Origin of the sequence: Clostridium sp. 10cd*, from assembly GCF_044336395.1 — a bacterium.
GTDB lineage: Bacteria > Bacillota_I > Bacilli_A > Erysipelotrichales > Erysipelotrichaceae > Clostridium_AQ > Clostridium_AQ innocuum.
Window position 1 is genome coordinate 461374 of sequence record NZ_CP172347.1, and the last position, 56714, is coordinate 518087.

At 47.0% G+C, this 56714-nt stretch carries 61 protein-coding genes and 1 riboswitch (2 of these 62 only partly in view); of the genes, 50 read left to right on the forward strand and 11 right to left on the reverse strand.

The genetic code is table 11. From position 1 onward, the window contains the following. The 7 genes from ACG3M1_RS02395 to ACG3M1_RS02425 form a co-directional block, all read right to left on the reverse strand. Positions 1-991: the 5' portion of a VirB4-like conjugal transfer ATPase, CD1110 family gene (locus tag ACG3M1_RS02395; protein ID WP_395814882.1), read on the reverse strand. It extends 1775 nt beyond the left edge of the window; the window shows 991 of its 2766 coding nt (coding positions 1-991); its start codon is at positions 989-991; its stop codon lies beyond the left edge, outside the window. After that, positions 912-1352: a PrgI family protein gene (locus tag ACG3M1_RS02400; protein ID WP_218239427.1), complete on the reverse strand. Its 441-nt coding sequence runs from the start codon at positions 1350-1352 to the stop codon at positions 912-914. Before ACG3M1_RS02400 ends, ACG3M1_RS02395 begins: the two co-directional genes overlap by 80 nt. Before the next feature lie 18 nt (positions 1353-1370). Then, positions 1371-1595, reverse strand: a complete 225-nt coding sequence (locus ACG3M1_RS02405; RefSeq protein WP_021420613.1) for a hypothetical protein — start codon at positions 1593-1595, stop codon at positions 1371-1373. A gap of 52 nt (positions 1596-1647) precedes the next feature. Continuing rightward, a complete protein-coding gene (locus tag ACG3M1_RS02410) occupies positions 1648-1893 on the reverse strand; it encodes a hypothetical protein (RefSeq protein WP_395814885.1) in 246 nt (81 codons plus the stop codon). An 82-nt stretch (positions 1894-1975) separates the two neighbouring features. Beyond that, the gene (locus ACG3M1_RS02415; protein ID WP_395814888.1) at positions 1976-3949 is read right to left on the reverse strand and encodes a VirD4-like conjugal transfer protein, CD1115 family; all 1974 of its coding nucleotides are present in this window, start codon (positions 3947-3949) and stop codon (positions 1976-1978) included. Positions 3950-3964: 15 nt separating this feature from the next. Beyond that, entirely contained in the window at positions 3965-4504 is a 540-nt protein-coding gene (locus tag ACG3M1_RS02420; protein ID WP_395814891.1) for a hypothetical protein, read from the reverse strand. 13 nt (positions 4505-4517) lie between these two features. Then, the gene (locus ACG3M1_RS02425; protein WP_395814894.1) at positions 4518-6170 is read right to left on the reverse strand and encodes a hypothetical protein; all 1653 of its coding nucleotides are present in this window, start codon (positions 6168-6170) and stop codon (positions 4518-4520) included. Positions 6171-6518: 348 nt separating this feature from the next. On the opposite strand from ACG3M1_RS02425, the gene ACG3M1_RS02430 reads away from it, so the two are divergent. The 4 genes from ACG3M1_RS02430 (at position 6519) to ACG3M1_RS02445 (ending at position 8642) form a co-directional block, all read left to right on the forward strand. Beyond that, positions 6519-6953, forward strand: coding sequence for an RNA polymerase sigma factor (locus tag ACG3M1_RS02430; RefSeq protein WP_395814897.1), 435 nt, complete (start codon positions 6519-6521; stop codon positions 6951-6953). Next, a complete protein-coding gene (locus tag ACG3M1_RS02435; RefSeq protein WP_156684572.1) occupies positions 6940-7149 on the forward strand; it encodes a helix-turn-helix domain-containing protein in 210 nt (69 codons plus the stop codon). Before ACG3M1_RS02430 ends, ACG3M1_RS02435 begins: the two co-directional genes overlap by 14 nt. A gap of 15 nt (positions 7150-7164) precedes the next feature. After that, entirely contained in the window at positions 7165-7368 is a 204-nt protein-coding gene (locus ACG3M1_RS02440) for an excisionase (RefSeq protein WP_227402113.1), read from the forward strand. 80 nt (positions 7369-7448) lie between these two features. Further along, positions 7449-8642, forward strand: a complete 1194-nt coding sequence (locus ACG3M1_RS02445; protein WP_395814901.1) for a tyrosine-type recombinase/integrase — start codon at positions 7449-7451, stop codon at positions 8640-8642. A gap of 177 nt (positions 8643-8819) precedes the next feature. On the opposite strand, the gene ACG3M1_RS02450 is transcribed toward ACG3M1_RS02445, so the two are convergent. Continuing rightward, a complete protein-coding gene (locus ACG3M1_RS02450; protein WP_395814904.1) occupies positions 8820-10064 on the reverse strand; it encodes an ATP-binding protein in 1245 nt (414 codons plus the stop codon). A 351-nt stretch (positions 10065-10415) separates the two neighbouring features. Here ACG3M1_RS02450 and ACG3M1_RS02455 point away from each other — a divergent pair, with 351 nt between their 5' ends. The 27 genes from ACG3M1_RS02455 to ACG3M1_RS02585 all read left to right on the forward strand — a co-directional run bounded on the left by ACG3M1_RS02455 (position 10416) and on the right by ACG3M1_RS02585 (position 37242). Beyond that, positions 10416-11444 carry a uroporphyrinogen decarboxylase family protein gene (locus ACG3M1_RS02455; RefSeq protein WP_008818337.1) on the forward strand — a complete coding sequence of 343 codons (1029 nt, stop codon included), beginning with the start codon at positions 10416-10418 and terminating at the stop codon, positions 11442-11444. Then, a complete protein-coding gene (locus ACG3M1_RS02460; protein WP_008818338.1) occupies positions 11434-12522 on the forward strand; it encodes a uroporphyrinogen decarboxylase family protein in 1089 nt (362 codons plus the stop codon). Before ACG3M1_RS02455 ends, ACG3M1_RS02460 begins: the two co-directional genes overlap by 11 nt. Beyond that, entirely contained in the window at positions 12515-13150 is a 636-nt protein-coding gene (locus ACG3M1_RS02465) for a corrinoid protein (protein WP_009270257.1), read from the forward strand. Before ACG3M1_RS02460 ends, ACG3M1_RS02465 begins: the two co-directional genes overlap by 8 nt. Then, the gene (locus tag ACG3M1_RS02470) at positions 13147-14607 is read left to right on the forward strand and encodes an ASKHA domain-containing protein (RefSeq protein ID WP_009270258.1); all 1461 of its coding nucleotides are present in this window, start codon (positions 13147-13149) and stop codon (positions 14605-14607) included. Before ACG3M1_RS02465 ends, ACG3M1_RS02470 begins: the two co-directional genes overlap by 4 nt. Before the next feature lie 50 nt (positions 14608-14657). Next, positions 14658-15503 (forward strand): helix-turn-helix domain-containing protein, encoded by an 846-nt coding sequence (locus ACG3M1_RS02475; protein WP_009588156.1) that lies wholly within the window; start codon positions 14658-14660, stop codon positions 15501-15503. A gap of 249 nt (positions 15504-15752) precedes the next feature. Further along, complete coding sequence (locus ACG3M1_RS02480) at positions 15753-17843, forward strand: PTS sugar transporter subunit IIC/EAL domain-containing protein (protein ID WP_395814907.1); 2091 nt, start codon at positions 15753-15755, stop codon at positions 17841-17843. Between the two features lie 432 nt (positions 17844-18275). Further along, on the forward strand, positions 18276-19298 hold the full coding sequence (locus ACG3M1_RS02485) for a Gfo/Idh/MocA family protein (RefSeq protein WP_008818343.1): 1023 nt from the start codon (positions 18276-18278) through the stop codon (positions 19296-19298). A gap of 35 nt (positions 19299-19333) precedes the next feature. Further along, positions 19334-19810: a PTS sugar transporter subunit IIB gene (locus tag ACG3M1_RS02490; RefSeq protein ID WP_008818344.1), complete on the forward strand. Its 477-nt coding sequence runs from the start codon at positions 19334-19336 to the stop codon at positions 19808-19810. 22 nt (positions 19811-19832) lie between these two features. Next, entirely contained in the window at positions 19833-20597 is a 765-nt protein-coding gene (locus tag ACG3M1_RS02495; RefSeq protein ID WP_002607097.1) for a PTS mannose/fructose/sorbose/N-acetylgalactosamine transporter subunit IIC, read from the forward strand. A gap of 3 nt (positions 20598-20600) precedes the next feature. Further along, the gene (locus tag ACG3M1_RS02500; RefSeq protein WP_008818345.1) at positions 20601-21422 is read left to right on the forward strand and encodes a PTS system mannose/fructose/sorbose family transporter subunit IID; all 822 of its coding nucleotides are present in this window, start codon (positions 20601-20603) and stop codon (positions 21420-21422) included. A gap of 105 nt (positions 21423-21527) precedes the next feature. Next, complete coding sequence (locus ACG3M1_RS02505) at positions 21528-21941, forward strand: PTS sugar transporter subunit IIA (protein ID WP_009270260.1); 414 nt, start codon at positions 21528-21530, stop codon at positions 21939-21941. A 19-nt stretch (positions 21942-21960) separates the two neighbouring features. Beyond that, entirely contained in the window at positions 21961-22362 is a 402-nt protein-coding gene (locus tag ACG3M1_RS02510) for a hypothetical protein (protein ID WP_008818347.1), read from the forward strand. A gap of 15 nt (positions 22363-22377) precedes the next feature. Then, entirely contained in the window at positions 22378-23028 is a 651-nt protein-coding gene (locus ACG3M1_RS02515; RefSeq protein WP_008818348.1) for an HAD family hydrolase, read from the forward strand. 204 nt (positions 23029-23232) lie between these two features. Then, positions 23233-24156, forward strand: a complete 924-nt coding sequence (locus tag ACG3M1_RS02520) for a MurR/RpiR family transcriptional regulator (RefSeq protein WP_395814910.1) — start codon at positions 23233-23235, stop codon at positions 24154-24156. 377 nt (positions 24157-24533) lie between these two features. Then, entirely contained in the window at positions 24534-25046 is a 513-nt protein-coding gene (locus ACG3M1_RS02525; RefSeq protein WP_009270261.1) for a PTS sugar transporter subunit IIA, read from the forward strand. Further along, positions 25043-25900: a PRD domain-containing protein gene (locus ACG3M1_RS02530; RefSeq protein WP_008818351.1), complete on the forward strand. Its 858-nt coding sequence runs from the start codon at positions 25043-25045 to the stop codon at positions 25898-25900. The genes ACG3M1_RS02525 and ACG3M1_RS02530 overlap by 4 nt, the downstream gene beginning before the upstream one ends. Before the next feature lie 23 nt (positions 25901-25923). Beyond that, positions 25924-27309, forward strand: a complete 1386-nt coding sequence (locus ACG3M1_RS02535) for a PTS transporter subunit EIIC (protein ID WP_008818352.1) — start codon at positions 25924-25926, stop codon at positions 27307-27309. 14 nt (positions 27310-27323) lie between these two features. Further along, a complete protein-coding gene (locus tag ACG3M1_RS02540; RefSeq protein WP_008818353.1) occupies positions 27324-28286 on the forward strand; it encodes a translation initiation factor eIF-2B in 963 nt (320 codons plus the stop codon). Next, positions 28279-29202, forward strand: coding sequence for a pseudouridine-5'-phosphate glycosidase (locus ACG3M1_RS02545; protein ID WP_008818354.1), 924 nt, complete (start codon positions 28279-28281; stop codon positions 29200-29202). The genes ACG3M1_RS02540 and ACG3M1_RS02545 overlap by 8 nt, the downstream gene beginning before the upstream one ends. Before the next feature lie 380 nt (positions 29203-29582). Further along, entirely contained in the window at positions 29583-30083 is a 501-nt protein-coding gene (locus ACG3M1_RS02550; RefSeq protein WP_074747659.1) for a type III toxin-antitoxin system ToxN/AbiQ family toxin, read from the forward strand. 280 nt (positions 30084-30363) lie between these two features. Next, on the forward strand, positions 30364-31071 hold the full coding sequence (locus ACG3M1_RS02555; RefSeq protein WP_009270265.1) for a LytR/AlgR family response regulator transcription factor: 708 nt from the start codon (positions 30364-30366) through the stop codon (positions 31069-31071). Next, positions 31068-32297 (forward strand): GHKL domain-containing protein, encoded by a 1230-nt coding sequence (locus ACG3M1_RS02560; protein ID WP_009270266.1) that lies wholly within the window; start codon positions 31068-31070, stop codon positions 32295-32297. Before ACG3M1_RS02555 ends, ACG3M1_RS02560 begins: the two co-directional genes overlap by 4 nt. 57 nt (positions 32298-32354) lie before the next feature. Then, positions 32355-33044 (forward strand): hypothetical protein, encoded by a 690-nt coding sequence (locus ACG3M1_RS02565; protein WP_008818358.1) that lies wholly within the window; start codon positions 32355-32357, stop codon positions 33042-33044. Positions 33045-33229: 185 nt separating this feature from the next. Further along, positions 33230-33691 carry an IS200/IS605 family transposase gene (gene tnpA / locus ACG3M1_RS02570; RefSeq protein WP_008816099.1) on the forward strand — a complete coding sequence of 154 codons (462 nt, stop codon included), beginning with the start codon at positions 33230-33232 and terminating at the stop codon, positions 33689-33691. A gap of 335 nt (positions 33692-34026) precedes the next feature. After that, a complete protein-coding gene (locus tag ACG3M1_RS02575; protein ID WP_002607108.1) occupies positions 34027-34701 on the forward strand; it encodes a response regulator transcription factor in 675 nt (224 codons plus the stop codon). Next, positions 34698-36104 carry a sensor histidine kinase gene (locus ACG3M1_RS02580; protein WP_008818360.1) on the forward strand — a complete coding sequence of 469 codons (1407 nt, stop codon included), beginning with the start codon at positions 34698-34700 and terminating at the stop codon, positions 36102-36104. Before ACG3M1_RS02575 ends, ACG3M1_RS02580 begins: the two co-directional genes overlap by 4 nt. Before the next feature lie 73 nt (positions 36105-36177). Next, positions 36178-37242 (forward strand): PepSY domain-containing protein, encoded by a 1065-nt coding sequence (locus tag ACG3M1_RS02585; RefSeq protein WP_008818361.1) that lies wholly within the window; start codon positions 36178-36180, stop codon positions 37240-37242. Positions 37243-37416: 174 nt separating this feature from the next. Here ACG3M1_RS02585 and ACG3M1_RS02590 read toward each other — a convergent pair whose 3' ends face one another. Further along, entirely contained in the window at positions 37417-38079 is a 663-nt protein-coding gene (locus ACG3M1_RS02590; RefSeq protein ID WP_002607111.1) for a hypothetical protein, read from the reverse strand. Further along, on the reverse strand, positions 38060-39577 hold the full coding sequence (locus ACG3M1_RS02595) for a DUF1538 domain-containing protein (RefSeq protein ID WP_008818362.1): 1518 nt from the start codon (positions 39575-39577) through the stop codon (positions 38060-38062). The genes ACG3M1_RS02590 and ACG3M1_RS02595 overlap by 20 nt, the downstream gene beginning before the upstream one ends. Before the next feature lie 303 nt (positions 39578-39880). After that, a riboswitch (purine riboswitch) is annotated at positions 39881-39981 on the forward strand. A gap of 65 nt (positions 39982-40046) precedes the next feature. Here ACG3M1_RS02595 and ACG3M1_RS02600 point away from each other — a divergent pair. The 9 genes from ACG3M1_RS02600 to ACG3M1_RS02640 are packed head-to-tail and all read left to right on the forward strand — an operon-like array spanning position 40047 to position 48654. Continuing rightward, entirely contained in the window at positions 40047-41357 is a 1311-nt protein-coding gene (locus tag ACG3M1_RS02600) for a uracil-xanthine permease family protein (protein WP_009270267.1), read from the forward strand. 1 nt (position 41358) lies between these two features. Continuing rightward, on the forward strand, positions 41359-41862 hold the full coding sequence (locus ACG3M1_RS02605) for a nucleoside-triphosphatase (RefSeq protein WP_009270268.1): 504 nt from the start codon (positions 41359-41361) through the stop codon (positions 41860-41862). Between the two features lie 3 nt (positions 41863-41865). Continuing rightward, complete coding sequence (locus tag ACG3M1_RS02610) at positions 41866-42870, forward strand: ABC transporter substrate-binding protein (RefSeq protein WP_008818364.1); 1005 nt, start codon at positions 41866-41868, stop codon at positions 42868-42870. A 1-nt stretch (position 42871) separates the two neighbouring features. Then, the gene (locus ACG3M1_RS02615) at positions 42872-43840 is read left to right on the forward strand and encodes a FecCD family ABC transporter permease (RefSeq protein WP_009270269.1); all 969 of its coding nucleotides are present in this window, start codon (positions 42872-42874) and stop codon (positions 43838-43840) included. Beyond that, on the forward strand, positions 43837-44655 hold the full coding sequence (locus tag ACG3M1_RS02620) for an ABC transporter ATP-binding protein (RefSeq protein WP_008818366.1): 819 nt from the start codon (positions 43837-43839) through the stop codon (positions 44653-44655). Before ACG3M1_RS02615 ends, ACG3M1_RS02620 begins: the two co-directional genes overlap by 4 nt. Continuing rightward, on the forward strand, positions 44612-45385 hold the full coding sequence (locus tag ACG3M1_RS02625; protein WP_008818367.1) for an FAD binding domain-containing protein: 774 nt from the start codon (positions 44612-44614) through the stop codon (positions 45383-45385). Before ACG3M1_RS02620 ends, ACG3M1_RS02625 begins: the two co-directional genes overlap by 44 nt. Beyond that, complete coding sequence (locus ACG3M1_RS02630) at positions 45382-45843, forward strand: (2Fe-2S)-binding protein (RefSeq protein ID WP_002607119.1); 462 nt, start codon at positions 45382-45384, stop codon at positions 45841-45843. Before ACG3M1_RS02625 ends, ACG3M1_RS02630 begins: the two co-directional genes overlap by 4 nt. Next, positions 45840-48116, forward strand: a complete 2277-nt coding sequence (locus ACG3M1_RS02635) for a xanthine dehydrogenase family protein molybdopterin-binding subunit (protein ID WP_055200719.1) — start codon at positions 45840-45842, stop codon at positions 48114-48116. The genes ACG3M1_RS02630 and ACG3M1_RS02635 overlap by 4 nt, the downstream gene beginning before the upstream one ends. After that, positions 48106-48654, forward strand: coding sequence for a nucleotidyltransferase family protein (locus tag ACG3M1_RS02640; RefSeq protein ID WP_009588142.1), 549 nt, complete (start codon positions 48106-48108; stop codon positions 48652-48654). Before ACG3M1_RS02635 ends, ACG3M1_RS02640 begins: the two co-directional genes overlap by 11 nt. A 209-nt stretch (positions 48655-48863) precedes the next feature. Here the strand turns inward: ACG3M1_RS02640 and ACG3M1_RS02645 are convergent, their stop codons facing one another. Continuing rightward, positions 48864-49157 (reverse strand): Rpn family recombination-promoting nuclease/putative transposase, encoded by a 294-nt coding sequence (locus tag ACG3M1_RS02645; RefSeq protein ID WP_257322258.1) that lies wholly within the window; start codon positions 49155-49157, stop codon positions 48864-48866. A gap of 162 nt (positions 49158-49319) precedes the next feature. Between ACG3M1_RS02645 and ACG3M1_RS02650 the strand changes: the two genes are divergently transcribed. The 10 genes from ACG3M1_RS02650 to ACG3M1_RS02695 all read left to right on the forward strand — a co-directional run. Continuing rightward, positions 49320-49979, forward strand: coding sequence for a uracil-DNA glycosylase (locus ACG3M1_RS02650; RefSeq protein WP_008818370.1), 660 nt, complete (start codon positions 49320-49322; stop codon positions 49977-49979). Continuing rightward, on the forward strand, positions 49976-51214 hold the full coding sequence (locus tag ACG3M1_RS02655) for a bifunctional folylpolyglutamate synthase/dihydrofolate synthase (RefSeq protein WP_009588134.1): 1239 nt from the start codon (positions 49976-49978) through the stop codon (positions 51212-51214). Before ACG3M1_RS02650 ends, ACG3M1_RS02655 begins: the two co-directional genes overlap by 4 nt. Positions 51215-51311: 97 nt before the next feature. Continuing rightward, on the forward strand, positions 51312-52127 hold the full coding sequence (locus tag ACG3M1_RS02660; protein ID WP_002607125.1) for a MurR/RpiR family transcriptional regulator: 816 nt from the start codon (positions 51312-51314) through the stop codon (positions 52125-52127). Between the two features lie 332 nt (positions 52128-52459). Further along, positions 52460-52957, forward strand: coding sequence for a YcxB family protein (locus ACG3M1_RS02665; RefSeq protein WP_008818373.1), 498 nt, complete (start codon positions 52460-52462; stop codon positions 52955-52957). 49 nt (positions 52958-53006) lie between these two features. Beyond that, positions 53007-53744: a sugar isomerase domain-containing protein gene (locus tag ACG3M1_RS02670; RefSeq protein ID WP_008818374.1), complete on the forward strand. Its 738-nt coding sequence runs from the start codon at positions 53007-53009 to the stop codon at positions 53742-53744. Further along, entirely contained in the window at positions 53741-54448 is a 708-nt protein-coding gene (locus ACG3M1_RS02675; protein WP_002607128.1) for an N-acetylmannosamine-6-phosphate 2-epimerase, read from the forward strand. Before ACG3M1_RS02670 ends, ACG3M1_RS02675 begins: the two co-directional genes overlap by 4 nt. Positions 54449-54461: 13 nt before the next feature. After that, complete coding sequence (locus ACG3M1_RS02680; RefSeq protein WP_009588168.1) at positions 54462-55625, forward strand: MalY/PatB family protein; 1164 nt, start codon at positions 54462-54464, stop codon at positions 55623-55625. 19 nt (positions 55626-55644) lie between these two features. Further along, positions 55645-56040, forward strand: coding sequence for a PTS sugar transporter subunit IIA (locus tag ACG3M1_RS02685; RefSeq protein ID WP_008818376.1), 396 nt, complete (start codon positions 55645-55647; stop codon positions 56038-56040). 23 nt (positions 56041-56063) lie between these two features. Then, on the forward strand, positions 56064-56540 hold the full coding sequence (locus ACG3M1_RS02690) for a PTS system mannose/fructose/N-acetylgalactosamine-transporter subunit IIB (RefSeq protein WP_008818377.1): 477 nt from the start codon (positions 56064-56066) through the stop codon (positions 56538-56540). 18 nt (positions 56541-56558) lie between these two features. After that, positions 56559-56714, forward strand: partial view of a PTS mannose/fructose/sorbose/N-acetylgalactosamine transporter subunit IIC gene (locus ACG3M1_RS02695; protein WP_002607132.1) — the start only. 597 nt of this gene lie beyond the right edge of the window; the window shows 156 of its 753 coding nt (coding positions 1-156); its start codon is at positions 56559-56561; the stop codon falls past the right edge of the window.

Genomic DNA, 56714 nt, shown 5'->3' on the forward strand with positions numbered 1-56714 from the left:
CCTTGGTGGTCTGCACGCGCTTGGCGGAGATGTCCTTCTGGTAGTCGAAGTAGAACGGCTTGTAAGGATTCAGAAGGGAGTGGATGACCGACAAGCGCTGGGTGCCGTTCATCAGGTGGGCCTTGGACCCCATGGAGTTGAAGATGCGGCTGGATTCCGTCTCGATGCGGGAGAGCTGGCGTGCCGCGTCGTCCGCCGTCTCGGCGGTGACCGAATAGGTCAGGTAGCGGTTGCGGCGGATATTGGAAACGCCCTCGCGCACCTTGTCGTTCAGGATGTCGTTGAACACCTGTGCATCGTTGCGTGCGGCGTCGTTGCCCTGACGGGCGACATCGAAGAACTTGCGGTTGCCGACCTCCTCCTTGAGGAGCGGCGTGTTGATGACGCTCATCTGGACCAGCGTGTTCGCGCCGAACTGGTCGTACAGGCGCGTGAGCGCGGAGAACATGGATTTCTGCTGCTCGTCGCGCACGGAGTGGTAGCTGGTGTCCCCGAAGGAGATGGAGGAGGAGAACAGGCCCTCCTCGACCTCGCAGATGCCGTCTTGGTACATGCGGTTGTAACCGATGTAGTTCACCACGTCCTTCGCGCCCTCGCGCTTGCGGCGTGCGTCCGCCGTCTTCGAGGTGAGTTCCTTGTCGCGGTCCTTGAGTTGGGACTTCACGGACGTGTAGCTCTTGCGGGCCTCCTTCTCGGCCAGCTTCGCCTCCTTCTTGAGGCGTGCGACCTCACGCTTGGCCTGCTTCTTCTCCTTGCGGGACATCTTCTTGCCAGCCACGGTGGGGGTACCGGCGACAGAGCCGAGCGCAGCCACATCGACCGAGCCGTTATCGGCATCCATGGGACGGTCGTTGCCGAACCCCTCCCCGGAGGTGTGGACGAACTGCTCGATGTCGAAGTTCGCCTCGGTGTCAGTTGATGACGCGTCCTGCACGGGGGGAGTAGGCTTCGATTCCCTTGAGGCTGCATTGCTTTCGATAGTGTTTCCCATAGACCCTTCCTTTCTTGACGTTCTTCCCATCGGGCGAGCCGATGAGACCGCTGAGTTGCATAGATGGGACATAGAAGATGCGCTCCACGCCGAAGTTCGCCTTGAGCCAGAGTGCGGCAAACTGCTCGAAGGGCATCCCCTTCGGGCGGATGAAGCCGCAGCACCAGAACGGGAGGCTCACGGCGTAGATGAGCATCATGTTGTCGCCGACGTTCCAGCCCAACACGAAGTAGATGTAGAGGCCGGTGAGGACGGAGCAACCGAGCGCCCCCGCGATTGACGCGAGGGTGCGCCCGGTCATCTTGCCCACGACCTTGGGCTGGTACTCGGCGATGTCCTTATGTACCGCTACGGATAGCATATAGGCACCGCCCCTTTCCTAGAGTCCGCCCGCCCAACCGGTGTTGAGCTGGCCGAAGTAGATGGCGGCACCCACGACGATGGCACCGCCGACAATCATGGCGATGGCACCGGAGAGCTGGCCGCCACCGCCCTGCATGCCGTCCTTGATGGTCATGCCGAGGTTGATGAGGCCGAAGACGACGAGCACGCCGCCGAGGAACGTCACGCCCTGCGTGAGCATGTTCACTGCGTTATCGAGCATAGTATTTACTTCCTTTCTGGATTGGTTGATTGATGGCGGGTCTCCACATGGGCTAGAAACCCGTGAAGCCGTAGATGGCCGCGAACCCGGTCACAGCGGCACCGGCGGCAATCATGGCGATTGCCTTCCGCAGTTCGCCGCCTCCCGCCCTCGCCCCGTCCCTCAGATTCATCCCGAGGTAAAGGAGGCCGAGGAAGATGACCGTGCAGCCTATGTAGGCGATGGGCTTCGCGGCGAGCCTGACGAGTTCTTCCAATGTCCTTTCACCGTCCTCTCCTTTCTTGCCTGTGAGCCGCATGTTCGGGGCACCGCCGGAAGCGGATGCGCCGCCGAGTCACGTAGATTATAACCGTTTGCATGGGCGGCTCGGAAAATCACCGCTACTCGCTGCTCTCACCGTCATCATGGTCGTCATACGGCTCGCATCCCCCTGCCAGATAGCGCTTGAAGTCGAAGGGCTTGTCGTGCAGGCGTTTGGGGTTGCGCTTGTCCACGATGTAGCAGTAGCGCTTGTGGGTGTGCGGGTCGAACTTGTCGTCCATGAGCGGGTTGGTGCCCGCGATGAGCAAGATGGCCTTCCTGCGGCTCATCTTGCCGATTTCCGCCGCGTCGATGAGGTCGCGACCCTGTATCTGCAAGTTCTTAGATGCCGAGCCTGACTGCCCTGTACTCTCACCGTAGGTCATCTGGTTGATGGTCTGCTTGCCAATCATCTCCGCGATTTCCTTGTTGGTGGAGTTCGACTTGCCGCCGAGGAACAGGGTGGAGTCGCAGCAGTCCACAATGGTCTGCGCCTTCTTGTCGTACTTCGATTCGAGCTGGGACATGGATTGCAGGATGATGGTGATGCCGATGTTGCGGGAGCGCGTGACGGCGATGGTCTCCTCAATCTGCGGGATGGTCCCGATGTTCGCGAACTCGTCGAAGATGAAATGGACCGGTGTCGGCAGCTTGCCGCCGTAGTCGGTGAGCGCCTTGCGGCAGAGCTGGTCGATGCACTGCCACATCATGATGGCGAACAGGAAGGAGAGCGTCTTGTCGGTATCCGAGAGGATGCCGAAGACCGCCACCTTCGCGTCCGGGTCGCCCAGCGTGTCAAGCTCCATCTCATCGTATTCGAGAAGGCTGCGCACACCGGCGGTGGCGATAGGGGCCAAGCGCACGTTGCAGGAGATGATGATGGACTTGAGGGTCTTGCCCGCCGCGACCTTGAAGTTCTTGTAGTTCATCAGCGCGAAGTCCTCATCGGGCGAAAGACCGCCGCAGTCGGCGGGACGCACGCCATCGGAGTTGCGCTTGAGGTTGGTCGGCTCCCACGACCAGTCCGAGTCGCCCGTCGCGCTCGTGCCGAAGCTGCGGGAGAGGCCGGAGATGCCCATCGACGGCGCGGGAGCGCCGCCCTCGCTCGGGATGTAGCGCTTGCCCTCCTCGATTTGGAGGAACAGCAGGTCGAGCGGGGACTTGAAGTTCTCATCGTTCTCTCGGGCCTCGGCCATGGAGAGCAGCGTCAGCAGGTTCGACAGGTTGTAGTCCTCCGGCGGGAACCAGTCGCGCAAGAGGGCGATAAGCGAGGTGTACAGCATCTTCTCCGAGTTCTCCCAGAAGGGGTCTCCCGCCTTGCCGTCGCCGTTGGTGTTCATGATGTAGCAGTTGACGAAGGAGAGGATGTCGGTGTCTGTCTTCACGTACTTGAGCGGGTTGTAGTGCATGGACTCATCGAGGTTGATGGTGTTGAACGACTTCACCTTGTAGCCGTTGTCCGTGAACAGGAACCCAGCGTCCTTGAGGAGCGTGCCCTTGGGGTCGGTGATGAAGTAGCTCGTGTTGAGCTGGCAGATATTCGGAGTGACGTAGTTGAACGTCTTGCCGGAGCCGGAGCCGCCCACGACCAGCACGTTCAGGTTGCGGTCGAGTTCTGGGTTGAACTTGGGGCGGTGCAGGGCGAGGCCGAAGTTCTGCGTGAAGATGAGGTTGTTGTCCTCCGTGGTGAGGTCTCGGAACTGCTTGCCCTCTTTGAGCGTGCCCCAGCGTGCCGAACCGCTCTCCTCACCGGCGCGGAAGTTGCCCACGAAGGCGAGGTAGCGCAGCCAGAAGAGCCATACGATGATGCACATGGTCAGGCCCGCCAGCATGGCGTTGGGGGACATGTCGAGATGAGTGGGTGTATCGGCGATGAGGGGCCACATGAGGGCGAAGCCATCTCCCCAGTGCTCGAAGAACTGCCCGCCGAGGGACGCCACCGCCTCCCAATAGCGATTTCCAAGATAGAAACCTACGACGGAGACCAACAGCGTCACCAAAGCCGAGGTCGCGACCTTCTTGTTGATTTCAGGGTTTCCCTTGCCTTGAGCCATAAGCGACCCTCCTTCCTAACCCTCGCGACCCGGCAGGGCACGGGAGAGCGAGACGGCGATGGAGGCGCGGGTGGTCGGCGCGGTGCCCTGCGCGAAGCGCTTGTAGCAGCCGAGGCAGAAATCCTCCTCGGGTCGGATGCCGTTGGTGTCGCGGGGGCAGGTGCCGTCGTTGCGCTCAAGCGCCGTCGGCTCCCAACTCATGGTGATGCCGTCCGCGCTGATGACGCGCTTGCAGCCAGACTCTATCTCGTAGAACAGGTCCCCGAGGTCTGTGGCGGCTGAACCCGGTGCGGAGGGATGCGCCGCGTCGAGGAGCGCCTTGAGGTTTCCGACCGTCCGCTGCTCATATGAGCACCAATCGCGCAGGTAGCCGAGGCAGGCGTAGAGGAGCTGCCTCGCGCTGTTCTTGAAAGCCGCGTCCCCGTCGCACTCATCGCGCAGGACGCTGGCGCTTATCACCGCATCGGCGATGGCCTCGATGTCGCTGTCGGACTCCATGGCCTGCAAGGGGTTCGCTGCAAGGCGCTCCGGCAGGTACTCGTTCATGTGGGTCATATCAGGCTCCCTTCTAGCGCTCTTGCTGGAACTTGTCGGAGATGTCGCGGTCGGGGGAGTCGTTGGTCTGCGAGAGCTGCTTGCTCGCGGCGCGGTTCTCATCGGCCTTGGACTTGAGGTTGTAACCCTCGCGGCTCCGGTTGGACTGCTCACGCACCATGGATGGTGAAACCTCGGTGCCGTTCTGCTCACGTTCGACGCGCAGCGTGCTCACCATCGTGTCCATGCCGTCATGGGACTCGATGCCCTGATTGATGTCGGGGGTCGAGCCGTTCATGTCGAGGGAACCATCGGTCACCTGCGATTCCTGAGCATCCATGGTCATTGAACCGATGTCGTGGTGCGGTTCGAGGATGATACCGAGTTCTTCCGGGGTGTGTCCGGGGAAGTGCTTCTCGACGGCATCTACTACCTGTTTCTTGTAGTCAATGTCCACGACGAACCCCATCTTGCCATCCGCGCGGTCGAGTGTCTGGATACCGCGCTCCTCAAGGTCGCTGCGCACAGCGTTGCAGATGAGGTTCAGGTCCTTCTGCGGTGGGATGGGCGAATGAGCGTGGTTGAGCGAGTCTATGCCACTCGGCTCCTTGGGAGTGTTCTTCTCGAACCAATCGAGGGTGGCATCGCACTGGTACTTGTCACCCGCAAGGGTCTTTGCATTGACCGGCCAGTCCGTGCCATTAACGAAATCGAGCATTTCGCCGTTCTCGCCAAGACGGCCCTCGTAGAATTGCAACTCCCCCTCGTCATTGAAGCGGGTGCCTATGCCGTTCTCGGCGAGTATCGCCTTGAAATCCTCGAAGTCGCGGCACTGCTCGCGGGCCGCGAGCACCTTATCGCGGATGAGGTCGGTATGGGAGTACGGGTCGTTGGCGAGGTCATGGCCTTGACGTTCATTGTGTCCCACATCAGGTTTACCCTTATCGGCGTGCCCCTTTTCGGCATTTTCGTGAAGTTCCATCGCCTTGACCTGATACGGCTCGCCGACCGCGCGGATGGTGACACCGCTGAACTCCTTGCCCACCATCTCCTTCATATGTTCGGCGCTCTGGTTGGACACGTTCACCTGCGCGTCGATGTCGAGGTTCTTCGTGTCCTGCTCAGCAAATGTCCACATCTCGTTCTTGCCGTCAACCTCGACCTGAACCGGGAAGAGGGTCACATCATGCTCATACAGGTTCTTGTCGATGTCGGGCAGGTCCATCTGTTTGAGTTTATCGAACATTTCCTGCGGCACAGGTTCGGCCTTCTCAAGGAGGTCGTTGATTTCTCGGTACTTGAGGGAGGTCATGACCTTGGAGAACTGCGGCACGCAGTCCTGAACCTTGGCGACATCATCCTTCGCGAAGCTGACATAGCCGTTTCCCTTGCCATCGGAGAAGGCGAATGCGCCGACCCCGTTGTCTTGGCAGACCTTCGCGAAGTAGGATGCGCGGGTCGCATCGCCGAACGGAACGCAAACCTGCGGGCGCTTTGCCAAGACCTCGGCCTCAGCCGCCGCCTCTTCCTTAGACTTTCCCTCAAGTTCGAGTTTCTGTTGATGATAGCGTTGCACGGCATCCGTAAGGGACGCTTTCAACACGATACCGGCTGCTTTCTCGCAATAGCGTCCGAGAAGGCGGATGAATAGCATCTCGCCTACGTCGTCTCCAAAATCTTGCGCCATGGTCTTCTTCCTTTCTACTCGTGGACGCATCGGGGGACGGATGTCCCGACACCCCTTTCGCCGCATTATAATATCCGAGCACCACGTCGGTGCCCCACATCCCATACACGCAGGCGGGGCGGAGGGTTGCCAATGCGGGAGGTGGAAGAGGGCAGATGGTGTGCATCTGATGTCATCTAACGCCATCAGAGGTAATCTACGGTAATCATCGCTCATTTTTTTCAGTCCAGTACGGTGCCTGAAAGTAAAGCATCTCCACGTCTTCTACACATCTCTCCTTCTTAGAACCTTTTTCCCCGGCAAACGACCGGCGGCGTATCGTGTTCCTTGTGGAAAGGAGGAATCACGATGATTTCAGAAGAAGAGAAACTGGCGGTAGTCAAGATGTTCTGCGCCTATTGCAGGAAGACGCTTCGCAACGCGAGGACGGACATCATTCGCAAGCAGGCGCGGGAGGCGCGATGGGAGACCGTGTTCTCCGACATGCACGAGAGCGAGCTGAACAGGCTGGCATCACCCGATGACCTCATATCGGAGGAGGTCGTGTTCGAGGTGGTCGGTCGGGAGGTCGTGGTGATGGACACCGTTCTCGCCGATGCCATCCATGGCCTCTCCAAAGGCGACCAAGCCATCGTCCTGCTCTACTACTTCGCGGAGTGGACGGACAGGCGCATCGCCGAGGAGCTTGGGTGCCCTCGCTCCACGGTCCAATTCAGGCGCTCGAAGGCGCTCCTCGCGCTGAGGGCGCGTTTAGAGGAGGTGATTGGCGATGATGAGCTATGAGGTGATGGTCGCGGCGGTCTCAGGCGACCCCGTTGCCATGCAGAAGGTCCTCGCCTACTTCGACGGTTACATGGACCAGCTCTGCACGCACGCCTTCCTCGATGAGTCCGGGCGCGTCGAGTACGGGGTCGATACCCTGAGAAAGACGCAGCTCCAAGGAAAGCTGCTCGCCGCGATGCTGCGGTTCGAGCCGTGATGAGGAGGTGGGCGTATGGGCGCGAAGGATATACCCGTATGGGAGAAGTACACGCTCACCATCGAGGAAGCGGCCCGGTACTTCCGCATAGGCGAGGGCAAGCTGCGCCGCCTTGCCTCGGAGTTGCCGACGCCTGACTGGGTGGTGATGAACGGCAATCGCGTTCAGGTCAAACGCAAGGCGTTCGAGCGGTTCATCGACTCGACGGACGTGATTTAGAGGATGAAAAAGAGCCTTGGATATGCTATAATGGAAGTAGCATACCAAGGCTCTTTCCATATGGAAGGAGCGATATATGGATGTCACAGAAAAGACGGGACAACAGGAATAGGGTACTGAACACCGGCGAGAGCCAGAGGACCAACGGACTCTACGTCTTCAAATACATCGACAGGGACAAAAAACCGAAGTTCGTCTACTCATGGCGGCTGGTGGAGACCGACAGGCTCCCTGCCGGTAAGAGGCCATGCAAGCCGCTGCGCGAGAAGGAGTGCGAGATACGCCGTGACCTTGAGGACGGGATAGACCCCATCGGCAAGAAGATGACGGTCAGCCAGCTCTACGCGAAGTTCACGAGATGCCGCCTCGACGTGCGCGAGGGGACGGAGAGGTCGAGGGCGCAGCTCAAGCGACTCCTCTTCGAGGATGCGATAGGCTCGCGGGAGATAGGCGGCGTGAAGCCGTCCGACGCGAAGGAATGGGCGCAGCGCATGAAGTCCAAGGGCTTCGCCTACTCCACCATCTCCAACCACAAGCGTTCGCTCAAGGCGGCGTTCTACTTGGCGATAGCCGATGACTGCATACGCAAGAACCCGTTCGATTTCAAGCTCGCGACCGTCATCAAGAGGGACGTGACGGAGAGGGAGCCGCTGAGTCGGGAACAGGTGGACGCGCTGCTCGGTTTCATGCGGTCGGATGCCGTTTACCACAGGTACACCGACGAGGTGGTCATCCTCCTCGGGACGGGGCTGCGCATATCGGAGATGTGCGGGCTGACCGAGACGGACATCGACCTGACGAACAGGGTGATTTTCGTGGACCACCAGCTCGCCCGCGCAGTCGGCGGGGGATACCGGGTCGATGAGCCTAAGACGGAGAGCGGCAAGCGCTACATCTACATGACCGACGAGGTGATGGCCGCGTTCGAGCATGTCGTGGCATCGAGGCCGAAGGCGAAGCCCATGAGCGTCGATGGGCGAACGGGCTTCATCTTCCTCAACAGGGACGGGCTGCCGAGGGTCGGCGGCGATTACGACCGGGTATTCAGGGGGCTGAGGCGCAAGTACGCGAAGGGCGGGGGAGTGCCGCTTCCCGAGGACATGACACCGCACACGCTGCGCCACACGTTCTGCACGGAGATGGCGAAAGCGGGCATGAACCCGAAGGCGCTGCAATACATCATGGGCCACAAGGACATCAAGATGACGCTCGGGTACTACGCCCATATGGACGGCTGCACGGCTGCGGAGGAGATGCGACGCGTCGCGGTGTAGTAAAAACGCGTTTTACTACTCGTTTTACTACTCACGGCCATCAAGATGCGCCGGGATTCATCAAGATACGGGAACTTCCCCAAAAGGCAAAAAAGCCGGGAACGCCCTTGGAATCGGGCATCACCGGCTTTCGGGAAGTTATGGGAACATGCTGGAAAATGTCGCGTTGATTTATGGTTAATATTTTGTTCCCTTACCTCTTCCCTTGATTTTCACGATACCGTCCTTCTCCATTTTTTTCAATAATTCTTTTACTTTAGACCTGCTAAACGTTACATGTGGCAATATTTCACTAATCGACATAGGCTTTGTTTTACTCAACACCGCATATAGATGTTCTTCATCTTTTTGTAAAACAGGATTCGAATCAAAAACAGGTAATATGATTTGTATCGTATTTGTGCTTACATTAAAAATAGGCTTTTTAATACTTTCTTCATAAGCATGTAATATTCTGAGAATTCCGGTACCAAAAATTTCAACGATTCCTAATCGATAAAATATATTACTGATAATCGGATTTCTAAGCATTGAAATCATTCCTGTTATATATTCATCCTTTGTAATACCGTTTATCAATCCTCCTGGTGAAGTTATTTCTATTCTATCATCATACATAGAAATCCTTATATTTGCATTTAAATCCCATGCTCGATGAATGAGTGCGTTTGCAACAGATTCACGGAATGCCTCCTCTGGTACAAGGTCGACCTTTTTACGGTAGCTGCCTTCAATTTCTTCATATTGATAATAATCTCTATACGTTTGGACAGCAACATCATACATTTCTAACACAGACATATTCTCCAGCAGCAGTCTTTTTTTTATAATGTTGATACTATCGCCAAATTTAGCAATATCAATTCCTGGAAATGAGTTGTTATCTGATAGAATATTCGCAGCATTATTGTACCCGATTTGCACATTGTAAAGATTCAGAGTTTTTAAAGTATCTTGATTGAATATTTTAATGTCAATATGCTCTTTTAATTTATTTTCCAGATAATGAAAGTCCATTTTTTGATTGGATGAAGGTAAATCTTCAAAATTGATTTTCTTTCCTTCTAAAACCAGCCTTGTTAATTCGAAGGAATCCACTTCGATCGTTGAAGTATCATTTCGCTTATAGGCCTTTGAGTTGTATAGATAGGGTTTGTTCTTTCCTTCTTTAATGACAAGTGAAATTATTTTATTTGTTTCGTCAATCTTAAGACTGTAGCCTGGCAGAGGAACAATATTATCATTGATTCTATTCTCAATATCAAGACAAGTGCTTTTGGGATCGGAAAGACCTTTTATATTTCCATCATCATCAATTCCAAAAATGATTTCTCCACCATCATAGTTTGAAAAAGCGCTTACTGTTTTCAAAAATGATTTTGTTATGGATTCTTTGAACTCCAGTGTTTTTGATTCTTTCATGAAATCACCTCTTAGATTTAGTATACTCACTTTCAACCATATTTCAACCATATTTTAATATGGCCAATTTATGGTCGGCCATAAATTTGTGCTAAAAATTGAGATTTGATAATATCTAAGTTTCTCATATAAAAAAAAGCATGTGGAACCATTTTTAAATCGAATATGCCATGTTTCACTGCTAAATATGGCATAGCAGCGTTTTTGTCATACTGTTACTGTCCCTGAAAAAATGTAAAGCTTCTGATGCAACTGGATGAAACCGCAATTTTGGGAAGATACCCGACAAGATATACCATGTTCAACTGCCGCTTTTTTTTCTATGATTAAGGTAGAAAGGATGTGGTGCTTATGAATTACAGTTATACGCAATGGAAAAAGCATCTAATGGATGAGGATGTGCATGCCATGGCAATCTTGTCATTTCCTGCCGTTACACAATGCGCTACTACCGTACAGGAGCTGGTACAGAACGCTGAAATGCAGAGTGCTGTCATGCGCAGAATCAAAGAAGAATTTCCTTTGCAGGAAGCGCTGGTCAGTATGATGGATCTGTCTGTAGAGGCGCAGGCATTCGGTTGTCCTGTCAGCTTTCATGAGGGAGAGATTCCTGCTGTAACAAGCGGAATCATAAAAAATCGAGAGGATGGTGAAGCATTGCGTATTCCGAAAATGGAAGAAGGGCGCATGTCTGTATATCTGGCAGGTGTGGAGAATATCACAAAGGAAAGCGACCGTCCGGTATTCGGCGGTGTCTGCGGGCCCTATTCACTCGCAGGAAGACTGATGGATGTGAGTGAAATCATGATGCAGTGCATCATGGATCCAAAGCTTGTACATCTGGTATTGCAGAAGGTTACCACTTTTTTGAAGCAGTATATACAGGCATACAAGGATGTGGGTGCGTCAGGTGTCATACTGGCAGAACCACTGGCGGGTCTTCTGTCACCAACGATGGTTCAGGAGTTTTCCAGCAGCTATATCAAAGAAATTACGGAGGAGCTGCAGGATGATACCTTTACGGTCATTTATCATAATTGCGGCCCGAATACTGTGCAGAGCCTTCCGGAAATATTATCATCCGATTGCGGGGCATGGCATTTTGGAAATGCTGTTTCTTTGGAAAAGATATTGGAACAGGTACCGGCCGACTGTCTGATTATGGGGAATCTGGATCCGGTTGGCTGCTTCTGCGGCTGCAGTGCGGATGAGCTGGAACAAAAGGAGAGGGCTCTGTTGAAAGAATGCGGTGCATATTCCAACTTCGTCCTTTCGACAGGCTGTGATTTGCCACCCAAGGCAAAATGGGAGAATATACAGAGATTTTTCAGGACACTGGAACAGGTGAATAGTGAACGGAGGTTACCATATGGTATGTGATCGCAGGAAATTTCCAAAGGCGGAAATGCTGCCGCTGACAAGAGAAGAAATGATATCTCTGCTAAAGGGGAATGGTACACCGCGCGTTGGTGTGGCATGTGGAAACTGGCTTCATATTGATGAACTGGCTTTGCAGGATCAAAAGCCGGTAGAAGATTTGCTGGAACGTTTTCCGGAGGATATGCAGGTGTTTTATTTAAAAAAGCCAAAGCTGTTTGCGGAAGATGGAGATCGTTATACATGGTGTGATGTAGCAGGGGCCGATCCATCTATCGGTCGTAAAGAAATTGTAGGTGTAGATGAGGAGCATGCACTGGACTGGGAGGTGATTCGCCGAATCAGTGAACATCTGCCGGATGCGGAAGAAGCGACAATGTATTGCAATGCGCCGGTTGAAGACGGACGCTATCGTCTTGCATGGTTCTCCGATGGTCCGTGGACAAGATTGTGGGACTATCGAGGCATGACAAACTCTCTAATGGATTTATACACGAATCCAGAGGATGTGCATCATGTATGCAGAAGAGTTGTGGATTTCTTTAAACGCGCCGCAAAGCGCGGTGTCGAAGAGGCGCATATAGACGGTATAGCTTTCGGCGATGATCTTGGGATGCAGAAGGGGCCGTTTATGTCACCTGAGATGTTTCGGGAATTCTACTATCCGTATTACGTTGAGCTGTGTGAGTATGCGCATTCCCTCGGTCTGCATGTCTGGCTGCACAGCTGCGGTGATGTGAGAAAGCTGTTGCCGGATATAATTAAAAGTGGAATTGATGTTCTGCATCCGATTCAGAAGTATGCGATGGAAGAACAGGAAATTGCGGACACCTTCGGGAATCAGATTTCCTTTTGGGCTGGAATTGACCTTCAGCGTGTGCTGCCGTTTGGTAGCGTAGAGGAGGTACGGGAAGAAACAAGACATTTTATTGATGTTTTCCATCAGCGGGGGAAGGGGCGTATGGTGTTTACGCTGAATAACCGTATGCAGGGTAACGTACCGATTGAAAATTTTATCGCATTCATTGAAGAAGCCCACCGGTATGGTGCAGCGATTGAAGGAGTGAAGGAAAATGAGTGATAAGCTGGAAAAGATACAGCAGCTGATGCCGCTTGGAAAGATGCAGGAGGTGAATGCCCTGGTGGAGAGTGCTCTGCAGGAGGGGATATCGCCACAGGAAATATTGAAGGGTGGATTACTGGAGGGCATGGATATCGTAGCAAAGAAATGGGCGGAAGGAACGGCATTTATACCGGAGGTTCTAATCAGTGCCCGCTGTATGAATGGTGCTATGGAAATACTGGAGCCTTATCTTGTGAAAAAAGAAGAAAAATTCAGTGGAAGGGTGGTATTCGGAACGGTGCAGGGGGATCTGCATGATATTGGGAAAAATCTCTGTACACTCATGCTGAAGGCGAAATCCTTTGAGGTGATTGATATCGGTGTTGATGTATGCGCCGAGAAGTTTGTGGAGGCTGTAAAGACCTATCAGCCGGATGTACTCTGCATGTCTTCTTTGCTGACAACCTCCATGGGATATTTTAAGGTGGTTTTGGATGCCTTACAGGAAGCAGGTGTCAGAGATTGTGTGAAGGTCGCTATCGGCGGTGCACCTGTGACACAGGCTTACGCAGATGAAATCGGAGCAGACCTGTTTACGGAGGATGCTGTATCACTGGCAGGAAGACTGCTTGAGGAATTTGCGTGACAAAATTTCAGAAGCATGACGATATTCTGGAGCTGCTGCTTCAAAAACATCCGCAGCTCGATCTGTCCTGCGGAGGCAGAGGACAATGCGGAAAGTGCCGGCTTCAGGTCACAAAGGGCTTTCTTCCTGTTACAGATGCAGAAGGAAAACTGCTGTCCAAGGTACAGCTTGCACAGGGAATTCGCTTGGCCTGTGAGCATCGAAATTGTGAGGCGGCTATTGAAGGAGAACTGCTGCATGAGCAGAGGGATATGCAGATCGTGGGAGTGGAAGAGCTGCATCTGGCTGGTCATCATGAGGAAGGCTGTGTACTTGCTGTTGATATCGGTACGACAACTGTCGTTCTTGTATTGCTGGATTTACAGACAGGAAATGTCTTGCTGGAAAAAAGCTTTCTCAATCCGCAGCGACGGTATGGTAGTGATGTGATCAGCAGAATACAGCATGCTCATGAAAAGGGGCCTACACTGCTTCAGGAGCTGCTGCTGAAGGGATTGCGTGCACAGCTGAAAGCTGTTGAGAATAAGGATATACGCCGTATGTGCGTCTGCGGAAATGCCGTCATGACACATTTGTTTCTTGGGATAGACCCTATACCACTGGCAGCTGCACCATATGAGTGTGTACAAAAGGAGCTGGTCATTTGTTCATCAAAACAGTTTTTTCCGGATTTTATACCGGAATTTGAGATACAGGTTCTACCTCCGATTTCCGCATATGTTGGTAGTGATATTTTGATGGGAATTTATGCACAGGATATGGAAAAGACCAAACAAAGCTCACTGCTGCTGGACTTGGGAACAAATGGAGAGCTCGCTCTATACCATGAGGGCATGCTGAGCGTGAGCAGTGCCGCCTGCGGACCTGCCTTTGAAGGAGGAAACATGAGCTGCGGCTGTGGTGCTGTAACAGGGGCAGTCAGCGAGGTACGCTGGGAGAATGGCTTTCGACTGCAGACTATTCATGACGGTAAGCCGGTGGGAATTTGCGGAAGCGGATATCTTTCTCTCATCAGCTGCCTTCTTACCGCTTCACTGCTGGATGTCAGTGGATATCTGAATCAACAGGTTACCCTCTTCGACGGACTACTTCTGACCCAGAAGGATGTCCGTGAGTTCCAGCTTGCGAAAGCTGCGATAGCTGCCGCACTGGAACGGGTATGTGCTGGAGCACAATGCTCCTATGAGCAAATTGAAGCAGTTTATCTTGCAGGAGGCTTCGGCCGGCATCTGCATGTAGAGGATCTGTGTATAACAGGGATTCTTCCAACAGCCTTGAAACAAGCTGTACGGATTAGCGGTAATACGGCATTAAAAGGCTGCTGCAGATATGCTCTGGAACAAAATCGCACACGTATGGAGCTGCTTTGTAAAAATGGACACTGTATTCTACTGGCTTCGGATACCGGCTTTTCGGATGCGTTTATCTCACATATGCTGCTGGAACCATTCACATAAAAAAACACACAGGTCTTTTCCTCATAAGATGCTATAATACATATGAGGTGATGCCTGTGTTTTCGAATGGAAAAAACCATATCCTGCGTGAAGAAACAATACATTTAACAGAATTTGCACAGGTACATATGCAGATGGTAAAGCATGTTGCACATTTTACATGTATAGAAGCTCATATTCTGCATTTTCATAAACATGACGATCGCCAATATCTTGTGCTGTATCTGCCACAGGGTACAGGTATCCTGGTAAAGGGCAGCGATTATACGGCGCTGACTGGCTCCTGCACGCTGATTCAGTCCTATGCTTCTGTGTTTTCGATTTATCTGGATGAAGGCTGCGAGGTATATGCCGCACTGTTAACAGGGGAAAGTATTCAGGGATATATAAAGCAGGAAACAATTCTTCAGGACCTTCGTTTTCATAAGAAAACAGAAATTTTCTTTCACTCCGTTTTTCAGAGTCTGGATAAATATCATTTGGTGGACGAGTATTCCATCAGCTCTTCCGTGCTTCGCCTGTACAGTGATCTTCACTATCAGCTGCACGAGGCACAGCCTGGCAGTATGAAACAGGAAATGGTGGATAAGGCAGTTTCTTTTATCGAGCAGAATTATCGCAGAGATATCGGTCTGAAGGATATTTCAGAGGCTGGCGGCTACAGTGAATACTATTTTTTAAGAGTTTTCAAAGAGGTTATGCGGATGACTCCATACGAATATCTTATACGTAAGCGGCTTTCACAGGTGAAAATCCTGCTTTTGTCTACAGGGAAAACAATCGAGGAAATCGCGCTGGAATGCGGATTTAAATCAGATATCAGCTTATATAAGGCATTTAAGAATATGTATTCCATAACACCCGGGGAATATAAAAAATGCGTAGGCAGGGGATAAGGCTCTTGTGCTTTCGGTAATTCAAAGAAACATTATCAAAAAGGATCAACTTTGATATTTCCCTCAAATGAAGTGTGTCCTGTTCATTTCAAATAAGAAAGGGAATTTGCGTAAATCAGGAAAAATCTGCTGTTTCTATATCCTTTGCTTTTTCTGAAGATACACAGGTGCTGTGCTGCTGGTTCTATTGGAAAGCGTTGTTGCATCCCTGGTTCTATGGTAAAATAGAGATATTGTAGAGGGCAACGTATGAAAAAAGGGTACCGGAAATTTTTTGATTCCATATTTATATCGTCAATTAAACGCGGATTGATGCTGGCAATCCCTTTTCTTATCCTTGGAAGCTTTGCTTTGCTGCTGTCCAGCTTTCCACTGGATGCCTACCAGTCATTTCTGACCTCCTTTCATCACGGAGCTCTGCTTACCGTTTTTAACAGTCTGTATGAAATAACACTGAATTCGCTTGCACTGATTCTGATTATCACGATTGCACTTTCCTATGGGCAGCTGCATGCGCTGGACGATGTTTTCTTTTATCCTGTGGTGGCCATGGTTTCCTATCTGGCATTCTGCGGAGGAATGGAATATGCCAATGAGATTTTCCATCCGGAATGGGTGTTTACAGCTATGTGTATCACAATGCTGTCCTGCTGGCTGTTCCACAAGGGTATGCATTGCGGCAGGCGTTTTGAAAAGCTGCATACTGCCGGTGCGGGCTATACGTTTAACAAAGCCATACAGGGGATTTTTCCGATTGCTGCGATTGCTCTGTTCTTCGCTGTTATCGGTGCAGTGCTGCGTGCACAGTTTGGAGAAGTCAACATTACAAATTTCGGTGCCTATTTATTTATGGGATTGTTTGAAAAAGTGGGAAAAGGGCTGCCCGGTGCTCTACTGTATGTATTCTTTGCACATTTTCTCTGGTTTTTTGGAATACATGGTACCAATACGCTGCAGATGGTCGCAAAGCAGTTTCTGGAGCCCGGTATTCTGATCAATCAGCAGCTGGTACAGGCGGGACAGCTTCCAACGGAAATATTCACAAAGACTTTTCTGGATACGTTTGTCTTTATGGGAGGCTGCGGTGCTGCATTATGTCTGATTACGGCGATGCTTTTAAAAGCGAGAAAGAGTAATAACCGCAAGCTCGCCAAGGTAGCGGGGATTTCCGTTTTATTCAATATCAATGAAATTGTAATATTCGGTTTTCCGGTCATCTTCAATCCGCTGATGCTGCTGCCGTTTCTGCTTGTTCCTCTGGTTCTGACACTGACCAGTGCGTTTGCCATGCAGCTGCAGCTGGTACCTCTGCCCACACATTTCGTGGAATGGACGGTTCCGATTCTCATGAGCGGATACGAGGCATGCGGCTCTGTTTCCGGCAGTTTGCTGCAGCTGTTTAACCTGATTCTGGGGACTTTGCTGTATATTCCGTTTATTCGTCTGAGCGAAAACCAGCAGAGTGAGGAATTTGAAACGGCGGTGCGGACAATGGAAACCGATATGGCGGAAGGTGAGGCAAACGGAGCACTTCCGGATTTTCTTGATGATCACTACTTATATCATTTCCCTGCCAAAACACTGGCGATGGATTTAAAGAACGCCATGCAGCGAAATCAGATTCATATGCATTATCAGATACAGCGGGATAACGCCGAGCATATACATGGGGCGGAAGCTCTTCTTCGCTGGGAGCATCCGGTAGCCGGAAGAATTTCCTCGCCGCTGATGGTAAAGCTGGCAGAAGAAGAAAGCTTTCTGGATGAGCTTGGACTTTATATCATAAAAGAAGCATGCAAAGACGCACAGAAATTACAGAAGGAAGGTACGCCCCTGTCGATTTCTGTAAACATATCACCGAAGCAGCTGGAAAGCGCTGTATTCGTCAGGGAGGTGCGCAGAATTCTTCAGGAAGTCGATCTGCATGACATCCAGCTGATTCTTGAGGTTACGGAGCGTTCCCTGCTCAGTACCTCCGGACGTATTCTGGAGCGCATCCGGGAACTGAAGCAGCTGGGAATTCAAATGAGCATGGATGACTTTGGCATGGGGCACAGCTCGATGATGTATCTGCAGGAAAATGCATTTGATGAAGTTAAGCTGGATGGCAGTCTGGTTCGTCAGATTCTGGAAAATGAACGTTCGCGTGATATCGTGCGCGGTATCACAAGGCTTGCGGCATCTATGCAGTTTCATGTCGTTGCGGAATTTGTAGAGACCAGGGAACAGATGGAGCTGCTGAAAGCTCTGCATTGCGATATTTATCAGGGATATTATTATGGAAAGCCATGCAGCTGTGATGAATTTATTATCAAATATCTAAAACAGGAACCTCGCTGATTCCTGTTTTTTTTATGATAAGGTAACTTGTCAGTTCCAACAGCGCTACAAAAGGATCATCAGATGTGTCATGATGGGAAAAGCCCTACGGTCATAATTGAAATGGCAGGGGTAGTAAGCTGAATGCGTGCTGCAGGAAATCTTTCTGTAAAGGATGGAATACATTCGTAGTTGACAGTACCGTTTGTGTATGGATACCGTTATTCAATATTTTGCTTTTTAAAGCAGAACAAATCCTAAGCTGAAGCATACATACTGAAGCATTACTTCATACAGAGTTGCATATGCATGATGAAAGGTCTTACAAATAGTTTATACAGGCTGTTTTCGATTTAAAAGAAGTAAAACTACAAATTTATAAAAATATATTGAAGTATTACTACTTTTATGATATATTCAATGTAGCAATACTTAAAGGAAGGTGAGCAACGTATGAAAAAACTGAATATTGCTGTTGTAGGCGCGGGGATTTACGGAAAAAATCACCTGGATGCCTACACTTCAAATCCCAACGTTAATCTTGTTGCAGTCTGTGATTTAAAAAAGGAAATCACGGATAAAGTGGAACAGGATTATCAGGTGAAAACGTATAACGACATGGAGGAAATGCTCAAAAGTGAGGAAATTGATGCTGTTTCCGTAGCAACACCGGATCCGTATCATAAGGACCCTGTGATGACCGCCATACGCTATGGAAAGGATGTTCTGGTGGAAAAACCACTGGCAACTACTTCTGCAGATGCCTATGACATCATCGAGGCAGCGGAAAAAGCCGGTGTCCGTGTTATGGTGGATTACCACAAGCGCTGGGATCCGGCATCCATAGCAGTTAAAAACAAGCTTGCAGATGCAGGGACAGGAAAACCGGTACGCGGCTATATGCGTATGGATAATGTCTATGATGTCGCAATCAACTGGCTGAACTGGTCATCCGATTCCAGCCCGGTCCACTTTGTCGGAACACACTGCTATGATTTGATTCGCTGGTATATGGGATGTGAGGTCGTACAGGTGTATGCTGTGGGACATAAGGGAATCCTGCAGGAAAAGGGTGTGGATACGTATGACAGTATTACAGCAATTCTGGAATTTGAAAACGGATGCACTTGGACTGTGGAAAATGCGTGGATTCTGCCTAACGGCTTTGCGAAGGCAGATGACGGATGCTCCGAAATTCTCTGTGAACATGCAATGATTCGTGTGGATTCCCAGAAACGCGGTGTTGAATTCTTTGATGATCAAAAGCAGTATACCCCGAATATCTGCTTTATCCAGAACCATAACGGTCGTGCGATCGGCTTTGGAATTGATCCGTTAAACGATTTTGTGGATTGCATTCTCCATGATAAGCCGTTTGTCGCAAATCTGAATGACGGTTTGGAAGCAGAGCTGATTGCAGAGGCTGTGCATAAGAGTGCGGATACACGTCAGGTAGTAAAAATCGAAAGAAGATAAAGTCCCGACAGGGTAAAAGGAAAAGAGGAAAAGCTATGGGCAAACTGAATATGGTTCGTGTTGATTATCGTATGGTACATGGACAGATTGTGGCAAAATGGATCAAGTTCCGTCCGGTTGATCGTTTGATACTGGCAGATGACAGCCTGGTGGATGATCCTTTCATGGGTGATATTTATCGCATGGCAGTACCGGATCGCGAGGTTGATATTGTCAAGCTGGGGGATGTGCAGACAGCGATTGACCGAAAAAATGATACCGTGCTGCTGATATTCAAGGATGTGGCATCTGCATATACGGTATACAAAAACGGCCTTCAGCTGCCGGAGCTGAATGTCGGTGCAGTGCAGAACAGTGCACAGCGTAAAGCGGTTGTTCAGGGGGTTGCGCTTACCGTTGAAGAATACGAAAAATTAAGCGAAATGAAGGCGGAGGGTGTAAACGTGTTCCTGCAGCCGATACCGGAAAATGATCCGGTAAGTCTTGGATCGATTGAAAAGAAGCTGAAATAATGAAAGGGAGTGTGAGGTTATTATGAGTGGTACACAGTTGGTTATCATGGCGGTGGCAATGGGTCTGATGTATTGGATCGCCCGGGGAATGATTGGTGGATATTTTGCATTCTTCTTTATTGCAAGTCCTATCGTAGTAGGGGTTGTTGCCGGTTTGATTTACGGGGATTTGACAAAGGGATTGATTATCGGCGGCGGTATTGCCGCAGCGTTTGCAGGAATCATTGCGCCGGGAGGGAATCTTCCGACGGACTCGGCACTGGCGGCGACAACCGTCATACCGATTGCTTTGGCAACGGGGCTTACGGCGGAGCAGGCGATAGCATTTGCCGTTCCGATGGGACTGCTGGGCTCCTTTGTGACAAACCTGCGTAAAATGATCAATGTTATCTTTGTGCATAGAGCTGATGAATTTGCGGCAAAGGGAAACCTTTCCGGCATTACCAGATGTGCAGTGGTGTATCCGCCGCTGATTGAGATTCCATTGCTGTTTCTTCCTGTATTTTTAATTGTTATGTTTGGGCAGGATGCTATGCTGACCTTCATGAACTCCGTGCCTAGCTGGGTTATGCACGGTCTGGAGGTTGCAGGCGGTGTGATGCCGGCAATCGGATTTGCTCTGATTATGAACATGATCGGAAAGCCGAAGATGATTCCTTATACGGTACTGGGCTTCATTGTTGTAAAGGCAGTAGGTCTGAATACCCTGACAGCTGGTCTGGTCGCAGGCTGTGTTGCAGTGCTGGTTGTACTGGAAAAACGTGAAAGAGAAAAGGAGGGTGCATAGAAGATGGCTGAGGAAAGAAAAACATCATTGACAAAACGGGATGTCAACCGTGTAATCGCCAGATGGTATATTACAACGGAAATGTCACTGAATTATGAACGTATGCAGTCTATTGCATATACATATGCCTTAATTCCGGCTTTGAAAAAACTATATCCGAACAAGGAGGATATGATTCCTGCGCTGCAGCGTCATCTGGAGCTGTTTAATACCAATGCGACAGCCGGTGGTCTGATTCTGGGAACTACGCTGGCAATGGAAGAGGAAAAGGCAAACAATCCGGATGCGATTCCTTCCGAATCCATCGTTGCCGTTAAAACCGGGTTAATGGGGCCGGTTGCGGCACTGGGGGATTCCTTCAGTGCAGGGACCATTACCACTCTGTTCATTCTGGCCTCCTGCTCTCTGGCACAGGGCGGCTCAATTGCCGGCTTCTGGCTGCTGCTTCTCGGTACGATGTATACGCTTGGCGAATTGATTATTTTTACCAAAATGACCTATACAAAGGGGCGCTCTGCAATCAAGGATATCATGTCAAGTAAGCTGATGAGCAATATCATTGAAGGTGCGAACATCCTTGGTATGGCAATGATGGGTGCACTGACTGCTTCCATGGTTAATCTGGCAGTTGCTATCACAGCAAACTTTGATGAGGCAACCTTGAGCGTACAGGAAAAAATCGACGGTATCATGCCGGGTATTCTGTCCATCGGTGTGTTGTTTATCTATTATTATCTGATCAGCAAAAAGCATGTCAGTGTAGCGAAGCTTGTCTTCTTCACCATTGTGATTGCACTGCTCTGTGCCGCAATCGGATTGTTTTAAACACATAACAACATGGGAGAATACTCTCTCAGGTAATGAAACATAATCCGTATGGGCATTCCGAAAATCGGATGCCCATATGGTGCAAAATGAGGAGGAACACAAATGAAAGGAATATTATTGGCAAGTCATGGCCGTTTGGCGGAGGGATTGCTGGATACGCTGCAAATTTTCTGCGGAGAGCTGCAGCAGATGCAGGCGCTGTGTCTTCTCCCCGGTGAGGAAATCACAGAATTTATGGAGAAGCTGGAAGCTGCTATACAAAAGGTGGATACCGGAGAGGGTGTTGTGATTTTCTGCGATCTGCTCTTTGGCTCTCCCTGCAACTGCAGTGCGAGATTGCTGCAGGACGCGAAGTATGCGGAGAAAATCAGTGTGATAACGGGGATGAATTTGTGCATGGTACTGGAATATATCGGTTCCGGAGCTGCCGGCATGGACAGGGAAGCGCTGGTGGATACCGGACATAAGGGAATCGTGGATTTCAATAAGCTGCTGAGGGAACGTCAGGCAGCATAATGCAGGAGGAGATGGAGCTATGAAGGAAGAGGAGATCAGAGACATATTAAACAGCCATCAGATCTGCTTTGCGCAGCATGGAACCCTTTGTGCAACAGTGAAAGCAGGAATTGGAGCCTACCAAAACGGATTGGGTGAAATCATGCATACGATGAAGGATCATATACTGCATATCAATGCGCAGGGAATCGCTATTCTGGCGGTTGATGATATCAATGGAGCGCCGCAGGAGCATACCCTGCTGTTTCTTCCGCATGAGGATATTGTATCGACTACTATCAAAATCAAGCTGCTTCATTTTCTTTTCACGATAGAGACAAGGAAGGGGACCATCGTGTACAAGCTACATAAAAACGTACTGGCATCACCATGGCATAAAGAAAATCTCTCCTTCCTTCTGTTAAATTCACCTTCTGCATAGGAAAAAGGAGGCAGTATGAGGGCTGGAGCTATTTTTGATATGGATGGTCTGCTGTTCGATACAGAGCTGGTATATAATCAGGAGTGGTATTATATTGCAGAGCTTTACGGCCTAAAGGTTGATCCTGCGATGCTGGATGAGCTGCGTGGTACGAACGGTACCCGTATGAGTGAAATTGTGAATACATACTGGCCAAGGGTTGATGCAAAGAAGCTGACAGATGAATTGTTTGCACATGCTATCGTAACATTATCCAAACAGGTTCCCATGAAACCGGGTGTTGTGGAGCTTCTGGAGTATCTGAAGCAGCATGCAGTTCGCATGGCAGTGGCAAGCAGTGCTCCTATGGAGCTGATCAAAAGCAATCTGCGTCTGGCAGGAATAGCAGACTATTTTGACGCTGTAGTGAGCGGGGAGCAGGTAGAGCATGGAAAGCCGTTCCCGGATATCTTCCTTCTAGCTGCACAGAAACTGAATCTGCAGGCGCAGGACTGCTATGTTTTTGAGGATGGTATCAATGGTGTGAGGGCAGGCATACAGGCGGGCTGCTCTACCATTATGGTTCCTGATCTGGTGCCGCCGACAAAGGAGCTTTATGAGCAATGTACGGGTATTTATCCAAGTCTTCATGCGGTTTTACATGCGTTGCAGACATATACGTGTTAGGATACAGTCTGCCTGTCATATAGCTTTCAGCGATGATTGCAAAGGCTTATAGCGCGCCTTGTGCAGAACATATGGTACCCTTTGCCGGGAACATATTGCATTTTTTTCACTCCGTTGGTAGAATGTGATATGTAAGTGTATGCTTCATTACAAGCATCACAGATGGTTTCACCCGATGTGTGGAAGCCAAGTGAAGGAGAGTTTATGCAAGCAGTTAATATCATATCAAGTCTGGAATCGGTCATGCCGTTTCTATCCGCAAAAGAAAAAAAGTTAGGAAATTATGTATTAACCCACAGTCAGGAGATTCTTTCGCTAACCTTAAAGGATCTTTCATTGCAGGCGGAGGTTAGTGAGGCAACCGTGATCCGGTTTGCGCGCAAGCTGGGCTGTGAGGGCTATTCCGATTTCAAACTCTCCCTTTCGGCAAATCTGTCTGCCAATTTCTATAATGAGAATTCAGACATGATTCTGGATAAAATCATGCCTACAGACACACCGGATTCCGTATTGAAGAAGCTGAGTGCCTTTATTGTTACTTCTATTCAGTCTACTACGGATATCATAGATTCACAGGAGCTGGATAAGGCGATAAAGCTGATTCGGGATACAAATGAGCATAAACGTAAGATATATCTGAGCGGACTGGGCGCAAGCAGTACACTGGTGAAGCAGCTGCAGATAAAATTCATGCGGCTGAATATTCCGGTAATCTACTATGAGGATGTGCATCTTCAGCTGGAGTCCAATCTGAATATGGCAGAGGATGATTTGCTTATCTGCTTTACGACTCTGGGGAAATCGGTACAGTCACATCAGTATATCAATATTGCGAATCAGAAAAAGGCAAAGATTATTCTCATCACCCAGTATGGCAATCAGGAGCTGGCAAGCAAGGCAACGGTAACGCTGTTTGTATCGGCTGTGGAAAATAATCTGCGGCTGGCAAGTCACACGGCACTGATTGTACAGTCCCTGATCGTTGATACATTGTTTTTATCACTGGCACTTGACAATTTGCCTGAAATTCAGGAGGGTGTGGCAGAAAAGAATCGGATTTTTTCAGAGCTGGGTTATAATATGAATGATTACAAATGTTTAGAAAGTGATGGTAAGCGTAACGGATAGGAAGGTAGCGATTACTTTCCTTTTTTAATTTCTTATCCGTGCGGATGTATTTGAATGATAATATACTCATAAGTAATATACCTTGGCGTATGGAAACGATATGTGTATCGGTCGTGAGCAGGAATTAGAATCTATGAATCGACTTTATAGGCAGGATAAGCTTCAGTGCTTATAAGAAATATGTCGCGAATAAACATCATGTTAAATATTGGAAATATAAAAACTAAAAAAAGGATTGACAGAAAAATCCGGCAGTGTTTAAATAAAGGTGTAAAAAGAATATAGGAATCATAGAGTTTGTAACTTATGAAGAAAGTAAGGCAAGGCTCAAAACGCAGAGACGTTTTGGGCCTTTTCTGACGTTTATGGAGGAAATTATGAGATTACTTAGAAAAAGAAAAAGCTGTAATTCTACAGCAGACATTTATATAGCATCCCCCTGTGACGGTGAGGTACTGCCGCTGCAGGAATCAAAGGATCCCATGTTCCGTGATGCGGTATTGGGACAGGGCTGTTTTGTTTATCCGAAAGACGATTGTATATATGCGCCAGTTAATGGAGTTGTGGAGGCGGTGTTTCCAACCAGGCATGCAATTGGAATCCGCAGCCAGAGCGGTCTGCAGCTGCTGCTCCATTTTGGAATAAATACTGTACAGTTAAACGGGTTGTATATGAAAACCCATGTAAGGAAAGGAGATGTGATAACTGAAGGAAAGCTGCTTGCGGAAATGAACATTGCCGGTGTGATAAAAGCCGGCTATGATCCCGATGTGTATGTCATTATTCTTGAATCAGAGCACAAGAAGGTGACAGTTTTTGAACGGGAGGTCTATCACGGAGAGACCTTGATGGAGGTACGTGATACTACTGAAAGGATGCAGATAGAATGAGTTATACATTTGTTCGTGTTATCAATAATAATGCGATTGTAGGGGCTGATCGAAAGGGGGAGGAAGTGATTCTTCTGGGGAAGGGAATCGGTGTCCGCTGTATCAAGCACAGGCGCTATATCGTTGCGTCCAGTCTGATAGAAAAGGTGTTCGTTGTGGAAAAAAAGGCCAATGAACGCTATGTGGAGGAGCTGATTAAGTCAATCCCGTTTCCCTATATCGATACGGTAAATAAGGTTGTAGCTCTGGCGGAAAGGCTGTTGAATTATAACTTTAAGGATCAGCTGTTTCTTACGCTGCTGGATCATATTTCATTCTCCGTGCGAAGATTGCAGGCTCATGAGGATATCCAGAATCCGCTGTTACAGGAAATTCGGCAGTTTTATCCGAAGGAATATGACGCTGCACAGCAGGCGGTGGAATTGATCAATCAGGAGCTGCATGTACATTTTGATGAGAATGAGGCAGCCTTTATCGCCTTTCATTTAATCAATGCCATGTCATCGTACGGGCACAGCCTGAATAAGAAAATGACGATCATTATGAGTGAGCTGACGGATATTATTCAGGATACCTTTCAGATTGAGCTGGACGAGCAATCCATATATTATACACGGTTCATTACGCATCTGAAATATTTTCTGGGCAGAGTACTGAATGACCGGCATGAGAACAGCTTTTTGCGTGAGGAACAGAATATGCATGAGCTGGTAAAGGAAAAATATCAGTCTGAATGGGAATGTGCTTTGCATATCCGGGAGCATCTAAAGCAGAAATACAGGGTGGATACCTCGGATGAAGAGCTTGGATATCTGACCATGCACATTGTACCAATGCTGACGAAAAGAAAATAATCTTGAAAATGGAGGAAGTAACCATGGCAATACAAAAACAAAAGCTTGCGGCCGATATACTGGAATATGTCGGCGGTGTAGACAACGTCCGTGATGTAGCACACTGCATGACGAGACTTCGTATTGTTGTAAAGGATGAAAAAGCGGTGCAAATGAAGCAGCTCGAGAAGCTGGAGGGGGTTATGAAAGTCGTCATTCTCGGGGGACAATATCAAATAGTATTAGGTGGTATAGTTGACGACATCTTTGATGAGGTAGCGGCAGTATGCGGGGATCGGGTCAACATAAATGAGGAAATGATTGCAGAGAATCTGGATGCAGAGACAAAAAAGGGAAGACGTTCTCTTCTCGGTATGCTGGTGGAAACGATTTCAGCTATTGTTACACCGATCATCCCGGCGATGCTTGCCTGTGGATTTATAAAAACGCTGGCTGTTTTATTCACTGTCGTCTTTAAGGTTGACGAAGCAAACAGTACCATACAGGTACTGAATGTGGTATCGGATACACTGTATGCATTTTTCCCAGTCATCATCGGATGGTCGGCTGCCAAGAAATTTAAAACAAACATGGCAGTTTCTCTGGTGATTGTGGCATTGCTTGTGAATCCGGCATTTACAGGGCTGTTTGCGGATGGTGCAAGTGTAACCTTTTTGGGAATTCCTGTAACGGATGTTTATTATGGAAGCTCTGTTCTTCCAGCGATTTTATCTATTTATCTTCTTTCCAGGGTGGAAATGCTGCTGCGGAAAATCATTCCGGGAGCATTGAGAAGTATTTTCGTGCCATTTCTGAGCACCCTGACCGTATTTCCCCTGTTGATTCTGGCAATCGGTCCAATCGGTGTCTGGGGAGGAAATCTGTTTGCCTCCCTGTTTACCAGTATGTATGACTTCAGTCCGATACTGGCAGGAGCATTGATTGGAGGCACCTGGCAGATACTGATTATTTTCGGAATGCATATTGCGATTCTCGGTCTGGTTTCCGTACCGAATATTGCAGCTTATGGAAGAGATACGGTGATTATGACACATGCTCCAAGCCTGATTTGTCAGGTTGCGGCAGGTCTGGCGGTTGGCTTAAAGGCAAAAAATCCTGAAATCAAGAAGAATGCGATTACGCTGTCATTGACTTCATTTTTTGCGGGCAGTGTTGTTGAACCGGTCATGTACGGGATCAATCTGAAGTATAAAAGGCCGTTTATCGCAGTTTGTATTGGCGGTGCGATTGGCGGTGCAATCACAGGGGCAAGTCTGGCGGGGACAACAGCAGCAGTAGCATTCAGTCTGTATACGATTCCCGCATATCTCGGTGCCGGCTTTACCGGCCTGCTGATTGGCTGCGGTGTAGGAGCCTGTGTTACCTTTATCCTGACCTGGATTATGGGATTCGATGAAAAAGCAATATAGAGAGGAGCGTTTATATGCGTGTAAAGGACATACAATTTAAAAATGCTGAGCATGTAATTGAAGAAATCAAAAGTATGAATGTAAAGGGCGGTAGTCCGTTTGGCAGAGCTGCTGCATGGGCATTCCGTCTGGCCTGTGAGCAGGAGGAATTTCAGGATACGGGGCAGTTACAGAAACGCATGGAGCACATCGCACAGCAGATGCTGGACTTAAAGCCCACCATGGCTACGATATTCAATACCTGGCAGCTTGTGAAACAGACAATGTTGAAAGAGAAACAGGATGTATACCGGCAAAAGCAGGCAGTGATCAGCCTGTGCTCCAATATCATTGCGTATTCATTTGAGGCGGTAGAGCAGCTTGGAGTGTATGGGGCTTCGCTGATACAGGATGAAGAGGTCATCATGATGCATAGCTATAGCTCAACGCTGATGGGTATTTTTTTGAAGGCGGCAGAAATGGGAAGAAAATTTACAGTCATCTGTACGGAATCCCGTCCGTTGAGAGAATCCAGATTGGCAGTGAACATGCTGAGAAGTGCAGGCGTTTCGGTGATTTATATCACAGATGCATCCATATATGAATTCCTTCCAAGAGCCGATATGGTTATTATGGGAGCGGATACCCTGTGTGCCGATGGTTCTGTCGCAAACAAAATGGGAACGGCTATGATTGCCGGATTAGCGAAGGCCTGTAAGAAAAAAGTGTATATCGCCAGCGAACTATATAAACTAGACTTGCGTACGCAGGTTGGCTATCGGGTTGTTCTGGAGCGTCGCAGCGCATGGGAGATTCTGAATAAGGATGATTTTGATTCTCTGGATGGAATTGATGTTGTGAACCAGTTTTTCGATATCACACCGGCTTCCGATATTCAGGCGATTATTTGTGAATATGGAATTATCCCGCCTGCGTCTGTATTGAATTTCTGGAAGGATTTGGAAAACCATGTGAAGGGAGACGGGAATAATGGGTAAGTACATAGATTATCTGGATATTCAGGAAGAGGTAAAGGCAGCGCTTGAGGAGCATCGTGGAGTTGTGGCACTGGAGTCAACCATCATATCCCATGGCATGCCGTATCCGCAAAATGTGGAAATGGCAAAAAATTGTGAACGCATTATCCGAAAAGCAGGTGCCGTGCCTGCAACGATCGCCATCATAGACGGCAGAATAAAAATTGGTCTTTCACAGGAGGATTTGCAGAGGCTGGCCAGTGCGGATACTGTGATGAAGGTTTCCAGAAGAGATCTGGCAGTGGCAGTGGCTGAAAGGCGAATGGGGGCAACCACTGTGGCAACAACGATGATGTGTGCAGCCATGGCAGGTATTCAATTCTTTGTGACAGGTGGTGTCGGTGGCGTTCATCGGGGCTATGAGGAAACGATGGATGTTTCAGCCGATCTGGAAGAGCTTGCACAAAGTGATGTAACGGTAATCTGTGCAGGTGCCAAGTCCATATTGGATATTCCGCGCACGCTGGAATATCTGGAAACAAAAGGGGTAACTGTTATCGGCTATCAAAGTGATACACTTCCTGAGTTTTTCACAAGAGAGGGTTCCTGCAGACTACAGCAGCGTATGGATACGGTAGAGGAAATTGCACATATGCTGCATGTGAAAAAGGATTTGGGAATAAAGGGCGGTGTTCTTGTAGCAAATCCGATCCCGGAAGCATATTCCATGGATGCAGCTTATATCAATGCAATGATCGAGAAAGCATTGGAATGCGCAAAGGCTCAAAATATTAAGGGAAAGGATACAACGCCATACCTTCTGGCACATATTGTGAAGGCAACACAGGGAAAAAGCCTTGCGGCGAATATTCAGCTTGTGTATCATAATGCGGAAGTGGGTGCGGCACTGGCTAATGCATATGCCAAAAAAGAATAGCTTTCTAAGTTGGCATACATGAAGAGATAAGGAAAGATGGATCTGGTAATCTTTCCTTCTTGCATTTTGTGCACTATGTTATAAATAATTCCAATTTTATTTGTTTTATAAGTGTCGTTTGAAATTTATAAAAGTTTTTTCTAAAAAATTTTTAAACAGATGTGACATGTCTTCGTTTCTGTAGTACTATAATAATGAAGGTAAAAAGCGGTGTACTCTACCTTGGAGAAATCTAAAAGTGAGAGCTAAAAAAGCGGTGTACTCTACCCTGGAGAAATCTAAAAGTGAGAGCTAAAAAAGTGGCTGGCGCAAGCTGGCTTTTTTAAATAAGGGGTGGTTATGTGTGGTGATTCAAAAATAAAAGGGTACAGTTTTTACAAATAGATGTTGCATATACTGATTATTTAAGAAAACACATTGATTTGGGAATATCTGCTGAACACCGGGAATCGGTGAGTGAAATGCGTCCATTTATCGGTATTCTTATGACACATGATGATATTGAATATGTCATTCCTTTAACATCACCTAAAGATAAGCATAAAAATATGAAAAATACGATGGATTTTCATAAAATAAATGGAGGGAAGTGGGGAGCGATAAATTTCAATCATATGTTTCCTGTTTTGCATGATCCTTCTGTTTATAAAATAATAAGGCCATTAAAAGATGTGAATACATACAGTAATCTGTTAATAAACCAAATCTCGTGGCTGAATAAAACAGAAAATAAGGAAATGGTTTTAAAAAAAGCAGAGAAGCTTTATGAAGCATATGTAAACGATACCTTACAGGATAAAATAAAGAAGAGGTGTTATGATTTTAAAAAGCTTGAAAAACACTATAAAGAATATATAACACAGACATTATCACAAAAGTAATAATATGATGAAAAAGCTTCAATAGGAAGTTTTTTTATTTAAACGAACAATTAACAAAATCTGCATAAGTATTTGTATTGTGCGTTGATTTCCGTAAGCTTGTGTCTGATCATTCCTTTGCCCTATAAGCATACCACGGCGTAATGGAATGAAAGGAATGTGTAATCGGAAAGAAGCAGGAGATTTATGACAGGGACAGAAATTTCCATACTTGAAAAATAAGGGGTAGAAACAAAAGGGAACATGGTATAATAAACTATAAAGACAAGGGGAGATACCGATGTATCATATAGCAATTCTGGATGATGAAAGAAAAGAAGCAGAGCATATAAAAGAACTGGCAGATGTATATTTTGACAGGAAGGAACTGATGCAGCGGCGCATTGATATCTTCCATAACGGAAATGAGCTGCTTGCGCATGTAAAAGCCATCCCCTGTGATCTGCTGTTTCTCGATATTGAGGTGGGGCAGGAAAATGGTATAGAGATTGGCAGAAAGCTGCGTCAGATAGCACCGGATATGATTATCGTTGTTATCACAGGATATTTAAAATACAGTGTGGAGGGCTACAAAATTCAGGCTGCACGCTATCTGTTGAAGCCGGTGAATGCACAGCTTTTATACAGTGAGCTGGATGAGGTGCTCTCTCTGGATGACCGACAGACACTCGTTCTGGAGGAACGTGATACGTATCATAGAATCAAGCGAAGAGACATCCTGTATGTCGAAACAATGGGAAGAGGCACCCGCTTTCATACCCCGGAGGGAACATTTGAAAGCAGAGAAAGTCTGAGTATATGGGAACAACGTCTGGATGCTGCCTTGTTTGTGGAATGTCACAAGGGTATCCTCGTCCATGTACGCCGCATCGTATCGATGGAGAAAGACACGATTCTGCTTGAAACCGGTGAAACACTGCCTCTGGCAAGACGACGTGTGGAAACTGTGAAGGCGGTATGGCGCAGCTTTCAGGAGAAGTACGCATGAGCTTGTTCCTGCGGGTCTTTGAGATTTTGATGATGTGCACGCTTTGCTATTCCTACCATGAAACTATGCGTTCGCAATACCGTTCCTCACTGGCTAAAATCCTGCCCTATCTGATAACCGGATTCTTTCTGATTCTCATATCGCCCTGGCTTTCTATAACCATACTGCGGATTTTGCTGGCGGTTCTGCTCTGCCTGTCCATCCTGCTGTATCGCAACGACTGGCGGTCCCATCTGTTTTTTATCGGTTCCCTGATAGCCGGTGCGATTATCGTTCAGATCATCAGCACGCAGAATCCAGCCTTTCATGCAGAGCCTGCAGACTGGCTGCAGGGCTGTCTGTATTGCGGAGTCGTATTTCTCATACAGCTGCTTCTGTTTTACTATCGGCATGTTCAATATGAACAGCTTTATGTGCCTGTTTTTGCCGGTGCGGCTTTTCTCTATTTAATCATTTGTGCCTATATAGGAAGTCAGGGGATACATGTGGATACCGGTATCATCTGCAGCCTGCAGGTGCTGGTGATACTGGTGATGAAGCTGTATCGGATCTGCTTCTGTCTGGAAATCCGTCGGGAAAAGGAGCTGCAGGCGATGGTGAAGACACAGCATATGGTGGAAAACAGAGAGCGCTATGAACGCATTCAAAAAGAGAATGCATACATCATGAAATCCATGCATGACTTAAAAAAGCATGTGGAGCTGCTGGAACAGATGAAGCAGGGAAATCCTGCGGTTGATGACTATCGTAGTGATATTATTGTGAAAACTGAGCATATGCTGAATGTACAGAAAACAGGTGATGAGCTGATTGATAAGATATTACAGCTGTATCATCCGCGTTTTCAGGTGGCAGGGATTCGCTTTCAGCTGGAAAGCGATGTGATAGATTACAGCTTCATGGATCCAATTGATCGCTGTGCGGTACTCTGCAACATGCTGGATAATGCACTGGAAAGCTGTCTTGCCGCAGAGGAGCCGTTTATTTTACTGCGCATGGTGGAACAGCATTCCACGATTCTGTGGAAAATGAAAAACAGCTGTATACGCATGGAACAGGAAAAAGAGGACGCATTTGCACATGGCTTCGGCATGCAGAATATAAGAGATATCGCCCGTCATTATCAGGGAACACTCAGCGCCGGCTGGGAACGCACACATCTGCTGTTTCGTACAACGGTAGCCTTCGATAAACCGCTGATGTCGGAAAATGAACCGCTTATGTAAAAACGCGGGCAAGGTGAACTTTTACGGATATAATGATAGCGAAAGAAGGGATATATCATGTCAGAAAATATGAAATTCAAACGAAAGGTATTAAGTAGAAAAAAGATTATTTCAAGCTTTCTGGTTGTTCTTGTTTTGTCATTATGTCTGGGTGGCTTTATGTACGGTCTTGCGGATAGCTTTGAGGATTTTGCGGATATCCGTATCCTGCAAATCGGCTTCCTTGTACTGTTTCCGCTTTTTACTGTGATTATGTGGGTGCCGCTGTGTCTGGGCGGCGGTCAGATTTATGATATGCGTGAGGATGCACTTGTCATTATTCCGGCATATAAGGATCGTCAGAAATGGAATATGATCCTGCATGTGTTATGCAGTGATGATGTGACACCGTTTCTGCAGGAAATACGATATGAGGATATTGATCATGCGACCTTCACGGTGGATCGTAAGGCCGGTGTATGGGGTCTGTCCAGATACACCTATCTGTTGAAGCTGTATAAGGAAAAGGATCTGTTTGTGACTCTGTATATCAATCCTATGGATAACGGTATTCTGCTGCCTGCCGGTAAAGGCGGAATATTGCTGACCGGCTTTCGCACAAGTGAGGATATTCTGAATATGATGCAGCTGATCACGGCCGGCGGTATGCGCCTGGAGGATCCCCACCATATCCTGGATGCGATGAAACGAAGAGATATCGAAATCTACGATTATCTGGAAAGTCTGCAGATCAAAAGAAGATATTAAGCAACAGAAAGCGTCACCCTGTGTAATTCGCAGCAGGGTGGCTTTTTTTGTAACAAGAAAACCACCTGTTATACAGGTGGTTCTAAAAAGCTTAAGCTATAAGAAAAGTAACAAAAAAAAGAAAACCTCCGATATAATGTAAGTGGCTTGGCGGTCACAACAAAATAAAGGAGGTACCATAAAATATGGATACAGAAAGTTTAGCACACACAAAATGGAATTGCAATTATCACATCGTTTTCGCGCCTAAGTATAGAAGGCAAGTAATATATGGAAAATTGAAAAAAGATATAGGAAAAATACTAAGAGATTTATGCGCGCGAAAAGGTGTTGAGATAATTGAGGCGGAATTATGCAATGATCATGTGCACATGTTGGTAAAGATTCCACCCAAAATGAGTATCTCGTCATTTATGGGATATCTGAAGGGAAAGAGCACATTGATGATATTCGAGAGACATGCGAATTTGAAATATAAATACGGGCAACGTAAATTTTGGTGTCGGGGCTACTATGTCGATACAGTGGGAAAAAATAAAAAAGTAATAGAAGAATACATAAGGAATCAAATTTACGAGGACAAAATGTATGATCAAATGAGCATGAAGGAATTTGTAGACCCATTCACAGGTGAAAAAATAAAATAGAGGACCCCTTTAAGGGGTACAAGTAGCAGAGTGCAACCGTCAAGTCTTTCTCACCGTACCTTTAGGTGTAGCAGGGAAAGGAGCCTTATAGGCTCAGAGAAAACTACCAGTTATACTGGTAGTTTTATTGAAGTAAAGCTGTTCACAGTAAACTAAAAGAATAAAGATAAATTGCTGCTGTTGAAAAACACGTAACCTTCAGAGGACGCAGGTATCAAATTCTTGAAAAGACTGTGGAGAATGGAGCATAATACTGCTAAGATAAAAGTGATAGCTTTCTCATGTTACTTTCATATTTGTATGATACTATGGAAGCAAAGGAAGGAGATGCAGGAATGAGACTATTGTTTGCAGAGGATGAACGTGATCTGAATGATATAGTATGTCAAAAGCTCAGAAAGGAAGGCTATACGGTAGATGCCTGCTTTGATGGAGCGGAGGCTCTGGAGTTTCTGGCTGTTGCCGATTACGATGCTGTAATTCTTGATATCATGATGCCGGTGATGGACGGCTATGCGGTTTTGAAGCAGCTGCGTGCTGAGGGAAGAATGACACCTGTATTGTTTCTGAGTGCGCGGGATTCCATTGAAGACCGTGTTCTGGGGCTGGACAGCGGAGCTAACGATTATTTGATCAAGCCGTTTTCCTTTGCTGAGCTGATGGCCAGAATCCGAACGATGATCCGTCTGTCCAAGGGAAGTCAGACCTCCCTTCTTCAGGTCGGCGATTTAACTCTGGACACGGCTACGCATACAGTGCACCGCGCAAATAAGCTGATACTGCTTTCCGCAAAGGAATATGCATTGCTGGAATATATGCTGCTGAATAAAAATATCGTGCTTTCCAGAGAAACTATTGAGGAGCATATCTGGGATTTCGATTATGCAGGAGGCACGAATCTGGTAGATGTTTATATCAGCTATCTGCGTAAAAAGATCGATGGCGCATCCACCTGCAAGCTGATTCATACAGTACGAGGAAGCGGTTATGTAATAAAGGAGCCTTCATGAAGCGTCTGAGTATTCGTGCGAAAATCACGCTGTGGTTTGCACTGGCCATGAGTGTTCTGGCTGCCCTGACACTGGGCTGTGTGTGGATGATCAGTGATAATGTCGTACAGAAAAACATCAAGGACTCTCTGGTGGAAATGGTCAGTGACAATGTGGACGAGGTAGAGTATTACAGAAATAAGGAGGATGCCAATCCGGATGGCGACAGAGATATTTACATACAGTATAAAAACGGGTATCTTGAAATTGATGATGACTATCTGGATCAGATGAATGGGATATATACCACCTTATATAAGGAGGATTATGAGCTGCTGTATGGAGAAAATCCAATAGCAGAGGCAAGCGGAGATATTGCCTTTGCTGATAATAAATTGCAGACACTTCGCTATAAGGGAACAACGTATTATCTGTATGATCGCTCCTTGAAGGGAGAAGGCATGGAGGATCTGTGGCTGCGCGGCATAGTATCCCGCAGTCAGGGAGCACGCTGGATGGATGCAATCGTTATCCTTTCCATGTGGCTGATTCCCGTATTGATTTTACTGGCACTTGCGGGCGGGTATTTTCTGGCAGGCCGGTTTCTGCGCCCGATTCAGCAAATGATACAGGCAGCCTCCGGTATTCAGCAGGGACAGGATCTGAAGAAGCGGATCGAGCTGAATAAGGGACAGGATGAATTGCATCAGCTGGCAGATACCTTCAACGGTATGATGGATCGGCTGGAGGCGTCCTTTCAGGCGGAAAAGCAGGTTACCAGAGATATGTCCCATGAGCTTCGCACCCCGGTAACGGTGATTCTTTCCCAATGCGAGCTGTCACTGGAGGAGGAACAGGACAAGAGTACCTATGCGGATGCATTGCGGCTGATTCAAAGACAGGGACAGAAGATGTCCGTCCTTATCAATGATATGCTGATGATGACACGCATGGAGCAGAAAAGGGATAGCATATGCATGGTGAAGCTTGACTTCAGCAGCCTATGTGCTTCCGTTTGTGAGGATCTTCGCTTGATACGCGAGAAGAACATCGCGCTGAGCTGGCAGCTGGAAGAGCATGTGTTGGTCATGGGAAACAGGGAGCTGCTGCAGCGTCTGCTTGCAAATCTGATTGCCAATGCGTATCGCTATGGAAAAGAGCACGGGCATATTCAGGTTGATCTGAAGCAGGAACACGCAGAGGTCTTATTATCGGTGACGGATGACGGCAGGGGAATTGCGAAGGATCAGCTTGCACATATATGGCAGCGGTTTTATCAGGCGGATGCTTCCCGCAGCAATCAGGGGAGCGGTCTGGGACTGGCGATGGTACAGGAGATTGCGCAGCTGCATCATGGCTATATGAAGGTGGAAAGTGTGCAGGGAAAGGGCTCCTGCTTTACCTTCTGTGTACCGATGAAATAAATATGTATTCTCATATTGCTTTCATCTTTCTCTGCTATACTACTGGTGTAAAGGAAATAAAGGAGTGAATGAGATGATGAAAAAAATACAACAGCTTTCCACATCTGTGAAGGCATTACTGGCAATCGGCGGTATCTCAGTTTTAGCAGGCGGTGGTGTTATAATAACGAACGCGATGGAAGCAGACAGCCGTATCGATGCGGACAAGGCAAAGGAAATTGCATTGCAGGATGCCGGTGTGAAAGCTACAGCGGCACAGTTTGAAAAGGCGGCATTGGAAAAGGATGACGGACAAAGCGTATATGAGGTGAAATTCCATACGGATGAGCATGCCTATGAATATACGATTACCGCAAAGGACGGACATATCCTGGATCGGGATGTGGACACATGGAAACAAGGCCCCGCAGCAGATACGTCCCCGATTTCGCTACAGGATGCAAAGAATAGGATGCTGAAGAATGCAGGGCTGAAGGAACGTGACGGAACCTTTCTCAAGGCTTCCTTAAACAAAGAGGATGCGCAGGAGATTTACGAGCTGAAATTTAAAACTGCACAGAAGACATATGAATACAAGCTGCTCGCAAAGGATGGGACGATTCTGGAAAAGGATATGGAAACGAATGCAGCTTCAGGCAGTGAACCAGAAAACAACAAGGGCAATTCAACAGCCTCACAACAGCTGATCAGTAAAGCAGATGCCAGAAGCAGAGCGCTGCAGGATGCCGGTGTGAGTGCAAAAGCTGCGACCTTTACAAAGACAAAGCTGGATTATGAAAATGGCAGGCAGGTATATGAAATCGAATTTGTGACTGCGACTATGGAATATGATTATGAGCTTGATGCAGAAAGCGGGGCTGTCAGAGAACGAAAATCTGAACGGCTGGAAATTCAAAATCAGGAGCAGTCAAAGCCATCCGCTTCCTATATCGGAGTGGATCGTGCAAAAAGCACAGCACTCTCACACGCCGGTCTGCAGGCAGGCAGTGTGACCTTCACCAAGGCGAAGCTGGAAAACGATGACGGTATGTCGGTATATGAAATTGAATTTCGCAAAGGCTCCACAGAATATGAGTATTCAATTGATGCATACAAGGGGACAATTCTGGAATGGGATAAGGAAACGGATCACGACTAAGCGGCAAGCGGACGACGTGAGATAAGACAGGGGACGTTGCTGCACCTTGCTTATCGCTGAGGGGCTGGAACAATTCACGTTGAAACAAGATGAAAAAAGGGTCAGCATTGACCCTTTTCATCATGATGTAACAAACCTGCATTGAGCAAAGGCATGAGCTGAAGCTTTTTCAGTTTACATTCCGATGAATTCATCCACCGGCATGGAGAAAATAAGACCTTTGGCTTCGGTTTGAAGACCTGCAGCCATATTGATTTCATGCATGATCTGCTTGTAATTCTCATAGACGGATAAAATTACAACGATATCCTTTTCACCCTGCAGCCTGATACCGAGAAAGGAGGTCGCATCATCCTCATGCAGGGAACGGGCATGGAGAACCGTACCACCGGTGGCGTTCGCTTCCTTGGCAGCTTCCATAACCTGATCACGCCAGCCGTGTTCTACGACCGCAATAACAAGCTCATACTTACGTTCCTTCTGTTCCATCTCTTCCTCCTCATAGATTCTTCCACATAAAATTTTACGTTGAAACAGGCTGCTGATTCCGCTCAGCGGCATGGTAAACATAATACCGTGCCCCATTTTTCTGATTTGTGTTTCCTTTGCGATCCGATGCATAACCTCATGCTCCAGCTGGGCAGGAAGACAGCAGAACAGCAGCTCCTTATCCGTTTCACCGATTCCCAGATAATCCAGCAGATCAGAGCCTGCTGTTCCCAGTGCGAGAATGCCATAGGTGAAATACAGCTGGTATGACCGGCATAGCTCTGCGACCTGCTCTCCTTTATCCCGGTTTACAATAATCACCAGACACTTAATTTTCTGTCCGCTCATTTATGACCTCCTCAAACTCCATAATGCTATCCTCCTGCAGCTCCCCGGCAGCTGTCTTTTTATGCTTTGTCATCACAAGACCAAGAATCTGGATGGTCAGAAGCGGTGTCATTGCCACCATCGCTACAATGCCGAATGCATCCAGTAAAACATTTCCCCCAAGCTGCTCACAGGCACCCATGGCAAACGGCAGCAGGAAGGTGGCTGTCATCGGACCGCTGGCTACACCGCCGGAATCAAAGGCGATGCCTGTAAATACGTTAGGTACAAAGAAGCTCAGTATAATTGCTGTAAGATACCCCGGAATCAGAAATACCATGATGCTGATACAGCTCAATATGCGCAGCATGGCGATTCCAAGCGATATGCCAACACCGATTGAAAGAGAATACAGCATGGCCTTCGTCGATATGGTACCTGATGAAATATCCTCCACCTGACGGGTAAGCACATGCACAGCCGGCTCCGCCTTCACAATGAAGAAGCCGATCAGCACGCCGATGGGGATTAAAATCCAGTTATAGGACAAGGCTGCTATCTGCGTTCCTATGAAATAACCGGCGGGCATGAAGCCGACATTGACTCCGCATAGGAACAGAATAAGACCGAGAAAGGTATACAGAGCGCCAACGAGAATTTTAATGATGGCACGTTTGTTGAAATAGCTGCTGATAAGCTGAAACAGGAGAAAGAAGCACAGGATGGGAAGCAGTGCCTTGCTTACCTCCCACATGTAATGCGGCAGCTCTGTCAGAAAAATCCGAATGACATCCTTGCTTGTTTCCACATAAGCCATTTCAAACGGTGTATATGTCGCACCCTGTGGCTCATACAGAATGCCCAGCAGCAGGACTGCCAGAATCGGACCGATGCTGCACAGCGCTACGATACCAAAGCTCTCCTCTTCTGCATGCTTCTGCGTGACATTGGCCATACCAATGCCCAGTGCCATGAGAAAGGGGACCGTGATTGGACCGGTTGTAACCCCGCCGCTGTCAAAGGCTACTGCCATGAAGGTATCCATGGAAAAGTAGGCAAGCATAAATACCAGTGCATAAAACAGCATAAGCAGATATTTCAAATTCCAGTGAAACAGTATTCTCAGCAAAGCCATGACCAGAAAGAAGCCGACACCGGCAGCGACTGTCCAGATTAACGTGTTGTCCGGAATGCCGGGAACCTGATGTGCAAGCACTGTGAGATCAGGCTCTGCAATCGTTATGATAAAGCCGATGACAAAGGTGATGCATACCATAAGACATCTTTTTTTTGACGTGCTGAGCATGGTGCCGATGCCCTCTCCCATTAGCATCATGGACATATCCGCACCCAGGGAAAAAAGTCCCATGCCGATAATCAGCATTACGGCACCACAGGCAAACAGCAGCATGGTACCCACCGGCATCGGAGTGATTGTGATACTTAATAAAAATACAATACAGGTAATCGGTAATACAGAGGATACCGCTTCTTTGATTTTGTTTTTCAGTTTTGTCATTGATTCACCTCTCTTTTCATTCTCTATACATCTTATAGTTCTATTTTAACATGTATGATTGTTTTGTGACTGTTTACATATAGTTCAAATCAATGGATGGTATACATTATATGGATAAGTATCCATTGATTTCCAACGGCTTGTATTCCACAATCGCTCGGATAGGGGTCAGCATTGTCAGCTGTTGTATACAGGAAAAAGAAAGCTTGCAGGTTGTAATATCGGATATCCTGTACGGTGTGATCACACTTTTTTTAAAGCTGACAGGTAAAGTGTTTATTTATGTAGAAAAATAATACAATATGTGGTAAAATCTTTACGTTTCGTATAATTCGCGTGGTATGGTGCGAATGTCTCTACCCCAGACCGATACCTCTGGGACTACGGAACTGATCATTTTATTATATCTATGATAAAAGATTGGTTCCCGCATAATCGACGGGAACTTTTTTCATTGAAGGAGAACGTAATGGAAGAGAAAAAGAAAGACTCCATCTATGAATTGGATGGAACGGTACCGCTGAAAAAAGCGCTGCCACTTGGGATTCAGCATATTCTTGCGATGTTTCTGGGGAATGTATCCCCGCTGATTATCGTCTGCGGTATGCTGGAAATGAGCGGTGTATTAAAAATGACACTGATTCAGAATGCTATGTTTGTCGCAGGTATTGCGACCCTGTTTCAGCTGTATCCGTTTTGGAAAATCGGAAGCGGACTGCCAATCGTAATGGGTACCAGCTCCGGCTTTATCGGAACAGCAAAGGCCATTGGGGCGGCGTTTGGCTACGGTGCCCTGATGGGGGCGAGCTTTATCGGTGGTATTTTTGAAATGGTTATGGGGTATTTCATCAAGCCGCTGCGTAAGCTGTTTCCACCGGTTGTGACCAGTCTGGTCATCATTTCGATCGGACTTTCCCTGCTGCCGGTAGGAATCAACTACTTCGGAGGAGGAAACGGCGCTGCAGATTTCGGAAGCACCAATCATCTGCTTGTTGGAACCTTCGTTATCATTGTCATATTGATTGCCAAGCAGTTTAAGGGAGCAATAAACAATGCCTCTATACTGATTGGTATCGTCGCAGGCTATATTCTGGCTACTATACTTGGTATGGTGGACTTTACACAGGTGTCCTCTGCCAGCTGGTTTGCACTTCCGGCCTTTATGCCGGTAGCCTTTGAGTTTAATTCTCAGGCAATTATAGCGATGGGAATCATGTTCATCGCAACGACTGTGGAAACGATCGGAGATGTTTCCGGTGTCGCAAACGGCGGGTTGAACCGGGAAGCCACAGATAAAGAGCTGCAGGGTGGTGTTATGGCTGATGGTCTTGGCTCTATTCTGGGCGCAATCTTCGGTGTACTGCCAAACACCTCCTTTTCACAGAATGTCGGTCTTGTCGCTGTAACAAAGGTCGTTAACCGCTTTGTTATTATGACAGGTGCTGTATTCCTGATTCTGTGCGGATTCTGTCCGAAGCTGAGTGCCTTATTCTCTGTTATGCCGCAGTCTGTGTTAGGTGGTGCCGCTGTCATTATGTTTGCCATGATTCTGGTCAGTGGTATCCAGTCTTTAACAAGAGAGCCGCTGGATGAGCGTAACGGTCTGATCGTTGCTCTGGCCATTGGTCTGGGAGTGGGAATCGGAAATGTACCAGCTGTTCTTGCACAGCTTCCTTCCTGGGTTGGAAACATCTTTGCACAGAACGGTATCATCATGACCTTTGTGATTGCTACGGTATTGAATCTGATTCTGCCAAAGAAAAAGAGCGAAGAGGAATAGTATGAAGATTTTCCTGACTGGACAGAAACAGATTGGAAAATCGACCTGCATTCAGGAATGTATCCGGGAGTGTCATAAGTCTGTCTGCGGCTTTCTGACACTCCCTTTTTATGAGGAACAGCGGCGAGCCGGCTTTTATCTGCATGCGCTGCATGCAATGGGGCACAACGATCAGCGCTTTTCGATGCAGCATGAAACGTGGAACGAAGTGATACCGGGAGTATTCAACAGCTTTGGCACACAGCTGTTACAGCAGGCGTGCAGGCTGCAGGAGCATATCCTGATTCTCGATGAAATCGGACATCTGGAACAAAAGGAAACCATATACCTGCAAACACTGCTGGATAGTATAGATAAATTTCCAAACATTCTTGGTGTTTTAAAGAAATATGATATACAATATATTCATGAAATAGCAGCCAGAAAAGATGTGATCGTCTTTGATTTGGATGTGATGGCATATGAGGATGTAAAAAAATACATTCTGAAAGCAATGGGAGGCTAAGATATGAAAAGGTTTTTAATGACAGCTATGTCTGCTATCATGGCGCTGTCTCTGATGGCGTGTACGGATACAGGCAAGGAAGATGAAAAAAAAGTAAGTGAAGGCTTTATCATTACCGATCAGGCCGGCAGAAAGGTAAATTTCGATAAGCCTGCAGAGAAGGCGATCAGCGGATATTATATCGCAACGAGTACGGTGATCGGTCTTGGTCAGAAGGACAAGCTGGTCGGTGTGGAAATGAAAGCGGATCAGCGTGAAATTTATAAGCAGGCTGCTCCTGAAATCCTAGAGCTTCCGGCAATGGGAAATAAAAAGTCCTTTAATGTAGAGGCTGCCATCAAAACGCGGGCGGATGTTGCATTTCTGCCGATTGCTTTGAAGAGCTATGTCGGAAAGCTGGAGGACGCCGGAATGAAGGTTATCCTGTTGAATCCGGAAACACAGACGGAATATGATGAAGCCGTTAATCTGATTGCAATCGCGCTTGGTGCAAGAGAGGAAGCACAGAATTATTTCAACTATCGTGATGTACTGATGGAAAAATACATAACGGATACCGGAGTAGCAAAGAAGGTGTATATGTCCGGCAGCAGTCTGCTGGAGGGAGCAGGCTCCGATATGTTCCAGAACAGCCTCCTGAAGAGTGCGAAGGCTGAAAATGTCATGGCAAAGGCTGGAAAGGGCTGGAGTACGATTGGGAAAGAAACCCTGCTGGATATGAATCCGGATGTGATTTTCCTTGAAAACGGCGGTGCAGATGTGAAGAGTGTTTTGCAGGATTCCGCACTGTCTTCCTTAAACGCGGTAAAGAAGAAGCAGGTGTATGAATTCCCAAGTCCGCTGGAAACCTGGGATACCCCGAATCTGTCCAGCTGTCTGGGTGCACTGTGGGCATATGCAACGCTGTATCCGGATAATCTCTCCATGGATACAGTAAAGCAGGAAGCAAAGGACTTTTACCGTACCTTCTATCACATAGAGGTAAAGGACAGCGATCTGGGCCTGTGATATGAGACGCAGATTCTGGCTTGGACTGCTGCTGGCAGTGCTGGCTCTGGGTTCTCTGTGCGCAGGCAGATACGGCAGCAGCCTTTCGGATATCGCAAGGGCGCTGCTGTTTTCCAGTGATGAGCTGACACAGTCACTGGTGTGGAATCTGCGGATGCCAAGGATTCTTCTGGTCAGTATCAGCGGTGCGGCACTGGCGGTATCCGGCGTTGTCTATCAGACGATTTTCCGAAATCCTCTGGCTAGCGGTGATGTTATCGGTGCAAGCAGCGGCTGTTCTCTGGGTGCGGTGTTTGCGATACTTTTCTATCAGGAATCCTGGTTTATCGAGTTGTGTGCCTTTCTTACAGGTATGCTGCTGGTTATTCTGACCTTTCTGCTTGCCTCCCGCGTCAGAGGGAACAGAATCCTGAATCTGGTGGTTGCCGGATTGATTCTGCAGGCGGTTGCGACCTCTCTCATGATGATGATGAAGCTGTATGCAGATCCTGCAACGCAGCTGGCAAATATGGAATACTGGCTGATGGGCGGGTTCTCCGATGCCTCGTGGTCTGCCGTCCTTCTTACCCTTGTGCTGTGCACACTTGGAATGAGTGGCTTGTATCTGCTGCGCTGGCAGATACAGCTGCTTTCATTTGGAGAAGAGGCCTCCACCCTTGGCGTCAATGTGAAGCTCATACGATGGGTATCCCTGCTTCTGGCTACCCTTCTGATTTCCAGTGTGATCAGTGTTGCGGGAATCGTCAGCTGGGTTTCTCTGCTGATACCCCATATTATCCGTATCGCCTGTCGCAAGCCGATTTCACAGACGATGGGAATTACAGCAGTCAGCGGAGCGATCTTTCTGCTTCTGTGCGATACACTGGCACGGACCCTTATGACGATTGAAATACCCATCAGCATACTTACCAGTCTGTTTGGTGCTCTTGCACTTGTGGTACTATTTGTGAAGGGAAGGCTGCATTTATGATTTCCATACAACATCTATCAGTACAGCTGCAGGGCAGAGACATTTTAAAGGATATCAGCTTTGCGATACCAAAGGGCCGCATCGTTATGCTGCTGGGAGAGAACGGCAGCGGGAAAACAACACTGATTCGTTCCCTTCTGCAATATATTTCCTATAAAGGCTGTATCTTGCATGAAAAGAGCGATATACATTCGCTGAAGCAGCGACAGCTTGCCGCTTTGTTCAGCTATGTTCCCCAGATTAAGGAAACCGTAGAGGATCTTGCGGTGGAGGAATGTATCGTAAGCGGCTTTGCACGTACACTCTCCCCGTTTGCCCTGCCTTCGAAAAAACAGTACGAGCAGGTGCATGCACTGTTAAAGGACTGGAACCTGTCCCATATTGAAGGAAAATTATTACAGGAAATCAGCGGTGGAGAATTGCAGATGACCTATGTTGCCAGAGCCTTTTTACAGGATGCTGCCCTTATGGTGATGGATGAGCCGTGTACCTATCTGGATTATCGGCGCCAGCATCAGTTTCTGCAGGAGATGCTGCGGCTGAAGCTTCAGGGAAGAAGTATGCTGATCAGTATGCATGATCCCAACCTGGCCCTGCAGTATGCGGATGAGCTTGTGCTGCTGCATCAGGGAAAGCTGTATGCACATATACGCGGGCCGCGTCCGGAAATGACGGCAGCCTGCTGTACGTATTATAATGAACTGTACGGGGATACCTTTACAGTGATTGGAACTAAGAGTGAACCTACTCTTATATGGAAGGAGAATAACTATGCTGACGATTCAGCAATACTGCAAGGCAAAGAGCCTCGATGAAGCATATGAGCTTCTGCAGAAAAACCGAATGAATCAGATTATCGCTGGGATGCTGTGGCTGCGTATGCAGGAACGTACGATTCCGGTTGCTATTGATTTATGTGATTTGCATCTGGATATGATTGAAGAAGATGAGGACAGCTTCACGATTGGTGCTATGACCTCTTTGCGTGCACTGGAAACCCATGAAGGTCTGCAAGAAGCATTCGGATCGCTGTTAACGGATGCACTGAAGGATATCGTAGGAGTACAGTTTCGAAATACTGCTACGCTGGGAGGCTCCTTGTATTCCCGCTTCGGCTTTTCTGATGTACTATGCGCATTGCTTTGTCTGGATGCAGAGGTGATTCTGCATAAACAGGGAAGGATTTCCTTACAGGAGTATGCAGCCATGCCGTATGAACGGGATATTCTGACGCATGTCGTGCTGAAAAAGGAGCCGGTAAACACAGCCTTTGCCTGTGTGCGAAGAAGTGCTACGGATCTACCGGTTCTGAATATGTCTGCCGCAAAAGCAGGGGAATCTCTGCGTATTGTCGCAGGCTCCCGCCCAAAACGTGCGCAGCGTTTTACCATGCCCTGGAGTGAGGATCAGGAAATGATCGCAAAGCATATGCAGACGTGTGTGGAATGTGAAGATAATATGCGGGGGAGTGCAGAATATCGTTCTGCTTTGATCTATGCATTAACGCTGCGTCTTTTGAAACAGCTGAAGGAGGATGCCGCATGAATGTAACAATTACCGTAAATGGAAAACGAATACAGGCAGATGTTCCTGCAGGGCAGACGCTGCTGCAGTTTCTGCGCGAACAGGGCTACAGGAGTGTGAAATGCGGCTGTGAAACGACAAACTGCGGCTTATGCAGCGTATGGATGGATGAAAAAACAGTGCTGTCCTGCAGTGTGCCTGTGGGACGCGCGGATGGTCATCGCATTACCACGCTGGAGGGTGTGGAAAAAGAGGCAAAGGAATTTGCGGATTTTATGGCAAAAGAGGGGGCGGAGCAATGTGGATTCTGTTCACCGGGAATGATGATGCAGGTGCTTGCCATGAAAAAGGAAAACAGGACTTGGACAGATGAGGAAATCAAGCACTGGCTGGCAGGGAATCTTTGTCGCTGTACCGGCTATATGGGACAGCTTCGTGCCATCAGAGCCTGGCTGTTGAAAGGAGGGGAAGCCGCATGAAGTACATCAATCAGCCCGTTATAAAGAAGGATGCCTATGCTCTGCTTAGCGGGAAGCCGGTGTATACGGATGATCTGGCTCCTGCGGACTGTCTTGTCATCAAGCTGCTTCGCTCACCGCATGCGCATGCGAGAATCAAATCCATCGATACCGGTGCTGCGAAACGCATTCCCGGTGTCGAAGCCATATTTACCTATAAGGATGTTCCTGCATCAAGATTCACGCTGGCAGGGCAGACCTATCCCGAGCCATCCCCATATGATCGTCTGATACTGGATGAGGTTGTACGGTATGTCGGTGATGAGGTTGCCATCATTGTCGCAAAGAATGAAGCGAGTGCGCTGCAGGCGATGAAGCTGATTCGTGTTGAGTATGAAGTATATGATGCTGTGCTGGATTTCACAAAGGCACTCGACCATCCGGTTATCGTTCATGCGGAAGAGGACTATAAGCTGCTGTGTGAAATCGGGAATGAACGGCTGCGCAATCTGCACTCTCATGATGAAAGCATCGTTGGTGATGTCGATCAGGCGTTTGCGGAATGCGATGTTGTTTTGGAACGTGAGTATCATACAAAAGCCAATGCACAGGCGATGATGGAAACCTTTCGCTCCTATGCCTATATGGATACCTTTGACCGCTTGAATGTGGTCAGCTCCACACAGGTGCCTTTCCATATCCGGCGCATGGTTGCCAATGCGCTGGAGCTACCAAAATCACAGATCAAGGTGATCAAGCCGCGAATCGGCGGAGGGTTTGGCGCCAAGCAGACAGGCTGTACCGAAATCTTTACAGCCTTTGTGACATGGAAGCTGAAGAAGCCGTGCAAGCTTGTGTATACCAGAGAGGAAACCTTTATGGCGAGCAACTCCCGCCATGAAATGAAGATGCATGTGAAAATCGGTGCCATGAAGGATGGGGAAATCCGTGCAATCGATTTGTACACCCTGTCCAATACAGGTGCCTATGGAGAGCATGGGTCAACGACTGTCGGTTTAAGCGGACATAAGTCACTTCCGATTTATAATCATGTAAAGGCAAGCCGCTTTGTTTCGGATGTCGTTTATACAAATACAATGACAGCAGGTGCATACCGCGGCTATGGCGCTACGCAGGGACAGTTTGCAGTAGAATCTGCAGTGAATGAACTGGCGGATACCCTGCATATTGATCCATGTGAGCTGCGTTTGAAGAATATGGTGCAGGAAGATGAAGTTATGAAGCAGTATTATGGCGAGCATTTAAACAGCTGTGCACTGGATCGCTGTCTCAGGAAGGCTATGGATATGATTGGTTGGAAGGAGAAGGCACTGTGCCGTGACATGGGAGATAAGGTGCGTGGTCTAGGTGTAGCTTTGTCCATGCAAGGAAGCGGTATTGCCAACGTGGATATCGCATCAACCGTGATCAAGCTGCAGGATGACGGATTTTACACCTTGTCGATCGGCGCAACGGATATGGGTACCGGATGTGATACGATTTTGGCGCAGATGGCTGCGGAATGTCTGGACTGTGATGTGGATAATATCATAACACAGTCTGTGGATACAGACGCATCTCCATACGATACCGGCTCCTATGCTTCCGCAACGACCTATGTAACCGGCATGGCAGTTGTGAAAACGTGTGAGGAGTTAAAGAAACAGATTCTGCATGAGGCGGCAGTCCTTCTGGACGTGGAAGAGGAGCATATCACATTTGATGGAAGTATGCTTCGTGCAGTGGAGGATGACAAAGAAATCACACTGGCAGAGTTTGCGAACCGCTGTTTTGCGGGCGGCAAGGGTGCGTGTCTGATAGCTAGTGCATCCCACTGTTCACCGACTTCTCCTCCTCCGTTTATGGCAGGAATCGCAGAGGTGGATGTAGATAAGCTCACGGGTGAGATTACGCTGGTGGATTATGCGGCTGTTGTGGACTGCGGGACGGTTATCAATCCCAATCTTGCCAGAATTCAGACAGAGGGTGGTATTGCTCAGGGAATCGGTATGGCGCTCTATGAGGATATCACGTACTCCTGTAAGGGCAGGATGCGCAACAATTCCTTTCTGCAATATAAAATCCCGTCACGGCAGGATGTCGGTACAATACGGGTTGATTTTGAAAGCAGCTACGAGGATAATGGTCCGTTCGGGGCGAAATCCATCGGCGAGGTTGTTATCAACACACCGGCACCGGCAATTGCGTCGGCTGTAGCACATGCAAGCGGTGTGCAGGTTCGCACATTGCCGATCACGGCAGAAAAGGTTTTACTAAAGAAGGATGAAGACTGACCTCATTCTGTTAGCCTCCGGATATTCGCGCAGGTTTCAGGGAAATAAGCTGTTGTATGAGCTGGACGGGATGCCGCTGATTGCACATACACTGCAAAAGCTTTCGACTTTAAATCCGCATTCTCTCATCGTGGTAACACAGTATGAAGAAGTTGAAAAGCTGGCAAGGGACTATAACGCAGTTGTGGTTTTCAATACGCAGGCCCGAAAAGGACAATCGTTTTCCATACGACTTGGAATTGAAAGAAGTACTGCTGATCAGGCAATGCTGTGTGTTGCGGATCAGCCGTATCTGCGCTTACATACATTTAAGAAGCTGCTGGAGCTGGCAGATGGAGAACATATTATCTGTGTTACCTGTCAAGGTATTTTAAGAAATCCCGCTGTATTCCCCAGGAAATATTACAAGGAGCTGTTAGCCTTGTCGGATGAACAGGGTGGAAAACAGATTTTGAAAAAATACAGGGAAAAGGTCATCGCTGTGCCATGCGATGTGGATGAGGTACGGGATATTGATAAAAGAAGTGATTTAAAATAATAGAATTGTTAAAAAGGAAAGTCATGGCGGTTGGGAATTGCTTGGAAAAAAGCTGAATCCACAACTATTCATAGACTTTCTTTTATATGAAAATAAACAGTCATTGTACAAGATATACAGTTTCTCCGGTTCCTGTTTATGGATGTATACATCGCATTGGTATATCGGCCATGTGTAATCTTTTCTGTCTCATAGGAATGGTGTCTTATTCATTCGATGGAAGAGTCTTTTTTGAAGATTTCAACAAAGGAGTATACATTGGTCGCATCATCCTTTAGCCCAGCATGCTGGATACAGATCCAAATAGAATACACTTTTTTAATCTTATCATAATCAGAATGCTGAAATCCATCTGGTGCATTCTTCTGCTTTGATAGAAGCCTGCTGCAATAGTAGATGGCTCGACTAACCAGTGGGTAGTCCGGGTTATCCTTATGCTGTGCCTCAAGATTTGTGAACTTCATCTGTGAATCGAGGCAATCTGAAGGTATCCCTTTTATCATTCTGTGTACATCTTTCTAAGAGAATCATGCTTTATAAAGGATATGGTTTTCTTTTTTTACAGTTTCGGCTTTTATATCGTTTCAGAATTTTATCAAAGGAATGGTACTGTTACCTCTCCTTTAATTATGATATGATTATACCGTTTGAGGAAGTGATAAAACATGAAGCAATGGAAGGAACTCTTCCAGCAGGAAGAACAAAAGGAATATTACCGGAAGCTGATGCAGTTTCTGGATGAGGAATATGCACATAGGACAATCTATCCTCCAAGGGAGGATTTATTCACCTGCTTCACAAGCTGCCCCTTTGAAGCAGTGAAGGTGGTGATACTCGGACAGGATCCATATCATCAGCCAGATCAGGCGCACGGACTTTGTTTTTCTGTTCGAAAGGGCGTACAAATACCACGCAGCCTGAAGAATATTTACAAGGAATTAAAGAGTGATATGAATATTGATGCACCGTCTCACGGATGCTTGACAGACTGGACGAAGCAGGGTGTTTTTCTGATGAATACGGTTATGAGCGTACGGGAAGGACAGGCGGCATCACATAAGAAAAAGGGCTGGGAAACCTTTACGGATACGGTTATTTCAGCTTTGAATGAGCAGGAAAAGGGAATAGTTTTCGTACTGTGGGGGAGCCATGCACAGAAAAAAGCAGAGCTGATTACCGGTAGACAGCATCGCATCCTGATGTCTGCACATCCATCCCCGTTATCCGCATCCAGAGGCTTTTTTGGCAGCCGGCCGTTTTCCACTGTGAACAGATATTTAGAGGAAATGGGAAGAACTCCTATCGACTGGAGGCTGAGTGAATGAGATTTCAGAAAGCAGAGGATGTGATTGCCATCATTGAACAAAGAAAAAATCGAGGCTATGGACTTGACCATTTTAAGCAGTATATGGCATCACTTGGAAATCCGCAGAATCGTTTACGAAGCATTCATATCGCCGGAACGAATGGCAAGGGCAGCACGACAAATGATATCCGCAGTATCCTGCAGGCAGCCGGCTACAAGGTAGGAAGCTTCACATCTCCTTTTATGATTACCCATCTGGATCGTATTCGGATTAATAATCAGGATATAAGGGAGGAAGCGTTTCTTGGAATCACCAATCGGTATTACGACAGCTGGATGGAATGGGACCTCAGTATGTTTGAAATCGATATGTGCATTGCGGTCTTCTATTACCTGGAGGAACAAGTGGATTTCTGCGTGTTTGAAACAGGACTTGGCGGTCGAAAGGATGCAACCAACATCCTGCAGCCGCTCGTGTCGGTGATTACGAATATCGGAATGGATCACATGGAATTTCTCGGTGATACTCTGGAAAAAATTGCAAAAGAAAAGGCTGGAATTGTGAAGGAAGGTATTGACTTGATCACTGCAGAGGATAAGGAGTGCTGTCTGCAGGTGTTTCAGAAGCATACCGCTTCGGCTCATGCACAATGTATAAAGGCAGGGGAAATTTCAAATATACAGGAAACAGCTGACGGGTTGTCCTTTGATTATGGGAATGTAAAGGATGTTGCCTTATTTGGAAAAGCAAGGTATCAGTGTCGAAATGCTGCCCTTGCGATAGAGGTATGCTTATATCTGCAAAGACAGGGGCATATCCGGCTTACAGAAGCACAGCTGCGAACAGGTCTGCATCAGGCTGTCTGGATCGGACGGTTTGAAACAATTTCAAAGGAGCCTCTCATCATTTTGGACGGCGCACATAATGCGGATGGTATTCATGCCCTGTGTGAAACGCTGAAGCAGATGGAGGATGTGCAGGTACTGTTTTCTGTGTTGAAGGATAAGAATTTCGAAGCGATGCTGCAGGAGCTGGAAACAGTATGTGGAGAAATCCTCGTTGTGCCCTTTTACAATGAACGTGCATTGGATGTGAGACTGCTGGAGGGTAGAAAGCATATTCATCTGATGGAGAGCTATGAGCGGGCGATTCCATATGCATTACAAAAAGCGAAGCCTCTTGTTATTACAGGATCTCTGTATTTTATCAGTGATGTACGAAAATATCTGATTGAGAAAGGGTATGCAGGATAGAAAGGTATGGAACACGTCTGTTTTTTCGTGAAATTACATTGTTTTCATGTATAATGAAAGCAGATAGACATGAAAGAATATAATAGAGGTGAGGTTCATGCAAACATTAGGCATTATTGAGTCATATTATCCATCCTTCACAAAATCAGAGAAGCGAATAGCGGATTTCATAATCGAGAGTAATTCCAAGGTTATTGATTTAACGCTGTCCGAGCTTGCCGTTATGCTGAACGTGGGAGAAGCGACAATTGTACGATTCTGTCGGAAAATGAAGCTGAAAGGATTTCAGGAATTGAAATTTTTATTGGCAATCGACGATGACGGAAAGCAGCAGGAGACAGATAAGCACGAATGTATAAAGAATAATCTGATACAAACAATTCAGATAACGGATTCCATGATTCAGCAGGAAGAAATCAATCATGCAATACAGTTGATTGAGGAAGCTGAATATATCTATTTTTTCGGTATCGGTACAAGCGGTCTTGCGGCTTCCATGGGCGAATCAAGACTTTTTCGATTCGGTAAACAGACAAAGGCAGTGACGGATTCACATCGACAGTTAATGCAGGCGAGTCTTTGTAATGAAAAGAATTTGATTATCATTGTATCGGTATCCGGTGAAACCAAGGATTTGATTGAAGCGGCTGAAGTAGCAATAAAAACAGGCTGCAAAATAATAACGATAACCAATCACATAACATCGACGCTTGCCAAATTGTCAGATTGCGTAATTATCAGCTATGGAAAAGTGAATTTAATGAATGCAGGAACCTTCTCATCCATGGTCTCACAGCTGTTTATTCTTGATATACTTACCAGTGGATATGGATTGCATAATGCCGGAAGTGTCCGTATTGCCAGGGAAAATATTGCTAGAGTTATCTATGGCAAAACAAGAGATGAATCTTAGAGATAAATTCATTTCGGGCTTTATTGTCAAAATAGTTTTCATGATAAATCAGTTATAAAGAACAGTACGACTGTCTATATGGTCGTATTGTTTTTTTATGTTGAGGTTGAGAAAAAACATATAGGGGCAGGACACAACAATGCTTTGTATCATCTGATACGCATTTGCCATACTTTTATTATTATAGCGGTTACAAGTTTTGTATAAAAAATAGAAAATAGTGTTAGTTTACTATTTACATGTATATACATCCGTGGTATCATATGGATGTGGAGTTAAAGATCAAAATAATAAAACATTATGGAGAAAACTCCATAAAGGAGGGTGTGCGTATGCAGATATCCTATGAATTAGATTATCGCGATGCTGCACGCTTTACGCTGTATAGAAGTTTGGAGAATGCAGATGTAAAGCGGAGGAAAACGGTGCTGCGATGGATGGTCGCAATTATGCTGCTTGCTAGTATTCCGGCATTTCAGTTGAAACATCCGGCAGCGATATCTCTGGTTCTGGTAATTTGTTTTTTATGGCTGGCTTTTTGCGATACGTTTATGAATCATATACTATTAAAGCAGATATTAAAAGAACATAAAGAAATAACTTATGAGAGAATCGAGATAGTTTCAGCCAAAGAGTCATTGCTGATACACACAGGAAAAAAGCAACATTCTTATCCGTATGAGGAAATTACACATTTCTTATATTTCAAAAAGCTTCTGCTGCTGACACTCTATGACGGATCCAGCATATTGATACCAAGACATGCGTTCAACAGCAACCATGATTATAAGGCTTTCTATATGCACATTCTCAACCATTGCCCGCAATGATAAAAAATTTTACGGTTATTACATGTATATACATGTTAAGGAGGAAAAAATGATAAATAAAGTATTTGAGACTGGATTTGATGTATTAAACAAGGTAAGGGAAACCCAGCAGGAACAGCTTGACCAGGCGGCAAAGCTGATTGCAGATTGCTTTCTGGCACACAAAACGTTTTACGTTACAGGAAGCGGTCATTCCCATACACTTTGTGAAGAATTCTATGGACGTGCAGGAGGTCTCGCATTTGTAGTTCCCATTATGACTAGTGAGCTGACGATGACAGAGCATCCTACAAAAAGCTCGTTTTTGGAAAGACTGAGCGGTTATGCGGCTATACTGGCTGATTTGTATGATATAGAGGAAGGGGATGTCGTATTGATCGCATCCAATTCCGGAAGAAATGCCTACCCTATAGAAATGGCAATCGAAGCAAGGAAACGAGGAGCTTCTGTCATTGCAATCACCAATATTGCACATTCAAACGCTGTTTCATCCCGTCATGAAAGTGGAAAAATGCTGATGGATATTGCAGATATCGTGATTGATAACTGTGGTGTGCCCGGAGATTGTGCAGTACAGATGGAGGGGGTAGCTGCTGCGGTGTGCCCGACTTCATCTATGGCCAATACCTTTATCGCACAGGCAATCAGTGTTCAGTGTGCCTATTATATAAAAGAAAAAGGAGTAACACCACCTGTATTTGTAAGCTTGAATAGCGAAGGCACTGAGCATGTCAATGATGAATATTTCGAGAAATATACAAGAATGTATAAAAAGGCGCGCCTATGACAAAACGGGAAATTCTACAGCGCCTGAAGGGACAATTAATCGTTTCTTGTCAGGCATACGAAGATAATCCATTGTATGGCACAGAAAATATGGTCACGATGGCAAAATGTGTGCTGGCAGGCGGAGCCAAAGGGATCCGGGCATGCTGGCCTGAAAATGTAAGAGCCATACGTGCACTTACAGATGCACCGCTGATAGGAATCAATAAAGTCATGCCATCAGCGGACACGGATTTTTATGACAGTGTCTTTATCACACCGAATTATGAATCAGCTGTAGCTGTTATTGAGGCAGGATGTGATGTTGTCGCACTGGATGGTACCTTGCGGGGTAGAAATGAGAAAGAATTAACTGAGCTTGTACAAAGATTGAAAGCCGCATATCCCGATATCGTATTGATGGCGGATCTGGCTACGGTTGAGGAAGGCATCATCTGTGAAAAAGCAGGATTTGACATCCTTTCCTCTACATTAAGCGGCTATACAAGAGATACGATGCATAACAACCTGGGCGGACCGGATATTCAGCTGATTCGAGAATTGAAAAGCAGGACGAGCTGTCTGGTGAATGGAGAGGGTAAAATATGGGATAGTAAACAGCTTCGTGATGTATGGGCGGCAGGAGCTGATATGGTTACAATGGGCAGTGCCATAACGAATCCTATGAAAACCACAGCTTATTTGATTGATCAAATGAAAAAATGAGAGAGATGATGATATGTATACATTTGATGAGCTGATAGATAGAAGACATACAGAGTCTACAAAATGGGATCGTTATCAGGATAAACTGCAACGCGATGATCTTCTGCCTATGTGGCTGGCAGACATGGATCTGCCTGCCTCGGATGAAATAAAAGAAGCATTGATGAAACGTGCTTCTCATCCTATTTACGGCTATAGTGATCGAGGCAGACTGTACTATGAAGTGTTCGCAGAACGCTTTCAAAAACAATATGCTTATGATATAACCGCAGATGATGTTATGTTATCCACCGGTGTCATGTATTCCATTGCCGCTGCCATACATCTGTTTACAAATCCGAAGGACGGTATTCTATTGCTGATGCCTTGCTATCACCCGTTTGTAACGTGTGTGGAAAACAGCGACAGAAGGGTGATACAAGTGGATATGTGTGTACATGATCAACAGTATGAAATTGATTTCGAACAGTTGGAAAATCGATTGAAAAAAGATGATACTGTAAAGGCCTTGATCCTGTGCAATCCGCATAATCCCAGCGGACGTGTTTTCAGATATGAGGAATTGAAGCGGCTTTCCGAAATCTGTGAGAAATATCATTTGCTCATCATCTCAGATGAAATTCATAGTGATTTTGTTTATGAAGCAAAATTTATACCGATTATGAAGGTAAGCACCTACGCACGGCAGCATACGATTGCCTGCGTATCACCGACCAAATCCTTCAATCTTGCAGGCTTGAAAGTATCTGCAATTCTTGTGAAAAACGAATCAATGAAAAAAAAGCTAAAAGATTATTGTTCACTCATTGGAATCAGCAGTATCAATATCTTTGCCATGGAGGCGGTGAAGGCAGCGTATTTGAAATCCAATGACTGGCAGCAGGCGCTGCTTACATACCTGAAGGACAACAGAAACCTTATAACTGCCTTCGTGAAGCGTCATGCTGATCAGATAGTTGCATTTCAGCCGCAGGGAACATATTTTTACTGGATGAAATTCCATGCCGATATACATGAAAGGCTGCTGAATGAAGCAGGTTTGATTTTGAATCATGGTGCAGAATTCAGTTCTTCCTGCGCTGCATATGAGCGTTTGAACTTTGCCTGTCCAAGACCGCTGTTACAGGAAGGATTAAGACGGCTGGATACATTACTAAAGGAAATAGAGAACGAATAACGAACAGAAAGGAGGATTTATGATAGGAGGAATTATAGCCACGCACGCCGGACTGGCAAATGGATTTCTGGAGGCTGTTGAAATGATTGCCGGCAAACAGGAAAATCTGTTAGCAGTTTCCTTGCGGGAAGGAGATGGTCTGGAGATACTGATTGAGCGTCTTCAAAAAGCTGCCGCTGCCATGGAGGGAGAGGAGCTTGTTATCTTTACGGATCTGTTTGGGGCTACGCCCTTCCATGCGGCAAGTGTGCTAAGTGCTCAGACCGGCTGTCATGTTGTGTGTGGTGTCAATTTAGCGCTGTTACTGGATTTTGCAGTAAAACGGGAAAGTATATCACTGCAAGACATGAGAGACAGTTTGCAGGCAGTGAGCAAAACCGATTATCGCTGGATTGAACAAAGTGATATCATCTAATCTTTTGAAAGGAGAAATGAAGTATGGGAATCACTGTATTACGGTGTGATGACCGTTTGATTCACGGACAATGTATCGTAAAGGTTCTGAATGATTACAAAATTGATTATATTATTTTGGTTGATGCATTCACTGCATCCAATCCGGTCATGAGCAATATTTACAAGATGTCTGTACCTCCGAATGTACATCTGGATGTGGCATCTGCACAATCGGCGATTGCTTTAATTGAACAGGCGGAAAAGAGTAGTGAGCGTACACTGGTTTTGGTAAAGGATCCGATCATCGCTTTGGAGCTTCAGAAGAACTGTACCGTGCTGCCGAAGGCTTTGAATATCGGGCCGATGAGCAATCGAAAGGGAACGAAAAAGGCTACTTACTTTTCTTACCTGCTGGATAGTGAAGCAGCGGCGTGTGAAGAACTGCATGCCATGGGAATACGTGTTTATTTCCAACAGGTTCCGGGTGAAAAAGAAATGGAATGGAAAGAAGCATTTTAGTGAAAGGAGAATAGGACTATGACTTTACTACAAGCTTTACTAATCGCGTTACTTGGGTATCTGGGCTCCATTTATGGAACCTTTCTGTTGGGGACAGTTGGCGGATGGAATATGATTGGCCGCCCGATTGTTGCAGGGGCTCTGATCGGTCTGATTTTGGGGGATGTTAAGAAT

Bases quoted from the DNA above. Each gene is read 5' to 3' on its own strand.
- ACG3M1_RS02520 (WP_395814910.1), top strand. From the start codon at position 23,233: ATGCAAGCAGTTAATATCATATCAAGTCTGGAATCGGTCATGCCGTTT.
- ACG3M1_RS02405 (WP_021420613.1), bottom strand. From the start codon at position 1,595: ATGCTCGATAACGCAGTGAACATGCTCACGCAGGGCGTGACGTTCCTC.
- ACG3M1_RS02510 (WP_008818347.1), top strand. From the start codon at position 21,961: ATGAAGGAAGAGGAGATCAGAGACATATTAAACAGCCATCAGATCTGC.
- ACG3M1_RS02530 (WP_008818351.1), top strand. From the start codon at position 25,043: ATGAGTTATACATTTGTTCGTGTTATCAATAATAATGCGATTGTAGGG.
- ACG3M1_RS02485 (WP_008818343.1), top strand. From the start codon at position 18,276: ATGAAAAAACTGAATATTGCTGTTGTAGGCGCGGGGATTTACGGAAAA.
- ACG3M1_RS02540 (WP_008818353.1), top strand. From the start codon at position 27,324: ATGCGTGTAAAGGACATACAATTTAAAAATGCTGAGCATGTAATTGAA.
- ACG3M1_RS02630 (WP_002607119.1), top strand. From the start codon at position 45,382: ATGAATGTAACAATTACCGTAAATGGAAAACGAATACAGGCAGATGTT.
- ACG3M1_RS02430 (WP_395814897.1), top strand. From the start codon at position 6,519: ATGATTTCAGAAGAAGAGAAACTGGCGGTAGTCAAGATGTTCTGCGCC.
- ACG3M1_RS02655 (WP_009588134.1), top strand. From the start codon at position 49,976: ATGAGATTTCAGAAAGCAGAGGATGTGATTGCCATCATTGAACAAAGA.
- ACG3M1_RS02525 (WP_009270261.1), top strand. From the start codon at position 24,534: ATGAGATTACTTAGAAAAAGAAAAAGCTGTAATTCTACAGCAGACATT.
- ACG3M1_RS02450 (WP_395814904.1), bottom strand. From the start codon at position 10,064: ATGAAAGAATCAAAAACACTGGAGTTCAAAGAATCCATAACAAAATCA.
- ACG3M1_RS02420 (WP_395814891.1), bottom strand. From the start codon at position 4,504: ATGACCCACATGAACGAGTACCTGCCGGAGCGCCTTGCAGCGAACCCC.
- ACG3M1_RS02595 (WP_008818362.1), bottom strand. From the start codon at position 39,577: ATGACAAAACTGAAAAACAAAATCAAAGAAGCGGTATCCTCTGTATTA.
- ACG3M1_RS02675 (WP_002607128.1), top strand. From the start codon at position 53,741: ATGACAAAACGGGAAATTCTACAGCGCCTGAAGGGACAATTAATCGTT.
- ACG3M1_RS02585 (WP_008818361.1), top strand. From the start codon at position 36,178: ATGATGAAAAAAATACAACAGCTTTCCACATCTGTGAAGGCATTACTG.
- ACG3M1_RS02635 (WP_055200719.1), top strand. From the start codon at position 45,840: ATGAAGTACATCAATCAGCCCGTTATAAAGAAGGATGCCTATGCTCTG.
- ACG3M1_RS02580 (WP_008818360.1), top strand. From the start codon at position 34,698: ATGAAGCGTCTGAGTATTCGTGCGAAAATCACGCTGTGGTTTGCACTG.
- ACG3M1_RS02545 (WP_008818354.1), top strand. From the start codon at position 28,279: ATGGGTAAGTACATAGATTATCTGGATATTCAGGAAGAGGTAAAGGCA.
- ACG3M1_RS02565 (WP_008818358.1), top strand. From the start codon at position 32,355: ATGTCAGAAAATATGAAATTCAAACGAAAGGTATTAAGTAGAAAAAAG.
- ACG3M1_RS02615 (WP_009270269.1), top strand. From the start codon at position 42,872: ATGAGACGCAGATTCTGGCTTGGACTGCTGCTGGCAGTGCTGGCTCTG.
- ACG3M1_RS02435 (WP_156684572.1), top strand. From the start codon at position 6,940: ATGATGAGCTATGAGGTGATGGTCGCGGCGGTCTCAGGCGACCCCGTT.
- ACG3M1_RS02495 (WP_002607097.1), top strand. From the start codon at position 19,833: ATGAGTGGTACACAGTTGGTTATCATGGCGGTGGCAATGGGTCTGATG.
- ACG3M1_RS02480 (WP_395814907.1), top strand. From the start codon at position 15,753: ATGAAAAAAGGGTACCGGAAATTTTTTGATTCCATATTTATATCGTCA.
- ACG3M1_RS02400 (WP_218239427.1), bottom strand. From the start codon at position 1,352: ATGCTATCCGTAGCGGTACATAAGGACATCGCCGAGTACCAGCCCAAG.
- ACG3M1_RS02505 (WP_009270260.1), top strand. From the start codon at position 21,528: ATGAAAGGAATATTATTGGCAAGTCATGGCCGTTTGGCGGAGGGATTG.
- ACG3M1_RS02590 (WP_002607111.1), bottom strand. From the start codon at position 38,079: ATGAGCGGACAGAAAATTAAGTGTCTGGTGATTATTGTAAACCGGGAT.
- tnpA (WP_008816099.1), top strand. From the start codon at position 33,230: ATGGATACAGAAAGTTTAGCACACACAAAATGGAATTGCAATTATCAC.
- ACG3M1_RS02685 (WP_008818376.1), top strand. From the start codon at position 55,645: ATGATAGGAGGAATTATAGCCACGCACGCCGGACTGGCAAATGGATTT.
- ACG3M1_RS02465 (WP_009270257.1), top strand. From the start codon at position 12,515: ATGAGTGATAAGCTGGAAAAGATACAGCAGCTGATGCCGCTTGGAAAG.
- ACG3M1_RS02555 (WP_009270265.1), top strand. From the start codon at position 30,364: ATGTATCATATAGCAATTCTGGATGATGAAAGAAAAGAAGCAGAGCAT.
- ACG3M1_RS02650 (WP_008818370.1), top strand. From the start codon at position 49,320: ATGAAGCAATGGAAGGAACTCTTCCAGCAGGAAGAACAAAAGGAATAT.
- ACG3M1_RS02460 (WP_008818338.1), top strand. From the start codon at position 11,434: ATGGTATGTGATCGCAGGAAATTTCCAAAGGCGGAAATGCTGCCGCTG.
- ACG3M1_RS02605 (WP_009270268.1), top strand. From the start codon at position 41,359: ATGAAGATTTTCCTGACTGGACAGAAACAGATTGGAAAATCGACCTGC.
- ACG3M1_RS02645 (WP_257322258.1), bottom strand. From the start codon at position 49,157: ATGATAAAAGGGATACCTTCAGATTGCCTCGATTCACAGATGAAGTTC.
- ACG3M1_RS02610 (WP_008818364.1), top strand. From the start codon at position 41,866: ATGAAAAGGTTTTTAATGACAGCTATGTCTGCTATCATGGCGCTGTCT.
- ACG3M1_RS02575 (WP_002607108.1), top strand. From the start codon at position 34,027: ATGAGACTATTGTTTGCAGAGGATGAACGTGATCTGAATGATATAGTA.
- ACG3M1_RS02455 (WP_008818337.1), top strand. From the start codon at position 10,416: ATGAATTACAGTTATACGCAATGGAAAAAGCATCTAATGGATGAGGAT.
- ACG3M1_RS02660 (WP_002607125.1), top strand. From the start codon at position 51,312: ATGCAAACATTAGGCATTATTGAGTCATATTATCCATCCTTCACAAAA.
- ACG3M1_RS02515 (WP_008818348.1), top strand. From the start codon at position 22,378: ATGAGGGCTGGAGCTATTTTTGATATGGATGGTCTGCTGTTCGATACA.
- ACG3M1_RS02415 (WP_395814888.1), bottom strand. From the start codon at position 3,949: ATGGCTCAAGGCAAGGGAAACCCTGAAATCAACAAGAAGGTCGCGACC.
- ACG3M1_RS02680 (WP_009588168.1), top strand. From the start codon at position 54,462: ATGTATACATTTGATGAGCTGATAGATAGAAGACATACAGAGTCTACA.
- ACG3M1_RS02620 (WP_008818366.1), top strand. From the start codon at position 43,837: ATGATTTCCATACAACATCTATCAGTACAGCTGCAGGGCAGAGACATT.
- ACG3M1_RS02690 (WP_008818377.1), top strand. From the start codon at position 56,064: ATGGGAATCACTGTATTACGGTGTGATGACCGTTTGATTCACGGACAA.
- ACG3M1_RS02475 (WP_009588156.1), top strand. From the start codon at position 14,658: ATGCCTGTGTTTTCGAATGGAAAAAACCATATCCTGCGTGAAGAAACA.
- ACG3M1_RS02425 (WP_395814894.1), bottom strand. From the start codon at position 6,170: ATGGCGCAAGATTTTGGAGACGACGTAGGCGAGATGCTATTCATCCGC.
- ACG3M1_RS02625 (WP_008818367.1), top strand. From the start codon at position 44,612: ATGCTGACGATTCAGCAATACTGCAAGGCAAAGAGCCTCGATGAAGCA.
- ACG3M1_RS02535 (WP_008818352.1), top strand. From the start codon at position 25,924: ATGGCAATACAAAAACAAAAGCTTGCGGCCGATATACTGGAATATGTC.
- ACG3M1_RS02640 (WP_009588142.1), top strand. From the start codon at position 48,106: ATGAAGACTGACCTCATTCTGTTAGCCTCCGGATATTCGCGCAGGTTT.
- ACG3M1_RS02410 (WP_395814885.1), bottom strand. From the start codon at position 1,893: ATGCGGCTCACAGGCAAGAAAGGAGAGGACGGTGAAAGGACATTGGAA.
- ACG3M1_RS02440 (WP_227402113.1), top strand. From the start codon at position 7,165: ATGGGCGCGAAGGATATACCCGTATGGGAGAAGTACACGCTCACCATC.
- ACG3M1_RS02600 (WP_009270267.1), top strand. From the start codon at position 40,047: ATGGAAGAGAAAAAGAAAGACTCCATCTATGAATTGGATGGAACGGTA.
- ACG3M1_RS02445 (WP_395814901.1), top strand. From the start codon at position 7,449: ATGTCACAGAAAAGACGGGACAACAGGAATAGGGTACTGAACACCGGC.
- ACG3M1_RS02665 (WP_008818373.1), top strand. From the start codon at position 52,460: ATGCAGATATCCTATGAATTAGATTATCGCGATGCTGCACGCTTTACG.
- ACG3M1_RS02560 (WP_009270266.1), top strand. From the start codon at position 31,068: ATGAGCTTGTTCCTGCGGGTCTTTGAGATTTTGATGATGTGCACGCTT.
- ACG3M1_RS02490 (WP_008818344.1), top strand. From the start codon at position 19,334: ATGGGCAAACTGAATATGGTTCGTGTTGATTATCGTATGGTACATGGA.
- ACG3M1_RS02500 (WP_008818345.1), top strand. From the start codon at position 20,601: ATGGCTGAGGAAAGAAAAACATCATTGACAAAACGGGATGTCAACCGT.
- ACG3M1_RS02670 (WP_008818374.1), top strand. From the start codon at position 53,007: ATGATAAATAAAGTATTTGAGACTGGATTTGATGTATTAAACAAGGTA.